This window comes from Ruegeria sp. D3, from assembly GCF_056534465.1.
In genome coordinates this window covers 171,138-226,493 of sequence record NZ_JBQFPK010000002.1, presented here as the reverse complement: position 1 = coordinate 226,493, position 55,356 = coordinate 171,138, and the positions used below count along the sequence as shown (strand labels likewise).

General features: G+C 56.2%; 61 protein-coding genes and 1 tRNA gene (2 of these 62 running past the window's edge). 31 read left to right on the top strand and 31 right to left on the bottom strand.

The window, feature by feature from the left end; translation table 11 throughout:
* Together gor and rpiA are read right to left on the bottom strand one after the other, a co-directional pair.
* Positions 1-917, bottom strand: the 5' portion of a protein-coding gene (gor, locus tag ACR0DX_RS03540) for a glutathione-disulfide reductase (RefSeq protein ID WP_170352775.1). Its footprint begins 442 nt before the window's first position; 917 of the gene's 1,359 nt are visible here — the first part of the coding sequence; its start codon is at positions 915-917; its stop codon lies beyond the left edge, outside the window.
* A 101-nt stretch (positions 918-1,018) separates the two neighbouring features.
* Entirely contained in the window at positions 1,019-1,804 is a 786-nt protein-coding gene (gene rpiA, locus ACR0DX_RS03535; protein ID WP_170352774.1) for a ribose-5-phosphate isomerase RpiA, read from the bottom strand.
* Between the two features lie 166 nt (positions 1,805-1,970).
* On the opposite strand from rpiA, the gene ACR0DX_RS03530 reads away from it, so the two are divergent.
* Genes ACR0DX_RS03530 through ACR0DX_RS03520 form a run of 3 tightly spaced genes read left to right on the top strand, consistent with a single transcriptional unit; the run spans position 1,971 to position 5,007 of the window.
* Positions 1,971-2,672 carry a glutathione S-transferase family protein gene (locus ACR0DX_RS03530; protein WP_170352773.1) on the top strand — a complete coding sequence of 234 codons (702 nt, stop codon included), beginning with the start codon at positions 1,971-1,973 and terminating at the stop codon, positions 2,670-2,672.
* Between the two features lies 1 nt (position 2,673).
* Entirely contained in the window at positions 2,674-4,047 is a 1,374-nt protein-coding gene (locus ACR0DX_RS03525) for an L-serine ammonia-lyase (RefSeq protein ID WP_170352772.1), read from the top strand.
* 45 nt (positions 4,048-4,092) lie between these two features.
* Complete coding sequence (locus ACR0DX_RS03520; protein WP_480845178.1) at positions 4,093-5,007, top strand: DMT family transporter; 915 nt, start codon at positions 4,093-4,095, stop codon at positions 5,005-5,007.
* On the opposite strand, the gene ACR0DX_RS03515 is transcribed toward ACR0DX_RS03520, so the two are convergent.
* Positions 4,952-5,659, bottom strand: coding sequence for a thiamine diphosphokinase (locus tag ACR0DX_RS03515; RefSeq protein ID WP_170352770.1), 708 nt, complete (start codon positions 5,657-5,659; stop codon positions 4,952-4,954). The two genes, ACR0DX_RS03520 and ACR0DX_RS03515, sit on opposite strands and share 56 nt — an antisense overlap.
* Positions 5,660-5,782: 123 nt before the next feature.
* On the opposite strand from ACR0DX_RS03515, the gene ACR0DX_RS03510 reads away from it, so the two are divergent.
* Both ACR0DX_RS03510 and ACR0DX_RS03505 read left to right on the top strand, forming a co-directional pair.
* Positions 5,783-7,480 carry a hypothetical protein gene (locus ACR0DX_RS03510; RefSeq protein WP_170352769.1) on the top strand — a complete coding sequence of 566 codons (1,698 nt, stop codon included), beginning with the start codon at positions 5,783-5,785 and terminating at the stop codon, positions 7,478-7,480.
* Between the two features lie 185 nt (positions 7,481-7,665).
* Positions 7,666-8,229 carry a GNAT family N-acetyltransferase gene (locus tag ACR0DX_RS03505; RefSeq protein WP_170527366.1) on the top strand — a complete coding sequence of 188 codons (564 nt, stop codon included), beginning with the start codon at positions 7,666-7,668 and terminating at the stop codon, positions 8,227-8,229.
* A gap of 7 nt (positions 8,230-8,236) precedes the next feature.
* On the opposite strand, the gene ACR0DX_RS03500 is transcribed toward ACR0DX_RS03505, so the two are convergent.
* The 5 genes from ACR0DX_RS03500 to nthA all read right to left on the bottom strand — a co-directional run bounded on the left by ACR0DX_RS03500 (position 8,237) and on the right by nthA (position 11,611).
* Positions 8,237-8,479 (bottom strand): DUF2842 domain-containing protein, encoded by a 243-nt coding sequence (locus ACR0DX_RS03500; protein WP_170352767.1) that lies wholly within the window; start codon positions 8,477-8,479, stop codon positions 8,237-8,239.
* Positions 8,479-9,774: an adenylosuccinate synthase gene (locus ACR0DX_RS03495; RefSeq protein WP_170724198.1), complete on the bottom strand. Its 1,296-nt coding sequence runs from the start codon at positions 9,772-9,774 to the stop codon at positions 8,479-8,481. Before ACR0DX_RS03495 ends, ACR0DX_RS03500 begins: the two co-directional genes overlap by 1 nt.
* Positions 9,775-9,987: 213 nt before the next feature.
* Positions 9,988-10,326 (bottom strand): nitrile hydratase accessory protein, encoded by a 339-nt coding sequence (locus tag ACR0DX_RS03490; RefSeq protein WP_170352765.1) that lies wholly within the window; start codon positions 10,324-10,326, stop codon positions 9,988-9,990.
* Positions 10,323-11,000, bottom strand: coding sequence for a nitrile hydratase subunit beta (gene nthB, locus ACR0DX_RS03485; protein ID WP_170352764.1), 678 nt, complete (start codon positions 10,998-11,000; stop codon positions 10,323-10,325). The genes ACR0DX_RS03490 and nthB overlap by 4 nt, the downstream gene beginning before the upstream one ends.
* Positions 10,997-11,611, bottom strand: coding sequence for a nitrile hydratase subunit alpha (nthA, locus tag ACR0DX_RS03480; RefSeq protein ID WP_170352763.1), 615 nt, complete (start codon positions 11,609-11,611; stop codon positions 10,997-10,999). The genes nthB and nthA overlap by 4 nt, the downstream gene beginning before the upstream one ends.
* Positions 11,612-11,761: 150 nt before the next feature.
* Here nthA and secG point away from each other — a divergent pair, with 150 nt between their 5' ends.
* The 10 genes from secG (at position 11,762) to ACR0DX_RS03430 (ending at position 19,994) form a co-directional block, all read left to right on the top strand.
* Positions 11,762-12,127: a preprotein translocase subunit SecG gene (gene secG / locus ACR0DX_RS03475; protein WP_170353144.1), complete on the top strand. Its 366-nt coding sequence runs from the start codon at positions 11,762-11,764 to the stop codon at positions 12,125-12,127.
* 161 nt (positions 12,128-12,288) lie between these two features.
* Positions 12,289-13,932 (top strand): CTP synthase, encoded by a 1,644-nt coding sequence (locus tag ACR0DX_RS03470; protein ID WP_170352762.1) that lies wholly within the window; start codon positions 12,289-12,291, stop codon positions 13,930-13,932.
* A 94-nt stretch (positions 13,933-14,026) separates the two neighbouring features.
* Complete coding sequence (locus ACR0DX_RS03465) at positions 14,027-14,803, top strand: isocitrate lyase/PEP mutase family protein (RefSeq protein WP_170352761.1); 777 nt, start codon at positions 14,027-14,029, stop codon at positions 14,801-14,803.
* A gap of 123 nt (positions 14,804-14,926) precedes the next feature.
* Positions 14,927-15,376, top strand: coding sequence for a tellurite resistance TerB family protein (locus ACR0DX_RS03460; protein ID WP_170352760.1), 450 nt, complete (start codon positions 14,927-14,929; stop codon positions 15,374-15,376).
* A 20-nt stretch (positions 15,377-15,396) separates the two neighbouring features.
* Positions 15,397-15,834 (top strand): tellurite resistance TerB family protein, encoded by a 438-nt coding sequence (locus ACR0DX_RS03455; protein WP_170352759.1) that lies wholly within the window; start codon positions 15,397-15,399, stop codon positions 15,832-15,834.
* Complete coding sequence (locus ACR0DX_RS03450; RefSeq protein ID WP_480845172.1) at positions 15,831-16,583, top strand: phosphate/phosphite/phosphonate ABC transporter substrate-binding protein; 753 nt, start codon at positions 15,831-15,833, stop codon at positions 16,581-16,583. Before ACR0DX_RS03455 ends, ACR0DX_RS03450 begins: the two co-directional genes overlap by 4 nt.
* 125 nt (positions 16,584-16,708) lie before the next feature.
* Positions 16,709-17,485 carry an ABC transporter ATP-binding protein gene (locus ACR0DX_RS03445; protein WP_170352758.1) on the top strand — a complete coding sequence of 259 codons (777 nt, stop codon included), beginning with the start codon at positions 16,709-16,711 and terminating at the stop codon, positions 17,483-17,485.
* Between the two features lie 32 nt (positions 17,486-17,517).
* Positions 17,518-18,231, top strand: coding sequence for a transporter substrate-binding domain-containing protein (locus ACR0DX_RS03440; protein ID WP_170352757.1), 714 nt, complete (start codon positions 17,518-17,520; stop codon positions 18,229-18,231).
* Positions 18,232-18,303: 72 nt separating this feature from the next.
* Positions 18,304-19,191: an ABC transporter permease subunit gene (locus ACR0DX_RS03435; protein ID WP_170353142.1), complete on the top strand. Its 888-nt coding sequence runs from the start codon at positions 18,304-18,306 to the stop codon at positions 19,189-19,191.
* Positions 19,188-19,994, top strand: coding sequence for an ABC transporter permease subunit (locus ACR0DX_RS03430; RefSeq protein ID WP_170352756.1), 807 nt, complete (start codon positions 19,188-19,190; stop codon positions 19,992-19,994). Before ACR0DX_RS03435 ends, ACR0DX_RS03430 begins: the two co-directional genes overlap by 4 nt.
* Before the next feature lie 364 nt (positions 19,995-20,358).
* Here ACR0DX_RS03430 and ACR0DX_RS03425 read toward each other — a convergent pair whose 3' ends face one another.
* On the bottom strand, positions 20,359-21,951 hold the full coding sequence (locus tag ACR0DX_RS03425) for a hypothetical protein (protein WP_480845169.1): 1,593 nt from the start codon (positions 21,949-21,951) through the stop codon (positions 20,359-20,361).
* Positions 21,938-22,870 (bottom strand): HTH domain-containing protein, encoded by a 933-nt coding sequence (locus ACR0DX_RS03420; RefSeq protein ID WP_480845167.1) that lies wholly within the window; start codon positions 22,868-22,870, stop codon positions 21,938-21,940. The genes ACR0DX_RS03425 and ACR0DX_RS03420 overlap by 14 nt, the downstream gene beginning before the upstream one ends.
* A gap of 27 nt (positions 22,871-22,897) precedes the next feature.
* On the opposite strand from ACR0DX_RS03420, the gene ACR0DX_RS03415 reads away from it, so the two are divergent.
* Positions 22,898-23,626: a class I SAM-dependent methyltransferase gene (locus tag ACR0DX_RS03415; protein WP_480845165.1), complete on the top strand. Its 729-nt coding sequence runs from the start codon at positions 22,898-22,900 to the stop codon at positions 23,624-23,626.
* A 13-nt stretch (positions 23,627-23,639) separates the two neighbouring features.
* Here ACR0DX_RS03415 and ACR0DX_RS03410 read toward each other — a convergent pair whose 3' ends face one another.
* The 3 genes from ACR0DX_RS03410 to ACR0DX_RS03400 all read right to left on the bottom strand — a co-directional run bounded on the left by ACR0DX_RS03410 (position 23,640) and on the right by ACR0DX_RS03400 (position 25,718).
* Entirely contained in the window at positions 23,640-24,779 is a 1,140-nt protein-coding gene (locus ACR0DX_RS03410; protein ID WP_480845163.1) for a hypothetical protein, read from the bottom strand.
* A gap of 332 nt (positions 24,780-25,111) precedes the next feature.
* A tRNA-His gene (locus ACR0DX_RS03405) sits at positions 25,112-25,188 on the bottom strand.
* Between the two features lie 47 nt (positions 25,189-25,235).
* Positions 25,236-25,718, bottom strand: coding sequence for a GNAT family N-acetyltransferase (locus tag ACR0DX_RS03400; protein WP_170352755.1), 483 nt, complete (start codon positions 25,716-25,718; stop codon positions 25,236-25,238).
* Positions 25,719-25,795: 77 nt separating this feature from the next.
* Here ACR0DX_RS03400 and ACR0DX_RS03395 point away from each other — a divergent pair, with 77 nt between their 5' ends.
* Complete coding sequence (locus ACR0DX_RS03395) at positions 25,796-25,984, top strand: DUF6324 family protein (protein WP_170352754.1); 189 nt, start codon at positions 25,796-25,798, stop codon at positions 25,982-25,984.
* A 4-nt stretch (positions 25,985-25,988) separates the two neighbouring features.
* Here the strand turns inward: ACR0DX_RS03395 and ACR0DX_RS03390 are convergent, their stop codons facing one another.
* Positions 25,989-26,420, bottom strand: coding sequence for an MmcB family DNA repair protein (locus ACR0DX_RS03390; RefSeq protein WP_170352753.1), 432 nt, complete (start codon positions 26,418-26,420; stop codon positions 25,989-25,991).
* A 114-nt stretch (positions 26,421-26,534) separates the two neighbouring features.
* Between ACR0DX_RS03390 and ACR0DX_RS03385 the strand changes: the two genes are divergently transcribed.
* Together ACR0DX_RS03385 and ACR0DX_RS03380 are read left to right on the top strand one after the other, a co-directional pair.
* Entirely contained in the window at positions 26,535-26,855 is a 321-nt protein-coding gene (locus ACR0DX_RS03385; RefSeq protein ID WP_170352752.1) for a metalloregulator ArsR/SmtB family transcription factor, read from the top strand.
* Positions 26,852-27,277, top strand: coding sequence for an SRPBCC family protein (locus ACR0DX_RS03380; RefSeq protein ID WP_170352751.1), 426 nt, complete (start codon positions 26,852-26,854; stop codon positions 27,275-27,277). The genes ACR0DX_RS03385 and ACR0DX_RS03380 overlap by 4 nt, the downstream gene beginning before the upstream one ends.
* A 214-nt stretch (positions 27,278-27,491) precedes the next feature.
* On the opposite strand, the gene ACR0DX_RS03375 is transcribed toward ACR0DX_RS03380, so the two are convergent.
* From ACR0DX_RS03375 to ACR0DX_RS03355, 5 genes are all read right to left on the bottom strand, one after another.
* A complete protein-coding gene (locus ACR0DX_RS03375; protein WP_170352750.1) occupies positions 27,492-27,797 on the bottom strand; it encodes a hypothetical protein in 306 nt (101 codons plus the stop codon).
* A gap of 56 nt (positions 27,798-27,853) precedes the next feature.
* Positions 27,854-28,336: a transcription antitermination factor NusB gene (gene nusB / locus ACR0DX_RS03370; RefSeq protein WP_170352749.1), complete on the bottom strand. Its 483-nt coding sequence runs from the start codon at positions 28,334-28,336 to the stop codon at positions 27,854-27,856.
* On the bottom strand, positions 28,333-28,884 hold the full coding sequence (locus ACR0DX_RS03365) for a 6,7-dimethyl-8-ribityllumazine synthase (protein ID WP_170352748.1): 552 nt from the start codon (positions 28,882-28,884) through the stop codon (positions 28,333-28,335). The genes nusB and ACR0DX_RS03365 overlap by 4 nt, the downstream gene beginning before the upstream one ends.
* A 2-nt stretch (positions 28,885-28,886) precedes the next feature.
* Positions 28,887-30,008: a 3,4-dihydroxy-2-butanone-4-phosphate synthase gene (gene ribB / locus ACR0DX_RS03360; protein WP_170352747.1), complete on the bottom strand. Its 1,122-nt coding sequence runs from the start codon at positions 30,006-30,008 to the stop codon at positions 28,887-28,889.
* A gap of 103 nt (positions 30,009-30,111) precedes the next feature.
* Positions 30,112-30,699 (bottom strand): riboflavin synthase, encoded by a 588-nt coding sequence (locus tag ACR0DX_RS03355; RefSeq protein ID WP_170352746.1) that lies wholly within the window; start codon positions 30,697-30,699, stop codon positions 30,112-30,114.
* 140 nt (positions 30,700-30,839) lie between these two features.
* Here ACR0DX_RS03355 and ACR0DX_RS03350 point away from each other — a divergent pair, with 140 nt between their 5' ends.
* Genes ACR0DX_RS03350 through ACR0DX_RS03340 form a run of 3 tightly spaced genes read left to right on the top strand, consistent with a single transcriptional unit; the run spans position 30,840 to position 35,346 of the window.
* Positions 30,840-32,186 carry a capsule biosynthesis protein gene (locus ACR0DX_RS03350; protein ID WP_170352745.1) on the top strand — a complete coding sequence of 449 codons (1,347 nt, stop codon included), beginning with the start codon at positions 30,840-30,842 and terminating at the stop codon, positions 32,184-32,186.
* A 32-nt stretch (positions 32,187-32,218) separates the two neighbouring features.
* Complete coding sequence (locus ACR0DX_RS03345; RefSeq protein WP_170352744.1) at positions 32,219-33,349, top strand: polysaccharide biosynthesis/export family protein; 1,131 nt, start codon at positions 32,219-32,221, stop codon at positions 33,347-33,349.
* A complete protein-coding gene (locus ACR0DX_RS03340) occupies positions 33,349-35,346 on the top strand; it encodes a capsular polysaccharide biosynthesis protein (RefSeq protein ID WP_170353141.1) in 1,998 nt (665 codons plus the stop codon). Before ACR0DX_RS03345 ends, ACR0DX_RS03340 begins: the two co-directional genes overlap by 1 nt.
* On the opposite strand, the gene ribD is transcribed toward ACR0DX_RS03340, so the two are convergent.
* The 6 genes from ribD to ACR0DX_RS03310 all read right to left on the bottom strand — a co-directional run bounded on the left by ribD (position 35,343) and on the right by ACR0DX_RS03310 (position 38,926).
* On the bottom strand, positions 35,343-36,443 hold the full coding sequence (gene ribD / locus ACR0DX_RS03335; protein WP_480845157.1) for a bifunctional diaminohydroxyphosphoribosylaminopyrimidine deaminase/5-amino-6-(5-phosphoribosylamino)uracil reductase RibD: 1,101 nt from the start codon (positions 36,441-36,443) through the stop codon (positions 35,343-35,345). The two genes, ACR0DX_RS03340 and ribD, sit on opposite strands and share 4 nt — an antisense overlap.
* The gene (nrdR, locus tag ACR0DX_RS03330) at positions 36,440-36,910 is read right to left on the bottom strand and encodes a transcriptional regulator NrdR (RefSeq protein WP_170352743.1); all 471 of its coding nucleotides are present in this window, start codon (positions 36,908-36,910) and stop codon (positions 36,440-36,442) included. The genes ribD and nrdR overlap by 4 nt, the downstream gene beginning before the upstream one ends.
* A 121-nt stretch (positions 36,911-37,031) precedes the next feature.
* Complete coding sequence (locus ACR0DX_RS03325) at positions 37,032-37,445, bottom strand: secondary thiamine-phosphate synthase enzyme YjbQ (RefSeq protein ID WP_170352742.1); 414 nt, start codon at positions 37,443-37,445, stop codon at positions 37,032-37,034.
* Between the two features lie 17 nt (positions 37,446-37,462).
* Entirely contained in the window at positions 37,463-37,867 is a 405-nt protein-coding gene (locus ACR0DX_RS03320) for a hypothetical protein (RefSeq protein WP_170352741.1), read from the bottom strand.
* A gap of 78 nt (positions 37,868-37,945) precedes the next feature.
* The gene (locus tag ACR0DX_RS03315; RefSeq protein ID WP_170352740.1) at positions 37,946-38,488 is read right to left on the bottom strand and encodes a DUF4166 domain-containing protein; all 543 of its coding nucleotides are present in this window, start codon (positions 38,486-38,488) and stop codon (positions 37,946-37,948) included.
* Positions 38,489-38,926, bottom strand: a complete 438-nt coding sequence (locus ACR0DX_RS03310; RefSeq protein ID WP_170352739.1) for a DCC1-like thiol-disulfide oxidoreductase family protein — start codon at positions 38,924-38,926, stop codon at positions 38,489-38,491.
* Positions 38,927-39,229: 303 nt separating this feature from the next.
* Here ACR0DX_RS03310 and ACR0DX_RS03305 point away from each other — a divergent pair, with 303 nt between their 5' ends.
* Positions 39,230-40,249, top strand: coding sequence for an AraC family transcriptional regulator (locus ACR0DX_RS03305; protein ID WP_480845154.1), 1,020 nt, complete (start codon positions 39,230-39,232; stop codon positions 40,247-40,249).
* Positions 40,250-40,425: 176 nt separating this feature from the next.
* Here the strand turns inward: ACR0DX_RS03305 and rpoD are convergent, their stop codons facing one another.
* The 4 genes from rpoD to ACR0DX_RS03285 form a co-directional block, all read right to left on the bottom strand.
* Positions 40,426-42,417: an RNA polymerase sigma factor RpoD gene (gene rpoD, locus ACR0DX_RS03300; protein ID WP_170352737.1), complete on the bottom strand. Its 1,992-nt coding sequence runs from the start codon at positions 42,415-42,417 to the stop codon at positions 40,426-40,428.
* 114 nt (positions 42,418-42,531) lie between these two features.
* Entirely contained in the window at positions 42,532-44,478 is a 1,947-nt protein-coding gene (gene dnaG / locus ACR0DX_RS03295) for a DNA primase (protein ID WP_480845151.1), read from the bottom strand.
* 81 nt (positions 44,479-44,559) lie between these two features.
* A complete protein-coding gene (locus ACR0DX_RS03290) occupies positions 44,560-44,856 on the bottom strand; it encodes a hypothetical protein (protein WP_170352735.1) in 297 nt (98 codons plus the stop codon).
* Between the two features lie 126 nt (positions 44,857-44,982).
* Positions 44,983-46,413: a Glu/Leu/Phe/Val family dehydrogenase gene (locus ACR0DX_RS03285; protein ID WP_170352734.1), complete on the bottom strand. Its 1,431-nt coding sequence runs from the start codon at positions 46,411-46,413 to the stop codon at positions 44,983-44,985.
* 302 nt (positions 46,414-46,715) lie between these two features.
* On the opposite strand from ACR0DX_RS03285, the gene ACR0DX_RS03280 reads away from it, so the two are divergent.
* From ACR0DX_RS03280 to ACR0DX_RS03270, 3 genes are read left to right on the top strand one after another with little or no spacing between them, the layout of a single operon-like run.
* The gene (locus ACR0DX_RS03280; RefSeq protein ID WP_170352733.1) at positions 46,716-48,410 is read left to right on the top strand and encodes a pilus assembly protein TadG-related protein; all 1,695 of its coding nucleotides are present in this window, start codon (positions 46,716-46,718) and stop codon (positions 48,408-48,410) included.
* Entirely contained in the window at positions 48,407-48,940 is a 534-nt protein-coding gene (locus tag ACR0DX_RS03275) for a TadE/TadG family type IV pilus assembly protein (protein ID WP_170352732.1), read from the top strand. The genes ACR0DX_RS03280 and ACR0DX_RS03275 overlap by 4 nt, the downstream gene beginning before the upstream one ends.
* 4 nt (positions 48,941-48,944) lie before the next feature.
* Complete coding sequence (locus tag ACR0DX_RS03270; protein WP_170352731.1) at positions 48,945-49,544, top strand: TadE/TadG family type IV pilus assembly protein; 600 nt, start codon at positions 48,945-48,947, stop codon at positions 49,542-49,544.
* Here the strand turns inward: ACR0DX_RS03270 and ACR0DX_RS03265 are convergent.
* Positions 49,492-49,992, bottom strand: a complete 501-nt coding sequence (locus tag ACR0DX_RS03265) for a hypothetical protein (RefSeq protein WP_170352730.1) — start codon at positions 49,990-49,992, stop codon at positions 49,492-49,494. The genes ACR0DX_RS03270 and ACR0DX_RS03265 overlap by 53 nt on opposite strands.
* A 158-nt stretch (positions 49,993-50,150) precedes the next feature.
* Here ACR0DX_RS03265 and ACR0DX_RS03260 point away from each other — a divergent pair, with 158 nt between their 5' ends.
* The gene (locus tag ACR0DX_RS03260) at positions 50,151-51,062 is read left to right on the top strand and encodes a pirin family protein (protein ID WP_170352729.1); all 912 of its coding nucleotides are present in this window, start codon (positions 50,151-50,153) and stop codon (positions 51,060-51,062) included.
* Here ACR0DX_RS03260 and ACR0DX_RS03255 read toward each other — a convergent pair whose 3' ends face one another.
* Complete coding sequence (locus tag ACR0DX_RS03255) at positions 51,063-51,650, bottom strand: TetR/AcrR family transcriptional regulator (RefSeq protein WP_170352728.1); 588 nt, start codon at positions 51,648-51,650, stop codon at positions 51,063-51,065. It abuts the gene before it with no gap.
* Positions 51,651-51,695: 45 nt separating this feature from the next.
* Here ACR0DX_RS03255 and ACR0DX_RS03250 point away from each other — a divergent pair, with 45 nt between their 5' ends.
* The 4 genes from ACR0DX_RS03250 to recJ all read left to right on the top strand — a co-directional run.
* Complete coding sequence (locus tag ACR0DX_RS03250) at positions 51,696-51,998, top strand: hypothetical protein (RefSeq protein ID WP_480845147.1); 303 nt, start codon at positions 51,696-51,698, stop codon at positions 51,996-51,998.
* Between the two features lie 124 nt (positions 51,999-52,122).
* A complete protein-coding gene (locus tag ACR0DX_RS03245) occupies positions 52,123-53,409 on the top strand; it encodes a homoserine dehydrogenase (RefSeq protein WP_480845145.1) in 1,287 nt (428 codons plus the stop codon).
* A gap of 69 nt (positions 53,410-53,478) precedes the next feature.
* Positions 53,479-54,459: a class II fructose-bisphosphatase gene (gene glpX / locus ACR0DX_RS03240; RefSeq protein ID WP_170352726.1), complete on the top strand. Its 981-nt coding sequence runs from the start codon at positions 53,479-53,481 to the stop codon at positions 54,457-54,459.
* Between the two features lie 93 nt (positions 54,460-54,552).
* On the top strand, positions 54,553-55,356 hold the 5' portion of the coding sequence (gene recJ / locus ACR0DX_RS03235; protein WP_170352725.1) for a single-stranded-DNA-specific exonuclease RecJ. It continues 939 nt past the right edge of the window; 804 of the gene's 1,743 nt are visible here — the first part of the coding sequence; its start codon is at positions 54,553-54,555; the stop codon falls past the right edge of the window.

Below are 55,356 nucleotides of genomic sequence, written 5' to 3'. Positions count from 1 at the left end.
TCAGTCACATCACCGATGGCATAAATCGAAGGCACGCCGGTCTGGCTGTATTCATCAACGATGATCTCACCTTTACGGCCACGCTCAACACCTACGGCCTCAAGCCCCAGGTTATCTGCATTGGGCGCACGACCGGTGGCGTACATGACCACGTCGAACTGATCCTCGGTGCCGTCGGTGGCCTTGACGCGGATCTTGTCGCCCTCTTTCGTCATCTCAAGCACATTGGTGCCCAGACGCACGTCGATGCCGTTCTGGCGCATCTCTTCACAGATCAGACCGCGCGCCTCTTCGTCAAAGCCGCGCAGAATCTGCGCGCCGCGATAGAACTGAGTCGTTTTCACGCCCAACCCGTTCATGATCCCGGCAAATTCGCTGGCGATATAACCGCCGCCAACGATCAGAATGCTTTCGGGCAGTTTCGGCAGGTGGAAAATCTCGTTCGAGGTGATCGCCAACTCTGACCCGGGGAAGTCCGGCACAACCGGGCGACCGCCGGTGGCGATCAGGATGTGCTTGGCGGTCTTGCGGGTACCGTCGGCCAGTTCGACCGTATGCGCATCAACGATATGTGCGCGCTGGTCAAAGCTTTCGACGCCGTTGTTTTTCAGGATATTACGGTAGATACCTTCCAGCCGGTCCAGTTCCGTCACCAGCTTGCCGTGGAACGTATCCCAGTCAAACCCGCCGGGCTGTATATCCCAACCATAGGCTTGCGCGTCACCGACCATGCCCGAAAACTCGCTGGCGAAGACCATCAGCTTTTTGGGCACACAGCCCCGAATGACACAGGTGCCGCCATAGCGATCTTCTTCGGCCAAGGCCACTTTGGCCCCGTTTTCGCCCGCCGCCACACGCGCTGCGCGGACCCCGCCCGAGCCGCCTCCGATGACGAAAAGATCATAGTCAAAGCTCATCCTGAGTTCCTTTTTGTCAGGCCAAAATTCGTTGAGTATCTGGGGTCGAATACCGCACTGCCAACCCTTGGTCGCCCAAAAAATCCGTCATCGGGCCAAGTTTAGTCCGCTATATCCAGAAATAGGTTCTCGCTGTTGTCTGGCGAATGCTCGGTCTCGACCGTTCCTTCATTGATATCCCGGATTTCTACTCGGCCATTTCCATGCCCGACTACAACCTTGTCGCAGATATCAATAAACAACCCGTTCTCGACGACGCCCGGCACCTGGTTCAGAACCAACGCCAACTGTCGGGCGTTTCCGATACGTTGCAGGTGCAGATCAAGGATATGGTTGCCTTCATCTGTAACAAACGGAGCTTCACCATTGAGACGCAGGGTCGTCGAGGTTCCAAGGACGTCCATCGTGTCCAAAACCTCCTCCACCAAAGTTCGGGTCGTTTGCCAGCCGAAGGGGATAACTTCCAAGGGCAAAGGAAAAGCGCCCAGCGTTTCGACTTGTTTGCCCGCATCCGCGATAACCACCATCTGATCGCTGGCGGTCGCCACGATCTTTTCCTGCAAATGCGCGCCACCGCCGCCTTTTATGAGATTGAGTTCCCGATCAAACTCATCGGCACCGTCGATCGTCATATCCAGCCATCCGGCCTGATCCAGCGAGACAACCTCGATCCCGACCTCGCGCGCCAGTTGGGCTGTCCGGGTCGAAGTTGGAACGCCTTTGATCTTCAACCCCTCTTTTTGCACCCTGTCGCCCAACCGGCGGACCATCCATTCAGCTGTCGACCCGGTGCCCAACCCAACCCGCATGCCGTCCTGAACCATGTCGGCTGCACGGCGCGCGGCGACGTATTTTGCCGTGTCGATGGGTGACATCCCTACGGTCATTGCAGCATCCCCCTGTTTTGCTGCCGAAACTTATACGGAAGGACTGCACCAACTGCGAGACCGAATCCGCCAATTCCTCGGCGAACCAATGCCAAACTACGCGTTTCCTATGGGAAACGTCGCAATCGAGACTTTCGGGAATTGGTGTACGGTATAGATAGGTTTCATGGACACGCGATATCGCCTTCACTACGCCCCTGACAACGCCTCGCTGGTGATCCGGCTGGTGCTGGAGGAGATGCGCCTGCCCTACGATACCGTATTGGTTGACCGCGCCCGAAATCAGCAAGCCAGCAGCGCATATCTTGCGCTTAATCCCAACGGGTTGATCCCTGTTCTTGAAACGCCCCAAGGGCCGGTTTTTGAAACCGCCGCCATTCTGCTTTGGTTAACTGACACACACAAACAGATGGCTCCCGCCGCCGACAATCCGGGCCGCGCCGCGTTTCTGAAATGGCTATTCTTCGCTTCGAACACCTTGCATGCCGACATGCGGATTCTGTTCTACGCGGACAAGTACATTGATGCAGTTCAGGCCGAAACACTGCGCGAAGGCATCCGCCCACGCCTGCGCCATCACCTGAAACTGCTTGAATCCGTGGCCGCAGGCGCGCCCGAGTGGTTTCGGGCAGACGAACCATCTGCTTTGACCTATTACATTGCGTGTATGATGAGATGGATGGCGCTGTATCCTACGGGTTCGGATCACAGTTGGTACCAAATGGCAGATACACCGCACCTGCAGCACATTCTGATGAATTTGGAAACCCGTACTGCAACGCGCGCCGCAATCGCGGCCGAGGGGTTGGGGGTCACACCCTTTACCTCACCCACATACGCTAACCCTCCGGAAGGCTCTGCTATCTGATATGTTCCTGTCAGTCTTCGATATGTTCAAAGTGGGCATCGGCCCGTCTTCATCGCACACAATGGGGCCGATGGTCGCCGCTGCGCGGTTTCTAGACCAGATGCGGGCGTCGCCCTTCGAATTTACAGGGCTGCGTGGGTCTTTGCATGGTTCGTTGGCGTTCACCGGCGTAGGGCACGCAACTGACCGGGCAACCATTCTGGGCCTCGCTGGATTTGTACCCGATACCTACGACCACGCCATGGCCGAGGCCGCGCTGGCCGAGATCCATGAGACGCACAGCGTTTCTCCCGAGGGGCTGCCCACGCTTGAGTTCAATCCCAAGACTGACTTGGTCTTTGACTATGAACATCACCTTTCGGGCCATGCAAACGGCATGATCCTTATGGCCACAGATGCACAAGGCGACGTCATCCTGCGCCAGGTCTTCTACTCGATCGGTGGCGGCTTTGTTCTGACCGAAGAAGAACTGGCCGAGGGCAAAGCGACAGACGAAGGTGCTCCTGTGCCCTTCCCGTTCAAGTCGGCGGTCGAGATGCTGGACATGGCCAAGACCAGCGGCAAGAGCATCGCCGAAATGAAGCGCGCCAACGAAATCTCGCGCGGCTGTGCAGACAGTTTTGCCAAAGGCACTGCGCGGCTGTGGCAAGTGATGAATGACTGCATCGAGCGCGGCCTGACCACCGACGGCATTCTGCCCGGCGGTCTTCATGTGCGTCGCCGGGCCAAGGGTATCCACGATGCGCTGCAGGCCGAACGCGGCATGAACCTGAACGCGCCTCATACAATCAACGATTGGATGAGCGTTTACGCCATGGCAGTGAATGAGGAAAACGCCGCCGGAGGTCAGGTGGTCACCGCCCCAACCAACGGCGCTGCCGGTGTTCTACCTGCCGTATTGCGGTATTACCTGGACCACGTGCCGGGCGCCTCGGAAAGCCGCATCGAAGACTTTCTTCTGACTGCCGCGGCCATCGGAGGGCTGGTTAAGTTCAACGCTTCGATTTCTGGGGCTGAAGCCGGATGCCAGGCCGAGGTGGGCAGTGCGTCTGCCATGGCCGCTGCAGGGTTGTGCGCGGTTATGGGCGGAACGCCCGAACAGGTAGAAAACGCCGCCGAGATCGCACTGGAGCACCATTTGGGCATGACCTGTGACCCGGTTGCAGGATTGGTGCAGGTGCCGTGCATCGAACGCAACGGGCTTGGGGCGATCAAGGCCGTCTCGGCAGCGTCACTGGCGCTGCGCGGGGATGGTCATCACTTTGTGCCCTTGGATGCGGTGATCGAGACCATGCGCCAAACCGGCCATGACATGCACGAGAAATACAAAGAGACCTCGTTGGGCGGTCTTGCTGTGAACGTACCGAACTGCTGACACTTCGGCTTTCATCGGCCGTTTAAACGGCTTAGCGTAATCGATATGACAGTCGATCGCCCCGTTCTTGGCATCATGCTGATGCTTGGCTTTTGCATCCTCGCCCCCGCAGGCGACGCGATGGCCAAACTGCTGGGCGAGACAACACCGGTCGCGATGCTGGTCTTCGTCCGGTTTGCCGTTCAGGCGTTGGCGCTGGCACCTCTGGTTGCGTTGACTGGACGTGCTTGGAAGATGCAAGGCCGCGCGCTGCGGCTGACGGTTGTGCGGACAATTCTGCACATCATCGGCATCAGCGCGATGTTTACGTCTCTGCAATACCTGCCTTTGGCGGACGCGGTCGCCATTGTCTTTGTTATGCCTTTCATCATGCTTTTGCTGGGTAAATACGTGCTGGGAGAGGAAGTGGGCCTGCGCCGCCTGATCGCGTGTATCGTAGGGTTCATTGGTACTTTGCTTGTCATCCAGCCAAGCTTTGCGCAAGTCGGCGATGCGGCTTTGCTACCGCTTGTGGTTGCTGTTGTTTTCGCCTTGTTCATGCTGGTCACCCGGCAAATCGCCAAACAGACCGATCCGATTTCCCTGCAAGCGGTGTCGGGCGCACTGGCCTCAGTGATGATGTTACCGTTTCTTCTGATCGGAACCGCCGCGGGTGCATGGGAACTGTCTTTGATCGCACCGACCGGCAACACGTATGTGTTGCTTTGGGCCATTGGACTGCTGGGTACGGTGGCACATCTGTTCATGACGTGGTCGCTGCGCTATGCGCCCTCGGCCACACTTGCCCCAATGCAATATCTTGAGATACCGGTGGCCACCCTGTTCGGCTGGTTTATCTTCCGTGACCTGCCCAACGGCATCGCCGCCGTTGGCATCTCCATAACGATCGCTTCGGGGCTTTACGTCATTCTAAGAGAGCGGGCCAGCGCCCGGTCTGCCCCGACAGAAACGCCTGCATGACCTGATCCAAAGCGTCGCGCGGCAGCATCACAAGCATACCCGGCCCGTCCATCTGCAACTCCACATCAGACACCGCACGATTGGACGTCCCAATCTGCCCATTCGGAGCAAACTGCAAACCGTCTACGGGCCATTCCAACCCCTGACTCCGCCCCGTTACATGCCGAAATGGAAACAATGAAACCACATCGCCCGATCCTAAATTGAGCGAGATCTGAGGCGGCGCATGAAATACGACTTCATGCGATCCAATCAAGATACAAGGCCGATCTTGCCTAACAGACAGAGTGTTAAGCACCGCTAGCTGATGATCCAGTCGCCCTCCCAGAAAGCCGACGCCCAGCGCCAATGGCGTATCTATGCTGCGCAGGGCCTTATCGAAATCCGTGCTATCCTGTTCACAAATTCGAAACAGTCGATCTGGTGGAATCTGAGCCTCTGCAACGGCCTCAAGCGAATCAAAATCCCCAACTACGGCATCGGGAACCAGTCCAAATCGCATCAAATGATTTGCCCCACCATCAGCAGCGACGACGCATTTGGCGCGAATCAGCGTCTGATTCAGATCCTCCGGCCCGATTTGTCCACCGCCGACCAACAAAACTGGCTCGTTTGTACGCACAATCGGTATATTTTTTCCTAGATTGATCATTTTTCCCGGATTTGGACACATTGAGACCACAAAATGATAGGTTCATGGGCATAGTTCTGGGTCAACAGCTATACCTTCTGACGGGTGGGTTGGCTCTCGTAGTTTGTAAAGGACGTGCGTCTGATGGTACAGAATAACAAGGTATTGACCGTTTCCTACGGCACCTTCTCATGCACATTGGAAGGCTTCGACGACTCTTTCGAGACGATGAAGGCGATTGCAGAGTACTTCCGCGATCTGGCTGCGGAAGATCGCTATTTCGGATCGGAGCCCCCTCAGCCGGATGCGGAAATGCTGGCGCGTATTGCGCAGCGTGATGCCGCGCGGCGGATCGAAGCCAGCCATGACGATCACGGGCTTGTATTACGCTCGACAGATCAGCCCGCGCCCGCACCCATCGCTTCTGCCCCGCTCCCAACGCCCACGGCACGGGCGCAAGAACCAACTGTGCCCGAAACTGACCCGTCATCAAATGCAGAGCCACTCGCAGCAGACAGTATTGCCGCCAAGCTTCAGCGCATTCGGGCCGTGGTTTCTCATACCGACGAAAACACAGTCATCTACGCCGAGGACGAAGAAACGTCGCTGATGAATGCCGATGCCGGCCCCAGCGACGCTGTCGCGGCCGCGTTTGCGGCTGGAACCCTAAGCTCTTCGGATTTCGAAGAAGAGGCTCAAGGCACCCCGACTCTTGAGACTGAAGCTCCTGATTTTCAAGGTGCCGATTTCGAGGAAGCCCTGGAGGAACCCAAACAGGAAGACCCCACCGCTTTCCAACAAGAACCGGCCTTCGGAGACCATGCGGAACCAGACCAGAAACCTGCGATGGATGAACCCGCGAGGGTGAACGAACCGCCCGTAGCGCAGGAACCGCTGGAGGCACAAGAAGAGACCGAACTAGCCGCCGGATTCGAACAAACTGATCTTCAGGACGAACCGTCCTCTCAAGACAATGCGCCTGAGGAAGACGAAGAAATCGTGAACATCCTCAGCGATTACGCCATGGATGACGAGGCCGCGACCGAGGATGAGGATGAAGACGAAGAGGTACTTCCCGAAGGTTTCCTGACGGCAAACGACGAAGAAGACCTGCTGAGCGAAATTTCGAACGTTGAAGAGTTCCTGGCACGGCGCGCTGCAGACTCTGGCGCGGACGTATCCGGCATGGACCAGGACGTGTCGCGGTTGATGGACAAAGCCGACGTCCAAATGGACGACCCCGCAGCCAGCGACCAGCGCGAGACCTATTCGCATTTGCGCGCTGCCGTCGCGGCGACTGAAGCCGAACGCAGTGGCAAGGCTCCTGAAAGGACTCTGGCGGACGCCGATGAGGACGAGTACCGGGATATGACCTCGTCCATCAGCCCCCGCCGCCCTGAGGTTGAGGTAACAAGCACACGTCCGCAGCCCGAGGCACTGGCCCCACTGAAACTGGTCGCTGAACAGCGCGTTGATACACAAGCATCATCTGACGACCCTGTAACCCCACGCCGCGTCCGAGCGCAGGAACAAGACAACGCGACCGAAGAAGGCGGATTTGCTCTTTATGCTCAGGAACAGGGTGCCCAATCCCTGCCGGACCTTCTAGAGGCCGCAGCGTCCTACTTGTCCTTTGTCGAAGGTCAGGAACAATTCTCGCGTCCGCAGCTTATGAACAAAATCCGCTCATTGAAGCAGGATGAGTTCAATCGAGAAGAGAGCCTACGCTCGTTTGGGCAGCTTTTGCGCGACGGCAAAATCGAAAAAGCCGGGGGCGGTCGGTTCGCGGCCTCTACTCAGATCGGGTTCCGACCCGATGATGACGAGCGCGCTGCGGGCTGACGGCCAGTAAACACGAAGATGAAAGAGGTCCGAGTTTTCTCGGGCCTCTTTTTTATGCCTTTTCCAATCCTCGGCGGATTAATGCGGGAATGACGAAACGTCAGCTATGCTGCAGTGCAGAAAAATGATAGTATCGAAACTGTAGAAACTAGTCCTATAGACACTGTTCAAGCAGAGGCTAAGCCATGTATGAACTACCAATTCGACGACTAAGAATTTACGATACGCCGAAAGTTACAAGCCATTTCAACAGCCTGGACACCGATGCACTCGCATCGCGATTTGGTGCTCCGGTTAGCCGCACCTTCCTGGACGCTTACCTAAGCCGGATCTTTGATGACGGTGCTTTGGTGTACGGTGCGTTTCCCGACTCCTGTTTGCGCGGCGTTGGGGAATTGCGAACAGTACCAAACCGCCAAAATCAGGTGGCTGAGCTAGCCTTTACCGTAGAAACCGCCTGGCAGGACCGAGGCATCGGCGACGCGCTTTTATCCCGGATCATTGCCGCCGCCCGAAATCGCGGGTTTCGCGAAGTTCACATGATGTGTTTGGCGACCAACCAAAGAATGCGCCGCTTGGCGTCTAAACACAAAGCCGATCTGAAACTGGTCACGGGTCAGGTCGAGGCGACCCTGACCCCCCCATGGCCCACGCCTTTCAGCCTGGTCGAAGAAATCTCGGGCGAATACCATGCACTCGCTCGGGCCATCCTGACCTGGCCCAGAATTGAGGTCAGGGGCGGCCGTTAGAACCGCCCTATTCAGACGGATTATCCGGATCCTCTTTTCCGACGCCCTTAAATACGAATTTGAATGGCAACGCCCAAAGAATACCGAGCACCACGTAGATCAGGAATTCCAGCCAAATCGGTGGGCGGTCCAACCAGTTGACCACAGTCACAACTGCGACGATGTACAGTGGCAGCCCAACCAGCAAAAGCACCAGCGACCACCGCCGCCGGGCTTTATAGCTAAGGCCGGTTTTCTCGTTATCGCTCATCAGTCGGCAAACGGGTCGGTCACCAGAATGGTGTCATCCCGCTCCGGGCTGGTGGACAAAAGGGCAACCGGGCATTCGATCAGTTCTTCGACCCGACGCACATATTTGATTGCGTTGGCCGGCAGGTCGGCCCAGCTGCGCGCGCCTTCGGTGGATTCGCTCCAACCCGGCATTTCTTCGTAAATCGGTGTGCAGCGTGCCTGCTGATCCGCGGCGGTGGGTAGATAGTCCAGACGTTCGCCATCCAGATCGTAGCCGACGCAGATTTTCAGCGTCTCGAACCCGTCCAGAACATCCAGCTTGGTCAGCGAGATGCCGTTCACACCGCTGGTCGCGCAGGTCTGGCGGACCAGACAGGCGTCAAACCAGCCGCACCGGCGCTTACGTCCGGTGGTGGTGCCGAACTCATGTCCACGCTCACCCAGACGCCGCCCATCTGCGTCGTCCAACTCGGTCGGGAACGGACCCTCGCCCACGCGGGTTGTATAGGCCTTCACGATGCCCAGAACAAAGTCGATCGAACCCGGGCCGATACCAACACCCGTGGCGGCCTGCCCTGCAATCACGTTGGAAGAGGTCACAAACGGATAGGTGCCAAAGTCGATATCCAGCAGGGCTCCCTGCGCACCTTCGAACAGAATGCGCTTACCGGCTTTGCGCTTTTCATTCAGCACTTTCCAGACCGGAGCCGCAAAGGGCAGGATTTCCGCCGCGATCTCTTTCAACTGCGCAATCAGCGCGTCACGGTCCACAGGTTCGATACCCAGTCCTTTGCGCAACGGATCATGATGCTGTAGCGCACGATCTACTCGGGCCTCCAGCGTCGCCTCATCGGCCAGATCAGCAACACGGACAGAGCGGCGACCCACTTTGTCTTCATAAGCTGGGCCGATACCACGGCCGGTGGTGCCGATCTTGGTACCTTTGCTGGCGGCTTCTTCGCGCGCCCGGTCCAGCTCGCCATGAATCGGCAGGATCAGCGGAGTATTTTCGGCAATCATCAGAGTGTCGGGCGAAATCTCGACACCTTGCGCGCGAATGGTGCCAATTTCCTTGAGCAGATGCCACGGGTCCAGCACCACGCCATTACCGATCACGCTCAGCTTGCCGCCCCGCACAACGCCCGATGGTAGTGCGTGCAGCTTATAGACTTCGCCTTCGATGACCAGGGTATGCCCGGCATTGTGCCCGCCCTGAAAACGCGCGATCACGTCTGCCCGCTCGCTTAGCCAGTCGACGATCTTGCCTTTTCCTTCGTCACCCCACTGGGCGCCGACAACAACCACATTGGCCATACCCGGTCCTTTTGCGCTGAATTATCAAACCTCGCTCGTATAGCGAGGAGAACGCGGCAGGGAAACCGATAATTCGCCGCAGTTTTGAACCGCGCTGCGCGCGCTGCCTCCGGCGGAGGTATTTTTAGCCAGATGAAGAGCGGATCCCCTGCTTCATCTGGCCCCAAATACCTCGGGGGAGTCGCCCGGAACGGGCGGCGTGGGCAGAGCCCCCTACCCGCTTTGCCGTAAATGCACAGGTTGCCCGTGCGGCGTTGTCAGATACGCCTCTTCCCACGCTGACTGCAGGTTCGATATCTCATCAGATGCAGCCGCACCCTGTTCGTCAAGCAAGTTCTCAAGCGTCTCCAGCCACGCGTTGAAATAGTCATCGCCCCCGTCAAGCTGTCGGTCAAGACCGTGTTGTCTGAGGGTGCGTGAGAACATACTCGCCCAATCGGGCCAGTCGAATCGCCCGGCCTCGTTCAGGGCTACGGTCACGGCAAAAACCTGTGCGTGCCAAGGGTCAGAGAAGACAGGCTCAGGGGCGCTGAGGTTTGGGCAATTGGTCATGCCGGCTCCAGATAGCTTTGCCACAGGTCCAGTACGACCTCATCCCTTGGGTTATCCGGGTCCGCCCACAATTCTGACGCCGAGAAAACCACCGCATAGAGAGGTTCCGGCGCTTCGCCCAAACCATGCGCGCTGGAATCCGGCAGAACATGGGTGCCATGCAGACGCAGAATGCGCCCTGTTGCGCCAGAGGCGTAAATCGGCAGGCGCGTGTGCCCGCCATCGACCTTGCGATTGGCCGCAGGATGGGCCGTGCGCACCTGTTGCCCGATCTCGAACGCGACCGGCACGTCCGACGGGCGATCTGCCGGACCGCCCTTGGCAAGCGCGGTAGCCACCGCCTCAGCCTTCAGCATCCGTGCGGCCAGGGGGTGCGGATCGTCTGAGCCCGCCTCTGAGAAATCCTCGCGAGTCAGAACGCCCTTTTCCACCAGCAAATCGGTAAGGCCGGAGATCCACTTTTCATAGTAGGAGAACCGAGCATAATCCTTGGGCGACAATCTCTCTCGGGCGTGCCGCGATGTATCGATGTTCCACTGCCCCAGAAACCCGGCGGCCAGCGTCACCGCCAGCGCGCGGCCGTGCCAATTCTCGGCAAAGACCGGGGCGTCGTTAGGCTCGGGGTTGATCGGACCATCTCCAAAGCGGCCCCCCATGTCATGTACGCGGGTCATGCTAGTACCCTGGGCAAGCCTGTCCCGATCATACTGTCGCGAGTCACAAGCGCGGTTAGGGCATCTTCGTCCAGCCCCTCGGTGCCGCTGGGGCGCATGGGTAAGACCAAATAGCGAATCTCGGCCGTCGAATCCCAGACCCGCACGGCTGTCTCAACCGACAGGGTAACGCCAAACTCGGCCAACACCTTACGCGGTTCGCGCACAGCGCGGGCACGGTAAGCGTCAGACTTGTACCAGCCCGGAGGGATTCCCAGCAGCGGCCAAGGGTAGCAACTGCAAAGCGTGCAAACGACCATATTGTGCTGTTCGGGCGTGTTTTCGACCACCACGATATGCTCGCCCTGACGGCCATAGAACCCAAGATCGGCGACAACGGGCGTGGCGTCTTCAATCAAAGCACGTTTGAAATCCGGGTCCAGCCAAGCCTTTGCAACAACCCGTGCCCCGTTCTGAGGGCCAATCTTATTCTGGTAGGTATCAATGATCTCATCCAGCGCCGCCGGATCGATCAACCCTTTGCGGGTCAGAATCGTCTCCAGCGCCTTGACGCGCAGAGCGGGTTCGGGTGGCAAAAGGGCGTGCGGGTGGTCGTGATCGTCATGAGGCATGGCGGCAGGGTGCGCCAGCTTTCGCCGATCTGTCCAGTCCCTTTGCTGTGATAGGACACATCATGGGGTGTGATGCAAAGTCCTGACTTGCCCCCGGAACCAAACTTGCATAAGTACCACGCGATACACGCCACGCTGTACAGGACCACCATGGAAAACGTCGTTCTCATCATCCATCTTCTTCTGGCTCTGGGCCTGATCGCCGTTGTTCTGATGCAGCGGTCCGAAGGCGGTGGCCTGGGTATGGGTGGCGGCGGTGGCGGCGCCATGACCGGCCGCGCAGCAGCGACTGCGTTGGGCAAGGTCACATGGATTCTGGCAGCGTGTTTTATCGTCACCTCGATCACGCTGACCATTCTCGCCGCGCAAAAATCCTCGGGCAGCTCGGTCATCGACCGTCTGGGCGTTCCGGCACCTGCCCCGGTCGAGGAAAGCACACCGGCGGTTCCGTCGGCGGATGATCTGTTGCCTCCAGCGCAGGGCGACAACGCGCCGCTGATCCCGCAAGCGAACTGATCCACAAAACCTAGAAATCTGAAAGAGAACTGCAACAGCATCTTGCGGTTCTCTTGCGCTTTGGGCGCGAATCCTTTATGTGTGAAGTCCCGTGATGCAGCGGTTTTTCGTAAACCGTCGGGCAGCTGATTTTGACGTCTCACGGGAGCTAGCCGAACAACATGGCGCGTTTTATTTTCATCACTGGTGGTGTGGTTTCGTCCTTGGGCAAGGGGCTGGCTTCGGCGGCTTTGGGCGCTTTGTTGCAGGCGCGGGGCTACTCGGTTCGCCTGCGTAAGCTGGACCCTTATCTGAACGTCGATCCCGGCACGATGTCGCCGTTTGAACATGGCGAAGTGTTCGTCACCGATGACGGGGCCGAGACCGATCTGGACCTTGGCCACTATGAACGCTTCACAGGTGTTGCTGCTCGCAAGACCGACTCGGTCAGCTCGGGTCGGATTTATTCGAATGTGCTCGAGAAAGAACGCCGCGGAGACTACCTAGGCAAGACCATTCAGGTGATCCCGCATGTCACCAATGAGATCAAGGATTTCATTGCCATTGGCGAGGATGAGGTCGATTTCATGCTGTGCGAAATCGGCGGCACCGTGGGCGATATCGAGGGCCTGCCCTTCTTTGAGGCCATCCGTCAGTTCAGTCAGGACAAGCCGCGCGGTCAGTGCATGTTCATGCACCTGACGCTGCTGCCCTACATCAAGGCCTCGGGCGAGTTGAAAACCAAACCGACCCAGCACTCGGTGAAGGAACTGCGGTCCATCGGTCTGGCACCGGATATTCTGGTCTGCCGCTCGGAAGGCCCGATTCCGAAGAAAGAACGTGAAAAGCTGGCGCTGTTCTGTAACGTCCGCCCGGACAGCGTGATCGCGGCGCAGGATCTGTCGACCATTTATGACGCGCCGCTGGCCTATCACCGCGAAGGTCTGGATCAGGCGGTTCTTGATGCGTTCCAGATCAGCCCTGCCCCCAAGCCCGATCTGGCGAAGTGGGAAGATGTCAGCGACCGCATCCACAACGCCGAGGGCGAGGTCAAAGTCGCCATCGTCGGCAAATACACCCAGTTGGAAGACGCCTATAAGTCGATCGCCGAGGCGCTAACCCACGGCGGCATGGCCAACCGCGTCAAGGTCAAGGTCGAATGGGTCGATGCCGAGGTCTTCGATACTGAAGACGCCGCCCCGCATCTTGAGGGCTTCCACGCGATCCTTGTGCCCGGTGGTTTCGGCGAGCGTGGAACCGAGGGCAAGATCAAGGCGGCGCAATATGCCCGCGAGCATAAAGTCCCCTATCTGGGTATCTGTCTGGGAATGCAGATGGCCGTAATCGAAGCCGCCCGCAACGCTGCGGGCATCACCGAGGCCGGGTCCGAGGAATTCGACCATGAGGCCGGGAAAAAGCGTTTTGAGCCAGTTGTCTATCACCTGAAAGAATGGGTGCAGGGCAACCACAAGGTCGAACGCAAAGTGGGTGACGACAAGGGCGGCACCATGCGTCTGGGCGCTTATGATGCGGTGCTGGCCGAGGGGTCGAAGGTAGCAGAAGTCTACGGCGGCACAAATATCGAGGAGCGCCACCGTCACCGCTATGAGGTCGACATCAAATATCGCGAACAACTTGAAAAAGCGGGCTTGAACTTCTCGGGCATGTCGCCCGATGGTCGTCTGCCAGAGATTGTCGAATGGTCCGATCACCCATGGTTCATCGGCGTTCAGTACCACCCCGAGCTCAAGTCAAAACCGTTTGATCCGCACCCTTTGTTTCGCGATTTTGTCCGCGCCGCCAAGGACACTTCGCGCTTGGTCTAAGTCACCTTAACGTGACGGGTGTTTCGGATTTTTCTGTTCGAAACACCTGTTTACAGGGTTAACTGTCCGTGGAACACGAGACAGGAGACCGGCCATGACCGATCAGATCAAACAAGCGGAACGTTTCGCTGCCCTGCACCAAAAAGGCACACCGGTGATCCTTTACAATATCTGGGACGCGGGTAGCGCCGGTGCCGTGCGCGATGCCGGTGCCAAGGCAATTGCGACAGGCAGCGCACCGGTCGCAATGGCTCAAGGGTTCGGCGATGGTCAGAATATTCCGATGGACTTTGCGCTGGACAATGTTAGTCGCATCGTCTCAGCTGTCGATTTGCCTGTGACCTTGGACTTCGAAGGTGCCTACGCCGAAAGCCCTGTAGCAATTGCGGCCAACGTCCAACGTGCATTGGAGACAGGGGTCGTCGGCTTTAACTTCGAAGATCAAATTGTTGGAACCAATGACCTCTATGACATAGAAACCCAGGCCGCGAGGATGGCTGCGATGCGTGAAGGAAGCGACGTGGCGGGCGTTCCGGCTTTTATCAACGCCCGAACAGATTTGTTTTTGAAGGCCAAGCCAGAAGAGCATGACAATGCGATGTTGGATGAAGCCATTGCAAGGGCCAGTGCCTTTGCAGATGCAGGGGCAAGCGGGTTCTTCGCGCCGGGTCTTAAGGACGAAGGATTGATCGCCCGACTTTGCGAATCGACCGAACTGCCGGTGAACATTATCGCATTGCCCGGAACGCCTGATACGGCGACTCTGGCCTCGCTTGGTGTGGCACGTATCAGCTATGGCCCCGTGCCCTATCGCCAAATGCTGCGCTGGTTGCAGGAACAAGCAAGCGCGGCATTACAGCAAGGCGGCTGAAAACCGAGTTTTGTTGGCGCTTTTTCGCGTATTGTGATCGTCAATGGTGGTTTGATGATCACGGATGGCTATGACAGGTAGTCCGTGCTTGGCGGGCTACCAAATATGGAATAACCTCGCGATATGTTGAAAAAGTTTTTTCAGGCGTTCCGACCGCCACAACACGACAATTTGCCTGACCCTGATGCAGAGCTTGCGCTAGGGGCGCTGATGGTGCGCGTGGCGCAGGCGGATAGGGACTATAAGCTGGAAGAAATCAGCCTGATCGACCGCATTCTGGCGCGGCTGTATCAGCACAACGCGATCGAGGCCGCCAAAGTTCGCGCAACCTGCGAGAAACTGCACGCCGCCGCCCCTGAGACGGACACATTCGGCAAGCTGATCCGTGAGACCACCGATCTGCATGAACGTCTCGCCGCCTTGGACGCACTATGGGAAGTCGTTTTGGCGGATGGCAGTTCGGACGAAGGCGAAATGAAAATCGTTGAAGAGGCCCGGATTGCGATGGGTCTAAGCTATAATGACAGCCAAGCCGCCCGTGGCCGCGTGCAAAGACGCTTGGAAGAGACCTGACGGCGCTTTATATCTGGCGCATGTTTAGTGATTTTCTGTCCCGCCTGACAAACCCGCAGCCCGATCCGCTGCCCGATCATGATGCGCGCCTGGCGCTTACGGCCCTTTTGGTGCGGATCGCACGTTCTGACAATGACTATGCCGATAGCGAGATGTCCCGCATCGACCGGATATCCATGGAACGCTATGGCCTGTCCCCTTTCGAGGCCGCCGGTTTGCGCGCCCGCGCTGAAGATCTTGAAGCCGAGGCACCGGACACTGTGCGTTTTACACGTGCCATTAAAGAAGCCGTTGCCTATGATGACCGGCTCGCGGTCGTTCAGGCCCTGTGGTCGGTTGCTTTGGCAGATGGACACCGGACAGGTGAAGAAGATTCGCTCTTACGGCTCGTGGTAAGTCTTTTGGGCGTCAGTGACGTAGACTCAGCACTGGCCCGACAGAAGGCCGCCAAGTCGTGATCGCTGCGCTGGGCATGTACGACTTGCCCAGCCTGCGGCCGGCAAACGACCGCTACTGGTCGTTGATTCGCTCAGCTTTGGGTTACGGCCCGGTTGAACTTACACGCGATGCGGAACCCTGGGATATCTGGCTAAACCCTGACTTGTTGTTCGCGCAGGCCTGCGGTATGCCTTTTCGCACGCGGCTATATGGTCACGTTCAGTTGGTTGGTACGCCCGATTATGGTCTGTCTGGCTGTCCACCGGGTCATTATCGATCGGTATTTGTGGCACGCGCACGGGATTCACGCGGGCTTGCTGACCTTTCCCGAGGTACCTTTGCCTATAACGAGACGACGTCTCAGTCCGGTTGGGCAGGCCCCTTGGTTCATCTTGAAAAAATGGGATTGTGTCCTCTATCCGGTCTGGAAACCGGATCTCACGCCATGTCGGCCCGCGCTGTGGCCGAAGGCGAAGCCGATTTTGCGGCACTGGATGCGCTCACGTGGTTGATGCTGAAAGAACATACAAAACTGGGAACGGAACTGCGCGATGTCGACGCGACAGAACCTACCCCTGCCTTGCCCTATGTCACCTCGGGCACACAGGACGCGACCGCTGTCGCCAAAGCTGTCCGACACGCAATCAACGCTCTGCCGCCCCGCGACCGCAATGCTCTGCATCTGCTGGACCTGATCACCATACCTGCGCAAGACTATCTTGCTATTCCAAACCCCTCTCCGAACATGGTCAAGCAGCTTATTCCCTGACCGATTTGACCAGAACGTCTGGTCAATTTGACGGTTTCGCCCCCCAATCGTGTCATTTGCGCATTGCATTGAGCTGAAATTTAAGCCCTAGTACCGCACCAACACCAACAACACTCAGGTCGCCCGTGACAGATTCCACTCCGGTCATCGAGATCAAAAACCTACACAAGAGTTTCGGCAATCTTGAGGTGCTGAAAGGGGTGGATATTACGGCAAGACGGGGCGACGTCGTATCGCTGATCGGCTCGTCTGGGTCCGGGAAGTCAACCTTGCTGCGCTGCTGCAACCTGTTGGAAGACAGTCAGCAGGGCGAGATTTTGTTCAAGGGCGAACCCGTGCGCTGGACAGGTAGCGGCCATCACCGCCGACCCGCAGACCCTAAGCAGGTTCTGCGTATCCGCACGAACCTGTCGATGGTTTTCCAGCAGTTCAACCTGTGGTCTCACATGACCATTCTGCAAAACGTGATGGAAGCCCCTGTTACCGTTTTGGGGCGTGACAAGGCCGAGGTTGAGGACAGCGCCCGCAAGTATCTGGAAAAAGTGGGCATTGGCGACAAGTGCGATGTCTACCCGGCCCAGCTTTCTGGCGGCCAACAACAGCGCGCTGCTATCGCACGCGGACTATGCATGGAGCCTGAAGCCCTGTTGTTTGACGAACCGACATCGGCGCTGGATCCCGAGTTGGAGCAAGAAGTAATTAAGGTGATCAAGGATCTGGCCGCCGAAGGGCGTACTATGATCATTGTGACCCACGACATGAAGATGGCGGCTGATATCTCAAGCCATGTCGTCTTTCTGCATCAGGGCCTCATCGAAGAAGAAGGTCTGCCGGAGGACATCTTCACCACCCCTGAATCCAAGAGGCTTCAGGGCTTTCTATCCGCCACACAGGCGGCCTAATAAACGGACAGGACCAAACTGGGGAGTAACCAATGAAAAAACTGATTCTGACCACAGCAGCCCTGGCGCTCGGCGCTGGTATGGCAATGGCGGACACCGTCCGTCTTGGCACGGAAGGCGCCTATGCTCCGTGGAACTTCGTCAACGATGCTGGCGAAATCGACGGGTTTGAGCGTGAGCTGGGCGACGAGCTGTGCAAACGCGCTAACCTGGAATGTGAATGGGTCAAGAACGATTGGGATTCGATCATCCCGAACCTGGTGTCGGGCAACTACGATGCCATCATCGCCGGTATGTCGATCACCGACGAACGTGACGAAGTCATCGACTTCACCCAAAACTACACGCCGCCGGATCCGTCTGCTTATGTTGCGATGTCCGATGGCGTTGATCTTGCCGGTGGTGTGATCGCTGCGCAGACCGGCACCATTCAGGCGGGCTATGTCGCCGATTCCGGCGCGACTCTGGTCGAATTCGCCAGCCCCGAAGAAACAATCGCAGCCGTTCAGAACGGTGAGGCGGATGCAGTCCTGGCGGATAAATCCTTCCTGGCGCCCTTCACCGAAGACGGCTCGGGCATGGTATTCGTTGGTGACGAAGTGCCGCTGGGTGGCGGTGTCGGTATGGGCATCCGCGAATCCGACGGTGAGCTGAAAGAAAAGTTCAACACGGCGATCCAATCCATGAAGGATGACGGCAGCTTGAACGCGCTTATCACCAAATGGGAAGTGTCTTCGACCTTCTAATCCAAACCTCAGCGGAGCGCCCGATCACAGGGCGCGCCGCATCTGAGCCCTTGCAAGTCAAAGAGGCCCGCCATTTTCTCGTTCTGCACTGATCCCGAAACGCTCGGCACGGTCCGTTGGTTCTCCTGTTACTTGACCAACGGTGTCCATTGGCTGTTCTACCTGTCCTTCTTCAAGGTTCTGCTGCTGCTGGCAATCACCGCGCCTGTGGCATTGGGGTTTGGCTTTCTTGGGGCGATGGCGGCCCGATCTCATTTTTTGCCGCTGGCATGGCTTGGCAAAGGCTACATCGCCGTCGTGCGCGGTGTCCCTGACATAGCCTTTTTCATGTTCTTCGTAATCGCTTTGGATCAGGCGTTCGAATGGACGCGACACAAAGTTCTGTGCCCCGAATGGACGGACCCGGTTAGGCAAGGCAATGATTTTATCGTCTGTCAGGCTGCGAAATTGCCGCTGGGCACATCCCCTGAATGGGTCCACGAAACCTATGGGTTCTTTCTGGCCGTTATTACCTTTTCGATCGTTTTTGGTGCCTTTGCAGCAAACGTCTTGTATGGCGGTATGCGCGCGGTTCCCCATGCACAACTAGAGACGGCCGCTGCTTATGGCATGACAAATCGCCAGACCTTTTGGCGCGTTCTGGTTCCTCAGATGTGGGTCTATGCCCTGCCCGGCTTATCCAACCTTTGGATGGTGTTGATAAAGGCCACGCCGCTTCTGTTCCTGCTGGGCATCGAAGATATCGTGTACTGGGCACGTGAGCTGGGCGCGATCAAGAACCCGAAATTCACCCAATACCCCCATGGTGACTGGCGTATGTGGTACTTCCTTGCTCTGCTGGTGTTTTACCTTGGAATGACCCGTGTGTCCGAGATTGGCCTGGAACGCCTGATGCGCCGACTGTCGCACGGTCAGGCCACCTCAGGCGGAGAGTTGCTGCGTAAGGAGACGACGGCATGAGTTGTCTTCAGACTATTCAGGATTACGGCCTGCGTTCGATCGGGATTGGTGAGCGGTTGCTGCCACGCGATGGTTTCACGCTATGCGAACATTTCACCCTGATCGGCTCGGGCATGATCTGGAATATCTATTTCGGCATCATGGCGCTGATCACCGGGTTCTTTCTGGCCACTGCACTGGCCATGGGAAAAGCGTCGACAAAGAAATGGCTGCGCAAACCTTCGGAATGGTTCATCTTCCTGTTCCGAGGCTCGCCACTGTTTATCCAGTTTTTCTTTGCCTATTTCTTCTTCCTCTCGCTCAAACAGAGTTTTCCCTTCCTTGATGCCCTGACATCCGCTTGGTTGGGCGCGCTGATCGTGCTGTTCTTCAACACGGCAGCCTATTCGGGCGAGATCTTCTATGGCGCGCTGCGTTCGATCCCCAAGGGCGATATCGAAGCCGCAGACGCCTATGGCATGACCGGCTGGCCACGGTTCCGCCGCATCATCTGGCCCACCATGCTGCGGCTGGCCTGGCCTGCCTACACCAACGAGGCGATTTTTCTGTTCCACGCAACCACGCTGGTCTTCTTCTCGGCCTTCCCGGTCTGGCAGCAGCGCGGGGACGCTCTGTATTACGCGGGATATTTCGCGGACAAGACTTTCAATCCGTTTGTTCCCTACCCGATTCTGGCCTTTTATTTCATCTTGCTGACTCTGGCCGTGATCTGGGGATTTGGAATGGTCAACAAGCGTCTGAACCGGCATCTGCCGGTTGCCAAACGCAGTAAAATGAAACTGAGGCTGAATCTGGTGCGCTGATCCCGGCGCACCTTTTCGCAACACAACACGCGCACAGCTCTGGCCTGTGCGTTTCTTTTTTCGCGTTTTTCGAGGAAATGGTACCGCCTCCCTGGCTTGAACAGGGGACCTCTGGATCCACAATCGCCGACCCCCGAGCATTTTATCATTATGTTTCAGCTACTTAAAACCACTTCATCAGCACTCTAAAAGACTTATCATATCTTTCCATGCATTGGCCCATTGTACTCGCCACGAACATATTCCTTAACTTTCAGATACCAGTGTTCAGATGGCCGAGCCCAGCTAGACAACAGAATCCGTGCCCAACAAATTCCGACAGTGAGCCGAGCGAGATGGTTGTGCCAAAGACAGAGCTTAAGTGCTATTTTTCACTTTCTCTTGCCGCGTTTCGTCTTGAGAAAGCATCTACGACTATACACAAGCCAGAATACGCTAATCCCCCTACCATCATTGCCGTGGATGGTAGGTTTCCAATTTCAAGGTCACCATCGGCAAACGGCACAGAACCTTCGAACCTGAAGTTATAGGTCCAACCGCCAATAGCCGAGACACTAAGACCCAGCAAAGCATGGCGGCGGTAAAAATTATCTGGATGGAACCAGTAAGCAACGCCACCTCCAACTAAAGCTGAAACTAACGAAATAAGAAGCGAGTTTTTCGTAGTCAGACCCAAGTATTGTGTGGAACCAAAATAAGCGACAAAGCCAACCAACGCTGCGCTTAAGACTACCAACACCACAAAACTGCTTAATGCTTGAGCAAAAAAGGACTTTTGTTTTTTTTCCAAAATACCGGTTTGTGTTTTTGTCACTATTTCCGAGCTAGAATTCGTGTTTTCGTTGCCAGAATTTTTCGCTTTGCCCAACTTGTAGGAACCTACCTCAATCGGCACAGCTATTTCACGCGCGGCTTTATTTAAGACTTCACCCCCTCGCTGGAGGTTATCAAGGTAAGAATAAGAAGAACGATCTGGTCGCAAGATGCCGGTGGATAGCAAGCGCTGAGTGACAGCCGTTAATTTTGCGTTGCAATGCCGCCAAGAGTAAGGGTCCTCTATATGGCTATCAATAGCCGAGGCTAGTTCAGCATACCCCTGACGAAAGTAAGCTGAAGCAGGGCTTTTGTCAGAAGTGACCCTTTTCATTCTTCCAAAGTTTCTCGATTTTCTTAGGTCCTCGGTAATCCCAACTTGATCGAGTACGATGGAAGCAAAGGGAAAATTGTAACCGGCCAATAGCTTTGTTCTTTCAAAGTGATTTTTGCCTCTAAAACCCCAAAGGCAGCGAGCGTCATATGACCCCTCATAACTATCAATGTAGATTTCAGTCAGTGCGCGGCGTACAGCTCCTTCGGACATTTTGGATACTGGGCCACGAGAAGCCTGATCAAACACATCGAATGTGAGCGCCTTTTGACTACGAGTATTTAAGGTTCTATCGATCCAAGCCTCATTTTCTCGCAAAACTCGGGAGTCGTTTTGTGAAAGGCTCTTTGAAAGCGAGCTATTTTTCTCTCCCTCTAGCCACGCTCGAAGGCTTTCTTCGATGTGGCTGGTAGTGGATACATCTTCACCCATGGAGCCGTGTTGAAGCTTCTTTAGTTCCGGAATAGGCCTCAGAAAAAAACCGGGATGAAGAAGTGCGGAATGAGCAAACTTCTCAGCCCGACTTTCTCTAAACTCATCAAATGAACCGTAGTCGGAGTGAGCTACAAAACGCCCTATCGCCGACAGTTCAGTTATCTCAGACAGAGCTGCTGGTTGATCGTACAGAACTTCGTGAATCTGAGAGACGTTGCAAAAAATCGTTTGCGACGAAACCACGGAGAACATTCTGATAGCAGTCACGATTTCCTCTACATCCACAGTTTTTCCTATGGCGTCGTGAAGCTCTCTATTGAGGATATGGAGAAAAATCGGATGTTCGAAGTATTCGCTATTTTCAGGGGTTATCAATTCTTAGCTCGCCTGAATAAATTGCTGACAAAATTGTTTGTGACCACGGCTCGAACGACTCCATGTCATTTTCCGGTTCGGAAAGGTCGGTCCAACGCAAATCATTTATTGAAAGTTCGTTCTTAGTGGGAACGAAGAGCTCAGAACAAAAATAAACTATCACGACAGCGATGTGCTTCTTTGCCTCGACAGTCTCATATGTGTTTATTCCACACAGCAACTGGAAGCTGCTAGGCCGATCAAGATGTTCCTGTTCGGTGCTGTCGAACACTAGTTCTTCACAGAGTTCACGCTTTGCATTTTCGAATATTCCGTGTCCAGGAACATCAAACAATGTCGAGTCATCAAAAGAAATATGACCACCAAAACCGATACTTCTCTTACCCTGTAGTTCGTCAGCGGCGTTGTTGAATGTCCCCCGCCTATACGTCAGAACTCGCCCGCCTCGGAATACGATCGCATAAGAGATTAGCTGCTTGATGTCGTAGCGGCGCTCAGCTTCCTTTCTAACTACATGCTTAAATGCATCTTCTCGGTTGGCAGAGGAAATCAGGTCATCGATTCCTTCGAACAGACCGTTCACATTGGAGGCTTCAAGAAACCTATCGGGCACCGTTAGAACGTGCTCATGGTGCAGCGACTTTACTCTCGGTCGCGCGTTGTAAACGGTATGTTCGTTCGTTCTCAACTCGCGTAAGAAGAATTGGTTTGCACCAGTTCTAAAAAAAGGCGATTTAGCAGAACGTTCTCTTATTTCTGTGCTAAGCCGAGCCGCAAGTGTCTTGTATTGAGTTTTTCCGTGCAAATGATCTGGAACTAAGCCCTGCTCCGCAGCAATTTCCAACATTTCCTTTGGATGAAGCGGTCGGCCTGAGTGCCGGATGGTCTTTTCGGCGATTGCTAAGTAGGAGTCAGCCATGAATGTATTGCGAGGCATGTGTAGTAAATGACAAAAGAGGATCCCTTCTGCAACAAGGGTTTCGTGAAACGCTTTGTCCGAAGACGTTGCGAAGAGGATAGCGTGAACAACTGCATAGATGAACCCGCAATTGTCGAGAGGGTTCGAAGAAAAGCTCCTCAGTATCTTGTCGAATTGGGTTGCGGCACTGGAGCTCTAACAGCTTCCATACTTGAGCATTGCGGAGAGATTGTCGCTATCGATCAATCACCCATAATGATTGAAATGGCTGTCGCCGAAGTCGCAGCAGAAAACGTCAATTTTGTACGTTCATCTTTCGAGGCCTACGTACCAGAGAAAAAACCGGCTATGGTGGTATCAGGCATGGCTATGCACTTAGTGTCGGACATCGAAGCCGTTGTCCGCAGAGTGTTCGAGTGGCTTGAGCCCGGTGGTACCTTCGTTTTTTCCCAAAGGCACCCAATTCGCACAGCCAACCCAATTGGAGATCAGGCAGCCGAAATCGAGCCTTCTTGGACAGTGTCAGGCTACTACGACGTCGGACTCAGGAGCTACACTTGGCTGGGGCACGAAGTACAATACTATCATCGCACTGTATCAGACATTGTTTCAGCCGTAGTTTCAGCCGGCTTTAAGATTGTCGAAGTTGACGAACCGGTTCCCCAGAACGAATCTTTCACTGAAAGATCTGCAGAAAACAGAAGTTCACCAGCCGTGCTCTTGGTTCATTGTATGAAACCACTGACTTGCGATTGACACTACTAGCCTGTCAAGGAAGCTTGAAAACTTCGCTCAATTGGTTGACCGGATTGCTTTCTTCTATTTTTTCTTCAGCCCACAATAACCACTTTTCAAATGTTTCTCCTTCTACTTCGGGAGCTTTTGATTGCCGCGCCTCCTCTCTAAGCGCTGCCAAGAAAGAACTTAACTTATTGCTTTGCACCCACTGATCGGCAAGCGTTTCGAACTTAGTCCATCGCGCGAGGTCTTTAGACTTTTGCAGCTCTAATTCTTGAAGCTCTTTCTTGGAACGCGCTTCCACACTCTCGCGTTCAAGGCGGCGTCGCTGAATCCGCGCCATTGATTTCTCTGTCGCCAATACGCATGCAACAAAACGTTTTAATCCGCCAGATTGCACTTCTTTGCGGTTGAAGGAGAATTCTAAGTTTCTAACGCAACTTCCTTTGAGAGAAAACTTAAGGTTGTTCGTCGGATAAAGCCAGTATCCGTGGTGTTCAGGCCAAGCTGTCCACTCCTCACGGTCGATCCTTTTGTTTGGAGCCTCCGACATTTTCTGTCGAATGCCTACAATTACATTCGCCTCGCCAACCTTGAGATGCAACCTCCCATCCGGGCTTGCCTTGGTGACCATTGCGCCAACGGCCTCGACGGAATGTATGAAAGCACTGGTTACAATGAGCCTAAATCGATCATATTCGCTCAAGACATCTTCTTGTTCCCGTATCAAGCTTGACCTAGTTGTTTCGGTCAGGCCTTGCACCCATCGCATTACAACCGGGTGCAGCTTCTTCAAGTCGCTTTCAAATTTTGGCGAAGCAATCAGCCGAGCCGTCTCATAACGCTCCCGTTTAGTGCAGAGCGCGTCTTCTTCCATCATTGATGGATCAGGCAGCGACACTAACTGCAATTGCTGCTCGGAACTCAAGTTCAAAGGAGGCACGCTATATGGCTTCCCAAGCTCCACCTTGGTCCAATGCCCCGGAGGTGGTGTAGGAATATTGTGCCGCCTACAACAGTTAGACAGCGCGGTATTAGATACTCCAATCTCACGTGCTATGTGAATGATTGGACGTCGCCAAACTTGTTCATAAAGTTCGATTACCGTAAGGCGTTTTTGCTGCCCCCGATTAGAACTTTCACTCCACTTCTTCGGATCATCGATAGTCAACAACTTGTTTAATCCAGAACGCCCTAAAATTTGCTGCGAGAGCTCTCTCCGATTCCCTAATTTCTTTCGCGTTACGTTGAGCCGGAACAACCGCGCAATTAATTCTTACTAAAAATCAAAAAGATGCATGTTAACAAGGAAAGAGTTACTTACATTTCGCCGCGACGAAACCCCAATCGGATGTATTTTCCCTCAGTTTTCCCTCAGTTCTGTAAGCGTTCCTGTCCCGTTCATGCTATTTTCCCTCACCATTTTTCCGATGTGAGGGAAAATGACAATTTTCAAACCCTTGTTTTTATTGGGTTTTTTCTGCCGATTTTATGCTTGAAGCTTGGTACCGCCTTCTGGGTTCGAACCAGAGACCTCTGGATCCACAATCCAGCGCTCTAACCAACTGAGCTAAGGCGGCACTCGTGAGGGGCGATTTACCGAACGCGCCGGGGGAATGCAAGAGGATTAAAGCCGAATTTTCCAGCTTTGTTCGACAAGATCGACCCCAAAGGAATGCACCGGTTTGCTGTCCGTCAAATGCCACCCTTCAGCTTTGTAAAGCGCGCAAGCCGCCCTATGGCTTTCATGGGTCCATAGTGACATCTTCGTGAAACCAACAGCACGCGCGTGGTTCATACAGGTGCGCAACAAGCGTTTGCCAAGCCCCTTCCCCCTCGCCTCTGGCACCAGGAAAAAAAGCCGCAGTTTCGCTGTGTCCTCATCTAGCCGGACACAAAAAATACTCCCAAGGCGATCACCTGCCTGCTCGGCCACCCAACCGCGTTCGCATTTGGGATCATGACTGGCCACGAACTCGTCAAGTATCTTGTGCACCAACCGGGCAAAGCTTTTATCGAACCCTTCATCGCGCTCGTATAGGATTGCGTGCTGCTCTACCAACCAAGGCACATCTGACGCGCGAAAGAGTCTGATTTCTACATCGTTCATACTGTATCTGAGCGCATCTCTGTCTTGATTCTCAAGTCTTTGCGCGCTAGCACAGACCCTCATCCCCGGAGGCGCAAATGAGCATCAACACCGAACGTGACATTCAGGCAAATCTGCAAATCGGCCCAACCGATCGAGGTATGGTACGCCTGTTCATTGAGGCGGATGGCGTCGAGATTCCGATGGATTTTGAACCGGACGAAGCCGAAGAGATTGCGGAAGAAATCCGTGCTGCTGCTCAGGCTGCTCTGGCTGTTAAAGGCTGAAGTATCATAGCCTTGGATCGCGCAACGCGTGTAGTCTCCGGGCCGCATCTGTGGCGAATTTCTGGATCATCTTTTTGCGACGTGCTGGTGCCAGTTTAACCTCGGGTGCCATTCGAATTATTTCAGCATCGTAGGCATCGGCGATAATTAGCCCCGTCTCGGGCGGCAACAGATCGGTCGGAAAATCTGTATCCACGGCCCAGAAAAACCGATCACACCACTCCAAATAGCCCTGCCACTTGGAATCCGATTGGTAATCGGCTCGGCTGGATTTGCATTCCACTACCCACAATTCACCCTTGGGGCCCAACCCCATAACGTCCACACGCAACCCGCGCGCCGGCACGAATTCCTCAACAGAAACAAAACCGTGCGCGCTGAGATGACGCGCCACGCCGCGTGCTAGCTTCTGGCCGGGTTGTAGATCCAATGTCATTGGGAAAATGTGAACAATTCGTGAACAAATTGCAAGGGTGAGATTACCGTTGACATGATACCATATGGTATTGAATAAATATGAAACCAAATGGTATCGAATATGAGGAAACGGATGCCTGACCAAATCCAAAACGCGTTTCGCGCGCTTGCGGACCCCACGCGCCGGGACATCGTTCAGATGCTTGCATCGCAGGATATGACAATCGCGCAACTGACAGATTGCTTCGACATGACCCGAGCGGCCGTCAAGAAACACCTGACCGTGTTGTCGGACGGAGGCCTCATCCAGGTCGAAGCTCGGGGGAGAGAACGCATCAACCGTCTTGAACCCAAGGGAATGGCCCCTGTTCTGGATTGGTTGAGCTTCTTTGATCAGTTCTGGGACGAGCGCCTTAGCACCTTGAAAGAAGCCATTGAGAGGAAAGAGACATGACCAAAGCAGTTTTGCAAAAGACCATCTTCCTGCGCGCCGAACCGGACACCGTCTGGGCCTATCTGACCGAACCGGAACATCTTGCCGAATGGTTTCACAAGCCCGAACGCCCACTGGCAGCAGGACAAAGACTTGAGATGTTCGGGACCACAAGTGGCGATCTATTGATCTGGGGAGAGGTGCGTGAGGCGCGCAAACCGCAGTATCTTGAATATACCTTCACGGTGAAACCGATGGGGGACGCTGTCAGCGTGGTCAAATGGACGTTAGAACCCGTAGACGGCGGCACGCGATTGTCATTGGAGCACGAAGGCCTGCCACAAGGCGCAGAGGCTTTCGGCCTAATCCTGGCCCTGGACAACGGTTGGGACGAACATTTCGGCAAGATGCGCAAAGCTCTGCACGAAACTGTTGACGCTTAACCCCTTGTGCCAGTCCGTCAGACGCCCTAACTAAGCGCTTGGCGGGTTCTGCCCTTCTTGTGACTGGTAGCATTCTGGTGGCCTTAAGCAATTCCGAGGGGGCTGGCTCTGTTCAGGTCCTGGCCTGATTACCTGGCGCCCACCTGTACATACAGGTCCTCGGGAATCACACCGCACGGTTGACTGGTGGTCCCGCCACATTTTTCTAAAATTATCAGCGCTCTGCGCGTGAGCCTTGCTTGGCCAGCACAGGTTTGAACACATTAACGACGGGTGATCCACGGCGCGGACCACCGGGCCTTTCCGCCATGCTCATGATCTTGTAGGCGAACTGGACACCTGCAAAAACGATGCCGTTCATGAACCAGATCATGACGAGTGCCACCAGCCCAACGTCCGAACCCCAGATCAGCCCGCGCAGATTGGCCACGTTCACCGCCAACAGCACGCCGACAAACACGGCTGAGATTACGAAGCCCCAGATAACCTGAGTGATATAAAGACGAATGAGCTTGGGCATAGCGGCACTCCTTGTTCTGCAAGAAGCTTAGTCTGCCAGAGCACCTAGTAAAGGCGTCAGAACGCCTCGGGCTGGGCTTCGCGCGCCATATGGTCCAGTACAGCGTTCACGAATTTCGGCTCTTTTCCTTCTGGGAAGAAGGCGCGGGCCACGTCGACGAATTCGGTGATGACCACCTTGGGCGGCGTGTCGCTTTGGGTCAGTTCGGCGCCTGCGGCGCGGAACGCAGCGCGCAGGGTCGGGTCGATGCGCCCGATGGGCCATTTGGCCACCAAAGCGCGGTCTGTCATCTGGTCGATCGGGGCCTGATAGTTTACGGCGTCCTCGACCAGTTTGCGGAACAGGCGGATATCGCCGTCCAGCATCTCTTCCCCCTCATAAACGGCACCAAACCGGTGATCCAGAAACTCGGTCACGACTGCTTCGGTCGTCTGGCCTGACTGCTCCATCTGGAACAGCGCCTGCACGGCGTAAAGCCGGGCGGCGGATTTCATCAGGCGTTTCTGGTTGGCCGGTTTCGGCGCGTCTGTCTGGGTCATGCTGTCGTGGATCCGTTGCTGTCGCCCGCCACAAGGATGGACTCGGACGGCGGCTTGAAGCCCACGCCCTTTTTGGAAGAGCCCCACTTACGGCTGAGCGCGATCAGATGCAAGGCCGCAGCGGCTGCCCCGCCCCCTTTATTCATCTTTTCTGGATTGGCGCGAACCTCGGCCTGTTCGTCGTTCTCGACGGTCAGGATGCCGTTACCAATCAGCAGGCCCTGTAGGCCCATCAACTGAATGGCGCGACTGGAATCGTTGCACACCGTTTCATAATGCGTGGTCTCGCCGCGAATAACGCAGCCCAGCGCGACATAGCCATCATAGTTGCACTGCCGGTCAGCCATGGCGATGGCGGTCGGAATCTCCAACGCGCCGGGAACCTCGACCACGTCACAAGTGCCGCCCGCCGCCTCGATCTCGGCCTTGGCGCCAGCGACCATGTTGTCGGCAATGGCACGATAGAACGGGGCCACCACCAGCAGCAGTTTCACCGGGTTGTCGAATGTCGGGGTCGGCAGGACGCCGTGTTTGTCTTGTTCAGCCACGATCAGTCTTCCTTGAGGATGGAACGGGTGCCGACGATGGACAGGCCAAACGCGTCGAGCCCCAGATATACGGTTTCGGGCGAGTCGGTCAGCAGCACCAGCTCGTGAATGCCCAATTTGGACAGGATCTGAGACCCCAGTCCTGTTTGTTTGATGGTCCGAGGGCCTTCATCCTCGACCGCATAAAGCGAGTTGCGCGGTTGGCGGAACAGACAGACGACGCCGCGCCCCTCTTCGGCGATCTTCTCCATCGCACGCGGCAGTTCGCGCGAAGATTTAGGCCCGAGGCCCAAGATATCCGGCGCTTCGTGCAAAGCATGGGTGCGGGTCAGAACGGGTTCGGGCGTGGTGATGTCGCCTTTGATCATGACCACATGTTCGATGCCATGAAGCTGGTCAGTGAACAGCCGCATCTCCCATTCGCCACCATATTCCGAATTGACGGTTTCACGAGAAGTCTCGACCACCAGATTGTCATTGCGGGATCGATAGGTGATCAGGTCGCTGATCGTACCGATTTTCATGTCATGGGTTTGTGCGAATTCCACCAGATCGGGCAGACGCGCCATTGTGCCGTCGGGCTTCATGATCTCGCAGATCACGCCCGAAGGGTTCAGCCCGGCCAAGCGCGAGATATCAACCGCAGCTTCGGTATGGCCCGCGCGCACCAGCACCCCGCCCCGCTTAGCGCGTAAGGGGAAGACATGGCCCGGGGTGGCAATGGCCGCCATCGTGTTTTGTTCATTGATGGCCGTCGCAACAGTCAGGGCCCGGTCAGCGGCGGAAATCCCGGTCGACACACCTTCGCGTGCCTCGATCGACACGGTGAACGCGGTTTCATGACGCGAGGAATTGTTCACCGCCATCATCGGCAGGCCCAGCGCATCCACCCTTTCCGCGGTCATCGGCAGGCAGATCAGGCCGCGCCCATGGGTGGCCATGAAGTTGATCGCCTCGGCATCCGCAAACTCGGCGGCGATGACCAGATCGCCTTCATTCTCGCGGTCTTCGTGGTCGACCAGAATATACATCCGGCCTTTGCGCGCCTCTTCGATGATCTCTTCAATCGGGCTGATCGCGTCGCGCAGTTGCGCTTCGACGGGTCCGGGGGTTTCAAAGCTCATTGGGCAGCCTTTCGCAGAGCATGTTTGCACGGGTGGATAGACCACCCCGCGCGCAAAGGCCAGTCTGCAAACGTCCCGAACCGGTCAGAACGCGGCGTTTAACTCAGGACATTTCGGCCAGGCGGGCAACGTAGCGGGCCAGGGTGTCGATCTCGAGGTTGACTTTGTCTCCAATCGCAACATCGCCCCATGTCGTCACCTCTTTGGTATGAGGAATGAAGTTGATACCAAAGTCACTGCCGTCCACATCGTTGACGGTCAGAGACGTCCCGTTCAGCGCAACCGAACCCTTGGGTGCGATAAAGCGCGCAAGGTCCTTGGGCGCGCGCAAGGTCACACGGGTACTGTCGCCTTCATCCTCGATAGCAACGACCTCGGCGACTCCGTCCACGTGCCCAGACACGATATGACCGCCCAACTCATCCCCGACTTTAAGGGCGCGTTCCAGATTGACATGTTTACCGACCGACCAGTTGGACAGGTTCGTCTTGGATACCGTCTCGGCACTGATCTGAACATCATACCAGTCGTCCCCCAAGGCGATGACGGTCAGGCACACCCCATCGCTTGCGATTGAGGCACCTATATCGATGCCGGATGTCTTATAGGCAGTCTTGATCCGCGCCCGCAGGTCGCCCTGTTGGTCAAGTTCGGCAATGGTGCCAACATCGGTGACGATACCTGTGAACATTTCCTTTACCCTTCGGTTCCTAATATTCCACCCAGTCTACTTGTCGAGGTAAGCGCATCGGCGGTTCCGGGCAAGGCCCGCCTTGCCGGACGCAGCACAAAAAGGCATAAATTTCTCACCAACGAGCAAGAGCAGCACCAATGCCACCACTCACAAAAGGCTCTGAGCGCCGTGTTTTCCTGTTTCTACAGGGACCGCACGGACCGTTTTTCAATGCACTCGCACGCGTGCTGCGCAAAACAGGTGCCGAGGTTCGGCGTGTGGGCTTCAATGCCGGTGACCGCGCGTTCTGGTTCGACCGTGCAAGCTATATTCCCTTTACCGACCGTCCTGAGCAATGGCCTGAAAGTTTCCGCGGGCTGACTGAGACGCTTGGTGTGACCGACCTCGTCTTATACGGCGACGCACGCCCAATACATGCCCAAGCAATCAAGATTGCCAGCGAACGAAACATAACCGTGCATGTGTTCGAAGAAGGTTATCTGCGTCCGTGGTGGGTCACTTATGAACGCATGGGATCGAACGGGAACTCTCGCCTGATGTCGCTTACGATCCCGCAGATGGAACAAGCCCTCGAACGCTCGGACACTCAGGATCCCCCGCCGCCTTCGCATTGGGGCGACATGCGGCAGCACATCTTTTATGGTGCGCTATATCATTGGTTTTTGTTGTTCCTCAATCAGAGGTATCGCAACTTCCAGCGGCACAGAGAGCTGCCAGTTTCCAAGGAATTTAAGCTATATTTCAAACGGCTTATGCTGATGCCCTTTCACCGCTTGCAACGACGCTGGGCGACGTTTCGCGCTCGCAGCAGCGGTATGCCATATCATCTTGTGCTGCTGCAATTGGGGCATGACAGCTCGGTTCAATCGCATTCCGACTATTCCAACATGTCAGAATTTCTGGAACAGGCCATCAAGGGCTTTGCTGATGGGGCACCGCGTCACCACCAGCTTGTCATCAAAGAACATCCGCTTGAAAACCACCGAGAACCCCTGAACCGCAGAACCCGTCAAATCGCCAACACCCATTGTGTCGGCGACCGTGTCCACTATGTGCCGGGTGGAAAGCTTGCGCGGCTGTTGAACGAGGCGAATTCCGCTGTCACCATCAACTCGACCGCCGGACAGCAAGTTTTGTGGCGCGGAATTCCGCTGCGCAGTTTCGGGCGGTCCGTCTACAACAAGCCCGAGTTCATCTCGGGACAGACATTTGCCCAGTTTTTTGGCAACCCCAACCCTCCTGACACGGCCGCGTATCAGGCTTATCGCCAGTTCCTGCTTAAAACCTGTCAGGTGCCCGGAGGGTTTTACTCCAGACGCGGTCGGCGGCAGTTGCTGCGGCGTGTAACGGATATGTTGCTTGCCCAATGCGACCCCTATGAGACACTGCTGTCGGGTAACGCGGCGCAGACGCCACAGTTGAAGATCGTTGAAGGAAACAAACGGCTTGATGCTGGAAGTCAACGCAATGACAAGCTAACTTAAGACAAACAAAAGAAGACTGAGGATATTCGGCAGTGCAGTGCTTTCCGCTCCAATGGGCACGGGGATTTTTCCTTGTTGCCGTTTTTGGCTTTTTGGCCGGGTGTCAGCTTCCCAAATCTGGCCCAAGCAAGAATGAAATTTTGGCTGGCTCAGTTCAGAATGGTGGCAATGCGTTCATAGTCGAAGTGGATGATCGTATCACCGAGGTCACGTCCGCTGTTCCCCAATTCGGGTTTTCGCAGTCTTTCCTCAGCGCGCCAAACCTGGCCGCCGATACAGTGCGCCCCGGTGACTCTCTGAGCCTGTCGGTCTGGGAGAACGTCGATGACGGGCTGCTTTCTTCAGATATCGGCGGCGCGACGACGCTGGATCAAATTCAAGTGGACAGTGAAGGGTTTATCTTTGTTCCTTATGCCGGTCGTGTCAGGGCTTCTGGGAATACCCCCGAACAGCTGCGCCAACTGATCACAAGCAAACTGCAAGACCAAACACCAGATCCACAGGTCGAGGTCCGGCGGACAGCCGGAAACGGTTCAACCGTTACGCTGAACGGCGAGATTGGCTCGCCAGGTATATATCCTATCGAAAGTCCGACCCGCACTCTGGCTGGCATGCTGTCCCAAGCCGGAGGCGTTTCAGTCGGGTCTGACATCGCGCTTGTTACCGTTATTCGGGGCAATCAACGGGGAACGGTCTGGTACAATGACCTGTTCACCAATCCTAAGCTGGATATCGCACTGCGCGCCGGTGACCGCATATTGGTCGAGGCCGACAGTCGGTCTTACGTCGCCCTAGGGGCTACCGGACAGTCACGTGTTGCGTTCGACAGTCAAGATTTGACTGCACTCGAAGCTTTGGCCCAAGTCGGAGGGCTACAGTCCCTGTCCTCGGACCCTACCGGTATCTTCGTGCTGCGGAACGAACGACAGGACATTGCCCGTTCGGTCATGGGACGCTCGGACTTACAGGGCGAACAGCGGGTGATTTACCTGCTTAACCTTACTGCACCAAACGGCCTGTTCGTAGCTCGTGATTTCGTCATCCGCGACGACGACACGATCTACGTCACCGAAGCGCCCTATGCGCAGTGGAGCAAGTCGATATCGCTGATCGCGGGCGGGCTTACACCGCTGGCCAACGTCACGACCCTGACAGGCGGGTGATGTCGGCTGCGGCGATGGCCGAGGAACAGCGTACCCGCCTGCGTGTCTACAATGGCGGTTTCCTGACCAATCGCCGTATTCGTCGCATTCTCAAGCTTGCGGGCTACGACATTCGGCTGGGTCTACCCAAAGACGGAGACACCGTTGCCATATGGGGCAACAGTCCAACCGCCCACCGCGGCTTGAATATCGCAGAAAAACACAAATCCCCTGTCTTGCGTGTCGAAGATGCTTTTCTGCGATCTTTGCACCCTGGTCGGGATGGCGAACCGCCGCTAGGCCTATTGCTGGACCGGTCCGGTCTACACTTCGATCCTACGCGCCCATCCGATCTTGAGACTTTGCTGGCGACGCACCCTTTGGATGATACGGCCCTGCTGAACCGGGCGCGCGGTGCGATTGCGCGGATGAAGGAACTGCATCTCAGCAAGTATTCGGGGTTTGAAGTCACTAAGTCTCTGCCGGCGCCGGGGTATGTGTTGGTTGTCGATCAGGCCCAAGACGATGCATCGGTTACTGCCAGCAAAGGCGACGCGGCCCGGTTCCGCGAAATGTTGGTCATGGCGCAAGAAGAGCACCCAGGCGCGCGCGTGTTGATCAAAACCCACCCCGAATCCATTAGTGGCCATCGCAGTGGGTATTTCTCTGATCTGGACCAATCAGGTCGTGTCGCCTTGTTTGAAGACTCGATCAGCCCGTGGGACTTGCTTGAAGGTGCAGTGGGCGTCTACACCCTGTCTTCGCAATTTGGGTTCGAGGCCATTTTGGCAGGCCACAAGCCCCGCGTCTTTGGTCAACCCTTCTATGCGGGCTGGGGCCTAACGCAGGACGAAGAATACCTGCCCCGCCGTCAGCGCAGCCTGACGCCAGCCCAGCTTTTTGCGGCCGCCATGATCCTTTATCCTACTTGGTATGACCCCTATCGGGATCAACTTTGCGAATTGGAAATGGTTCTGGATACGTTAGAGGCGCAGACACGCGCATGGCGTCAGGATCACGCAGGCTGGACCGCCTCGGGGATGCGTTTGTGGAAACGTGGTCATCTTCAAAGGATGTTCGGGCGCGAGACCAAAATTCGCTTTACCAAAAGCCCTCCTCCGTCTTCCGAAAAACCACATATGGTTTGGGCCAGCCGAGCCGAAGGGCAAGAGAGTGTTGTTAGGATCGAGGATGGTTTCCTGCGGTCCCGTGGTTTGGGCGCTGCCTTGGTTCCACCCGTTTCGCTGGTCACCGATGATCTGGGTATATATTACGACCCGACGCGATCTAGTCGGCTTGAACAGCTTATCGCCCAACGGGAAATTCTGCGCCCGGATCAGGAACTGCGCGCAGACAGGCTGGTTGAGAAAATCACCTCGGGGCAGATCAGCAAATACAATATCGGCGGCCAAGTACCGGACTTGCCCAAGGGGCATCGCATTCTTGTACCCGGACAAGTAGAGGACGACGCCTCGATCCTGTTAGGGACCGGAACGATCCGTACCAACCTTGAACTGTTACAGATGGTACGGGACAAGAACCCGGACGCTGTTTTGATCTATAAGCCCCACCCAGATGTCGAGGCCAGTCTACGAGACGGTGCGATAGATGCCGACGGCCTCGCTGATGTCACCATACGCGATACGGATCCGGCCCAGCTATTGCCGCAGGTCAATGAAGTCTGGACAATGACGTCTTTACTGGGGTTCGAGGCGCTGATCCGCAACCTGCCTGTGACCACTGTCGGTGCCCCCTTCTATGCGGGTTGGGGGTTGACGCAGGACCTCGGCACCGTCCCGGCTCGGCGTGGCGCACATCCCACGGTGTTGGGTTTGGTCCATGCCGCGTTGATCGACTACCCGCGGTATCTGGACCCGATCACAGGCAACCCCTGCCCAGTCGAGGTCGCGCTGCAGCGCCTGACCGACCGTGAAGGAATCAAAGGTCCGCCGATGTTACGATTGCTATCTAAGCTGCAGGGCGCCTTTGCGACACATGCTCATCTATGGCGACGCTAGCGCAGTGACCGCCGCCAGCGATGCATGACGTCGGGGCCAACAGCGCGCGTTTCCATCAATTCAAACCGGGGGGCTGCTTCCAGCGTCTCCAGTCCCAATGCTCCGATCCCTGGCAAACCTTCTGCACCGATGGTCAGACCCGCGCTAAATCCGACCAGTTCGTCAACCAGATCCTGCGCCAACAAAGACGCCGCCAACGCCGAGCCGCCTTCGCAGAAAACACGTGTCAGCCCCGCCTGCCCCAGTTGTTGCAACATATCCGCAGCATCAATCTGGTGATCTTGCAATGCGCAAGGGATCAATGTGGCCCCTAGCCCCTCCCATGCCCGAGCCCGCTCGGCATCGGGGGCATGGCCGTGGCACAGCCAAACCGGGATTTGCTTAGCGGATCGGGCGAGTTGGCTCATCAATGGGATATCAAGATGGCGCGAGACAACGATACGGACAGGTTGCTGCGCCACACCAAGATCACGGACGGTCAGTGAAGGGTCATCGGCCCGCGCAGTACCTGCGCCGACCATAACCGCGTCGTGACGCGCGCGCATCGCATGGACTTCTCGCCGCGCCTGCGGACCGGTGATCCACTGGCTATGACCACTGGCCGTCGCGATCCGGCCATCGAAACTGTTCGCCAACTTAAGGGTTATGAATGGTCGCCCCTGCTCCATCCGCAAGAAAAACCCTGCGTGGTCACGTTCGGCGTGCGCGGCCAAAACACCTGTCGTGACTTCGATTCCGGCTTCGCGCAATTTGGCGAAGCCCTGCCCTGCAACACGCGGATCACTGTCCTCGACCGGTGAAACCACGCGCGCAACCCCCGTTGCGATCAGCGCATCCGTGCAAGGAGGGGTTTTCCCATGATGTGCGCAAGGCTCCAGCGAGACATAGGCCGTCGCGCCTTTGGCCGTTTTACCAGCCTGTGCCAACGCAACGGTTTCCGCATGCGGTCGTCCGCCGGGTTGGGTCCAACCTCGCCCAATAATCCGACCATCGCGCACTATAACACATCCCACCGAGGGGTTTGGCCAACACGTGCCTTGACCGCGTTGCCCCAAAGACAGGGCCAACGCCATGTATCGTTTATCTGTGTCGTTCACTCGTCAGACGAAGGCTGCGGCGGGCGCAGTTCGTGGACAAACTCCTCGAAATCATCGGCCGCCTGGAAATTCTTGTACACGCTTGCAAAGCGCACATAAGCAACCGTGTCAATGCGCGCCAACGCTTCCATGACGATCTCGCCAATTTTGTTCGACGGGATATCGGTCTCACCCATGCTTTCAAGGCGGCGCACAATCCCCGAGATCATCTGATCAATACGTTCGGGGTCGATTGGTCGTTTCTGCATCGAGATACGGATAGACCGTTCCAGTTTGTCGCGGTCAAAATCTTCCCGTTTGCCATTGGTTTTGATCACAACCAGATCACGTAGCTGCACCCGTTCATAGGTCGTGAAACGTCCGCCACACGCAGGACAGAACCGGCGCCTGCGGATCGCGACATGATCCTCTGCGGGGCGTGAATCTTTCACCTGAGTGTCAATATTTCCGCAAAACGGGCAGCGCATCCGCCGTCTCCTCGTCCCTAATTCCGCCTCCAATTGTAAGCGCTGTGGCTTACTTATCCACAACTATAGGGCAGCCGCTAGGATTTGGGTAGTCGGAATTTTTCACCGCAAGATAAAGGGGTCACGCGAAATGCGCAGCGACCTTTCGGTGGTGGGGCGCTGAACGATGTTCAAACAAATAGATCCCTTGCCATGTGCCCAGAGCTGGACGGCCACTTGCCACTGGGATCGTCAATGATACCGGCAGCAAGGCAGCCTTTATGTGTGCTGGCATGTCATCTGGGCCTTCATAAGTGTGCCGTAAATAGGACATCGTTGGATGATCCGAGGGCGGAACCAGCCTCTCAAAGAAAGCACTCAGGTCAGTTTGCACCTCGGGATCTGCGTTCTCTTGTATCACCAGAGAACAGGACGTATGGCGCACAAACAACGTCAGCAGCCCGTCGCGTTCGACCGAGTTTAGCCAGTTACCTACGTCCGGGGTGAATTCATATAACCCCGGTCCGCGTGTCGAAATAATAAACTCGGTCTGCAACAGGTGCTCATTCTCGCTTAGTCGTCAAAGATTTGCCGACGATAGCACAGTGCGTTCGCACTCTGAACCGATCTGCTTTGACCAGCAACAAAGCCGACGTTGATTGACTTGACGTTCAAATCAACACCAGGCGGAGGACTGACGGAAAACTGCACAGCAGTCCGGCGTCCAGTTGCTTCGCTGGGTCCATAACCGCGCACTACATAGATCGGCTGTTTCCAACCTGCGCCCAAAGTCCTGCGGGCATAATCGGCAGCGGCACACCAATACCCATCAACATCGTTGCGCCCACGCGGGATCACTTCGTAGACGTTGGCATTGACCGAGACCGTCTGAAACCCAAATCGCGCAAAGCCAGCGGCAGAAAGCGGTGTAGTCAGAACAACTGCGGCAAGCGCAGCGTAAGTCATAACCTGTTTCATAATCATACTCTTTCCTGTTACGAGGTAAGACTGGAAATAGTATAACCCGCCCAACGGCAAAGCGGGTTCACGATCAATTCAGCCCACGTCCTGTTTTGCGTGATCAGCCGTTAGCCATCCGTGATATCGGATCAGCAACCCCAAAACAGGCATCCGAGCGGACACATCAAACCGAAAGCGCCCTTCGTCATCCCGCCACTCAAACGTATTAGACCTGGGTACTATGAGCTTTGGGCACGGGATTCCCCACAAGCGTAACCGGTGAAGATGAATGGACAACTGCCCATCGAAAAGCACGGGTTTCAGCCACAAGGTCAATGGGCCCATCCGCTCGAGTACGTAGCCTGACCTATAGCCGATCCGCGACCTGGTCGTCTGGCCGTTGAAATTCCTGACCCATATCCATGCCCTGTCCCGTTTTGTTACGGATAAAGAGACTGGAACATTGCGGCCACCAGTGGGGAACCTTCCAAGCCACAAAGCCATACGCACTAACAGGTCGCGGCCACGCTCAACATCGCAGAAACCCGAATAGGTTCCCTGACGGCCGCGCAGGTGCCGCAAGGCGTCGGGCAAAACTGACTGCGCCGGCAACGCCTGCCAAAACGGATCAGGTTGCATCTAGTACCCTTTGGGAAGAAAGCGCGACATTAGATCTTTGTCCGGAACCAAGCAGGTATAAGCCCGACCAAACACGGCATATCTGTTGCGCGCCAAAACGTGATATATCGGGTCTTTAACCCCCCCAGGCAGATATTTGCACAGGGACACGACGGGCCACATCCCTGGCAGAGCCTGCATGGCTGCAGCAAATGCATCCAACCGTTGATAAACTTGACCGTTCAACACGACGAGGTTCGTTTCAAAATCCTGTGTCGGTAATTTAAGATCTGAATAGAGATTTCGCCCCAACTCGGATTGCGCAGTTACAAACTTGAACCTTTGTGCGCTATCCCGTTTCAGCATGAAACGAAAAAAGCCGGTGCACAGCACGCATTCGCCATCAAACACAATAAAATCTTGGCTCTTAACCAATTCGTCCAATGCAATGTCGTGCATCTTAAAATCGCCTTTGCCGTAATTTCCACCAAAGTGACACCGCAAACACGACGCCACAATGCGACACAGGCAACAGCAGGAATGGGCGTGCCGGGGAGCCACAGTATGCCTGCTCGAATTATCGTCTGGGCTCTGGCCCCATCCCCAAAAAGGCGCTGACCCGGCAACGTGACAGAAATACGGGTTTGCCGCCCAAAGCGCTTGTGACTTTTTGCCAACGTTTTACGGATTTATGTCACGGCGGATGCGTCCCACACCTCTCAGCAAGGGTGCAAACAAACAGATATCGCGATAAGATACAGCATGGACGTCGATATCTCACGTATTCAGCTTTTGACGCGCATGCTTGATCACAAGACACAGAATCCTGCTGTCACAGATCGAGTATTGGAAAAATGTAACATACAGCGCGATGACATCACGGTTTCTGCGGGCACTTGTAGCGCCCACGCAGAAGCCCTCTTTGCCAGATATGCCTGCGATATTCTTGAGGACCCGACTTTTGCCGCAGCGGCCGGGTTAGAATACCGATCTTCCTCAAGCCTTACCGCATACATCAGCAAATACTCGCGAGATTTGAAACAAGTTCTAGAAAATACGTCGCGTTTTCACGGGATCATTGACCCGGCTCTGATGTTCAGTTTGCGCGTCGCAGGGAATTTCGCGTCGATCGAGGCTGAATGGAAAGATGCCAGCTTTGCTCGATACCACAGACGCACAGAGTTTTTAGTATTTGCAGGTCTGGCACGAATGCGAAACCTGACTCAGATTGATTTCTTCCCAATGGAAATACGTTTTCAACATGAAACAGGAGGCAATCGGACCGCGTACCAAAAGCTTGCGGGTTTTCCAGTCATCTTTGGGGCGGAACGAATTGAAATCGTGCTGGCACTATCATCGCTTGATCTACCTGTCCCAACTTATGACCCCAAGCTGCGCGCGCATTTGTTGGAATACGGAGATCGAGTCATCGCAGAACACCGACAGCCCAAGCAAAAACTACGTGCTCGGGTTGAAGGCTTGATAACCCGCTCTCTGCCCGGAGCGATCATTCAGGCGGATGACGCTGCCGCCAACCTTGGCCTCAGCGCGCGCACCTTTGCACGTCGTCTTAAAGACGAAGGAACCAGTTATCGCGAGATTGTCGATGACCTTCGTTGTGATCTGGCGCAAACATTTATCACCAACGGCATGCCCTTGTCTGAGATCGCATTTTCACTTGGTTACGCTGATCAACCAGCGTTCTCGACAGCATTCAAACGCTGGACAGGTCAGGCACCCAGCACATTCCGCAGCAGACTGGATTTTACTTCCGGGGCCTGAGACCGGGGGTCATCGGCACCGTCGCCTCTCCCCGGCCCGTCCCATGAGTGGACAAAACGGAAATAGGCGACCAAGCCAGATGACACTTGTGACTTTCTGCCAATTTGAATTTTGGACCCGCCACTTTCACCACCCGCGCAAAAAAAATAAGCGCCTCAGATGAGGCGCCTATTTGTCTATTGATCCAAGAATGACCGCAACTTGCGCGACCGGCTTGGGTGTTTTAGCTTCCTTAGCGCCTTCGCCTCAATCTGGCGAATACGTTCGCGGGTCACGCTGAACTGCTGGCCAACCTCTTCCAGCGTGTGGTCGGTGTTCATGCCGATGCCAAACCGCATCCGCAGAACCCGTTCCTCACGCGGGGTGAGCGAGGCCAGAACCCGTGTGGTCGTTTCCTTGAGGTTTTCCTGAATGGCGCTGTCCAGCGGCAGCACGGCATTCTTGTCCTCGATGAAATCGCCCAGCTGACTGTCTTCCTCGTCGCCAATTGGCGTTTCCAGAGAAATCGGCTCTTTGGCGATTTTCATCACCTTGCGAACCTTCTCCAGCGGCATCTGCAGCTTTTCGGCCAGTTCCTCGGGCGTGGGCTCGCGGCCGATTTCGTGCAGCATCTGGCGGCCGGTCCGCACCAGCTTGTTGATCGTTTCGATCATATGGACCGGAATACGGATCGTGCGCGCCTGATCCGCGATGCTTCGCGTGATCGCCTGACGAATCCACCATGTCGCATAGGTCGAAAATTTGTAGCCGCGGCGGTATTCAAATTTGTCCACCGCTTTCATCAGGCCGATGTTGCCTTCCTGAATAAGATCAAGGAATTGCAGGCCACGGTTCGTGTATTTTTTGGCGATCGAGATCACCAGACGCAGGTTGGCTTCGACCATTTCCTTCTTGGCCTGCCGCGCCTCTTTCTCGCCCTTCTGAACCTGCTGCACGATGCGGCGGAATTCGGGGATGTCCAAGCCGACATACTGACCGACCTGAGCCATATCATTGCGCAGTTCCTCGACCTTTGCGGTCGAGCGTTCGATGAACATCTGCCAGCCCCGGCCCGGCTTTTCCGCCATATCCGACAACCAGTTCGGGTCCAGCTCGCGCCCGCGATAGGCGTCAATGAATTCCCGACGGTTGATGCGTGCCTGATCCGCCAGCTTCACCATTGAGCTGTCCAGAGACATCACGCGGCGGTTGATACCGTAAAGCTGGTCGATCAGCGCTTCGATCCGGTTGTTATGCAGGTGCAGTCCATTCACCAGTTCAACAATCTCGGCGCGCAACTTTTGGTATGTTGCCTCGTCCTGCTCGCTGAAGGTGCCGTCTTCGTTCAGTGTGGCCGAAATCCGGCTGTCCTGCATTTCCGACAGCATCGAGAAGTCGGTCGAGATGCGTTCCAGGGTGGTCAGAACCTGATCCTTCAGCGCGGCTTCCATCGCGGCGAGAGACATATTGGCCTGATCATCGTCGTCATCATCGTCGTCGTTGTTCAACGGGTTGCCGTCAGCATCCAGCTCGGGGCCTTTATCCTCTTTCTCAGGCTTGGCGGTCTGCACGTTGGAGGTATCGACTACCGGTTCCTCGACATCGCCGTCTTCGTCCATCTGGTTGCCAAAGGTGGCCTCCAGATCAATGACGTCGCGCAGCAGAATGTCTTCGGACAGCAATTCGTCATGCCAGATGGTGATCGCCTGGAATGTCAGCGGGCTTTCGCACAGCCCGGCAATCATGGTGTTCCGACCAGCCTCGATCCGCTTGGCGATGGCAATCTCGCCCTCGCGGCTCAGCAGTTCGACGCTGCCCATCTCGCGCAGGTACATGCGCACAGGGTCGTCGGTGCGATCCAGCTTTTCGGTCCCCGCCCCGGCCAGCGCAACCTCGCGGTTGCTTTCTGTCGTGGTCAGTTCGGTCGAGCCTTTGTTCTCTTCTTCTTCGGCTTCTTCATCTTCGATGATGTTGATGCCCATCTCGGACAGCATCGACATCACGTCTTCGATCTGTTCCGAGCTGACCTGATCCGGCGGCAGAACCTGATTAAGCTGGTCGTAGGTGATGTACCCTTTCTCGCGGGCCTCAGCGATCATCTTCTTGACCTGGGCCTGGCTCATGTCCAGCGAGATTTCCTGTTCCTGCTCGTCGGATTTGCGATCTTCGGTCGTGTCTTTGGCGGCCATTCAATGCTCCTGCAGGGATGGGTGATTCGATTGAACCGAATCATTAGCGCGTAGAAGTGATTCGGCTACCCGTTTACCCGTTTTTCTTTTCCAGTGCCTTACGAAAACACCAGTTTACCGGCGTTTCCGCTCAAAATTGATCCCGGACATGATTGCCTCAAACGCGTCTTTCTCGTCACGATTGATTCGCGCGCCATTGTCAGCCACGTCGAAAATCGCCCTGTCTTCATTCTGGCTACGGCTTGTGCGGTTGCGCTCTTCGGCCGCCTGAGCCAGCCGATATGTCAACGCCTCATCTGCCAGATCCGACAGCTCCTCCTCCGCTTCGGCAATCTCTGCGTCCAACCCCCTGAGAGCTTTGATCTTTGCGAGTTCCTCGGCCAGCGTCATTTCGGCCTTTTCGACATCGCCCGGTTTATACACACAAGGGATCACTGCGACATGGCGAAGGGCCAGCAGGTTTTCAAGGGCTTCGGGTCCCAAAGTTTCAGCAATGTGGTCTTTCAGATTCTCGGGGTCATCAATCGCATGGCGCAGGATGGCGTGGCGCAGGGCGGCGTGGTCAGGGTCACGGCACTCCATCTCTTCCAACTGGATTTCGAATTGCACAACCACCTGCGGGTTCAGAGCTGAAATTGCCAGAATGGCCGCCTCACGCAGTTGGATTTCCGCGCCTTCGGACGAGGCCAGGAACGACGCGCGTGCGCCGGGCGTCGCCGTCGGCTGGGGTTGCCACTTGCCGCGCGGTTGCCATTGACGGTTCTGCGGTTGGCGCTGCGGGCGGAATAACTGCCAGCGCAGGTCTTTGATTTCCTGCCTGTAATGCGACCGGATCGAGGGGTCGCGGATCAGCTTGATCTTCTCGCGTAGCGCCTTGTCCAATGCGGCCTTTCGCTCGGGACTGTCGAAAACTTTACCCTCGGTCTCGCGCTGCCACAGCAGTTTGACCATAGGCATCGCGCCTTCCAATACGGCTTGCACGGCCCCCGGCCCCTCGGCGCGCAGCAGATCGTCGGGGTCCTTGCCCTCCGGCATCAGGGCAAACCGCAGGGATTTCCCTGCCTCAAGCAGCGGTAGGGCCAGATCAACCGCGCGCATCGCGGCGCGCAGACCGGCCGTGTCGCCATCCAATGCAATGATCGGCTCATCGGATATGCGCCAGAGCAGTTGCAGCTGATGTTCGGTAATCGCGGTGCCCAGCGGCGCGACAGACGCGCCAAACCCGGCCTCGGCCAGTGCGATCACATCCATATAGCCTTCGGCCACGATCAGAGGTTGCCCCTTCCCCGCCGCTTGCCGCGCGGGCCCGTGGTTGTAGAGGCTGCGCCCCTTATCGAACAATTCGGTCTCGGGCGAGTTCAGGTATTTCGCATTATCATTAGGGTCCATCGCCCGCCCTCCGAAGGCAATACACCGCCCACGCGGGTCACGGATCGGGTACATGATCCGGTTTCGGAAGGTATCATAAGGCTTTTTGCCTTTGTTCGACGGTTTCGCCAGACCCGCCCCCAGGATCAGATCCTCGGCCACATTCTTGCCGGTCAGATGATCCCACAGCGCCTGCCAGCCATCGGGGGCAAAGCCGATCTCCCACCGGTCCAGCGCCTGCGCGTCCAACCCCCGGCGGGTCAGGTAATCGCGCGCAGCACTCCCTGCCCCGGTCTTGAGCTGCAGGCGGAAGAACTGCACCGCCTGCTCCATCACCTCGGCCAGTTGCGCGCGGCGGTCCTGCTTTTCCTGCGCCTTGGGATCGCGCTGCGGCATCGGCATCCCGGCCTCACGCGCCAGAATCTCGACCGCTTCGATGAACGAGACATTCTCGGTCTCTTTCACGAAACTGATTGCATCCCCTTTGGCATGGCAGCCAAAGCAGTAATAGAACCCCTTTTGATCATCCACATGGAACGAGGCAGTCTTTTCATGATGAAACGGGCATGGTGCCCACATATCTCCCTTGCCCTGATTGGACTTGCGCTGGTCCCACATGACCTTTCGCCCCACGACCTGAGACAGGCTGAGGCGCGTACGCAATTCGTCAAGAAATCCGGGGGGCAAAGACATGGGGACAAACCTGCCAGAAATGAAAACGCAGGCCAAGGGGATGGCCTGCGCTTATCCACAGCGAAATGCAATGGATGTGGATTACTGCTGCAGGCACAACTCCAGCCAGGCAGCGCCGAGGTCTTTTTTCCTCACATCGCGCATCTTTTGCTCATAGACCCACGGAGTGATCAGGGGAATCGCCGCGTTGTAGTTCTCGGGCCATGTCGGCCCTGACTCTGCCACTGCCTGTGCCACGTCCCGTTCCTTTACCCGGTCCAGCCTTGCCTGCTGGACGGCAGCCACGACGTCTGACTGGAATTTGCAGCTCTGTTCCTTGGTTTCTTGAGCGGCCAGAGGAGTAGCCAGAACAATGGCCGCTATGGCGATACGCAACATGAGGGTCTCCGGGATTCGTTTCTGTCGCAGCAGCTTATCCGCCGCAAAGCCAACCGGCCATTGCCGTTTTGAACCTCGCGCCTTCGTGTTGCGCAGGGGCGACCAATTTCCGCCCCTGCATTTTCCTCAAAGTCCTTTGGCCCGATAGCTTTTCGAGACCCGGTCGATCGCCACGATATAAGCGGCTGTGCGCAGGTCTTCGACATCATCGCGGCTATGCCAAACTTCACGCATGGACTGATAGGCAATCCGCATCGTGTCATCGAGGCCCGAGCGCACCAGCTCAAGCTCATCGGCACCTTTCAGGTATTTGGCCTTGAAATCCGGTGACATCGACCACGCATCGCCCAAGTAGCGATCCAGACGCTCCAACTCACTGACGATCAGCTCGTGCCGCGCCTCTTCTTGACGGCGCTGCATCCGGCCAAAGCGGATATGGCTCAGGTTTTTGACCCACTCGAAATACGATACCGTCACACCGCCGGCATTGGCATACATGTCAGGAATGATCACGGTACCCTTTTTGCGCAATATTTCATCCGCACCCGCCGTCACAGGACCGTTCGCAGCTTCGATGATCAGCGGGGCCTTTATGCGTTCGGCATTTGACAGATTGATCACGCCTTCCAGCGCCGCCGGGATGAGGATATCGCAGTCCTCTTCCAACACCACCGCCCCCTCGGCGGAATGGGTCGCGTCCGGGTAATCCTTGACGCCACCATGTTTGACGATCCACTGCCGAACGGACTCAACGTCGATCCCTTCCGGATTATACAGCGCGCCATCCCATTCGATGATGCCGGTGACAATCGCGCCATCCTCTTCGCTGAGGAATTTTGCGGCATGATAGCCCACATTGCCCAAGCCCTGGACGATCACGCGTTTGCCGTCCAACTTTCCAGTAAGCCCAGCTTTCTGAATGTCCTCAGGATGGCGAAAGAATTCTCGCAGCGCGTATTGAACACCACGACCGGTTGCCTCGACCCGCCCGGCGATACCACCCGCGTTCAACGGCTTGCCGGTAACACAGGCCCGCGCATTGATGTCCGTTGTGTTCATCCGGGCATATTGGTCGGCCATCCACGCCATCTCACGCTCGCCGGTCCCCATGTCGGGGGCTGGGACGTTCTGGGACGGGTTGATCAGATCTCGCTTGGCCAGTTCGTAGGCAAACCGGCGCGTGATTTGCTCCAGCTCATGATCTTCATACTGTCGCGGGTCGATACACAGCCCGCCTTTCGAGCCGCCAAAAGGTGTTTCAACCAGCGCACATTTGTAGGTCATCAGCGCTGCCAGCGCCTCAACTTCGTCCTGATTGACGGCCAAAGCGTAGCGGATGCCACCTTTAACGGGCTCCATGTGTTCGGAATGAACAGACCGGTAGCCGGTGAACGTATGAATATCACCGCGCAGGCGAACACCGAACCGCACCGTGTAAGTGGCGTTGCAAACCCTGATCTTCTCTTCCAGCCCCGGAGGCAGATCCATCAGGGACGCCGCCCTGTTGAACATCAGGTCAACACTTTCGCGAAAGCTGGGTTCTTTTGTGGCCGTCATCTATACCTCCGTGCCAACGAACGACTTGCGTTCTGTCGTTTTGTCGCACCCATTGGATAAACGATCAATATTTAAGCAAAAATAAATTTCGAAAAACTGAGTCGCTGAATGCGATCACGCGCGCGTGCATTGTCGACCAGAAGACAACAGAACCTGAGCGCGGATCATATTATTCCCGGTTTGACAAGAAATGGGCCTGATCCAAGGCGGTTTCGCCCAATTCCCGCCACGTTTGAGCGTTAATTTCTCAACGTTAACTTTTCCTTAGCAGTAGTGGATGACTGTTCAGTGAGGACGGCAATATGATTAACCGCGGTTTCAAAAGCGGCATTACTAAACGCTTTAAAAAACTACCAACGCCCGAGGCCTTCCAGCGCGAAGAAGACGGGTCGTTCACCATTTTCGTACTGCTTGGCGTGCTGGTGATTTTTGCGACCACAGGTATTGGGGTCGACGTCATGAATTTTGAACGCGACCGTGCGACGTTGCAGTCGACCTTGGACCGCGCTGTTCTTGCCGCTGCCGACCTTGACCAAACGCTCCCGCCGCGACAGGTGGTCGAGTCATACTTGGACAAAGCCGGCCTCAGTGACAAACTGAAATCGGTCAACGTGCAGGAAGGATTTGGATCCCGGACCGTGTCTGCGACTGCAGAAACGATCGTGAACACCAACTTCATGCGCTTTTCGGGTCACAAGACCTTGACTGCACAAGCGGCAAGTACAGCGGAGGAATCGATTGGATCAGTCGAAATCTCGCTCGTACTCGACATGTCCGGATCGATGAACCGCGCGTCTGCGGAAGCGGGAAGAACGAAAATCGAGGTCTTGCGCTCTGCCGCCAAAGAGTTCGTGACCCTGATGCTGGACAAGCCCGGCGAAAGCCAAATTTCGATGTCCATCATTCCGTACGCAACCCAGGTCAGCGCGGGTGACGACATACTGAAGCACTTCAGCAATGTATCGTCCGAGCATGATTTTTCTCACTGTATTAACTTTACTTCGGCCCAGTTTGGTAGTTCGGCATTGGATCCCACGATTTCCTATGACCGAACCGCTCCGTTCGACCCCTTCCAATACACCAACAACGCAGAGCAATTCCCCCGCTTCCCTGTTTGTCCTATCCGCGCAGGCAGTGACATTACCGCTGTGACCGACGATATCGATGTTCTGCACAACCGCATCGATGCGCTTACGGCCAACGGCAACACTTCGATCGACGTGGGCATGAAATGGGGTGTCGGCATGCTGGATCCCAAATTCCAGAACGTTGTCGGAGAACTGGCCAGAGAGAACATTGTTCCGGATAAGTTTAAAGATCGACCCGAAGCCTATGACTCAGAAGTGCTAAAGGTCGCTATCGTCATGACCGACGGACAGAACACCACTCAATACATGCTAAAAGACCAGTACCGCTCAGGCTTTTCGGACATTTGGTTCAACCCGGAATACGTCCGCGACGATGGGTCCACAGGGGAATATAGCGTTCGGTTCCGGCGAAACCCGGACCGCTACGTGTGGATGCAACAAAGCATCGAAAACGGCGCGCAGTTCGGCGGAGGATTCATTACTGCCGACTATCCTTACGGCAACCCTCCGAACGAGAACTCTTTCAACAATGAGCCGGGAACAGCGACGCGCATGGCTTTCCCTCAGCTGTTCAATCAGGCCTCGTTGTACTGGAACGCGACCAACAACTACTTCTGGCAGAGCAATCACGTGTTCAACTGGTTCCAGAACCCTCGAATAAGTGTCGGACCAACAACCAAGAATTCGCGCACAACCAGCATTTGCGGCGCTGCAAAGAATAATGGTGTGATCATCTATGGAATTGCGTTCGAAGCACCCAATGCGGGCCTAACGACCATCAAGAACTGTGCAAGTTCGGACAGCCACGTCTACGAAGTGGACGAGTTCGATGACCCCGAAGGCATCTCATTGCAAGACGCATTTGCGTCAATCGCATCGTCGATCAAGAAGCTGAGGCTGACCCAATGATCCAAAATCTTCGAACATATCTAGGAAAACTTAAGGCATCTGAGGACGGCAACGTCGTTGTGGAATTTGTCCTCATTTTCCCGGTTTTCATGTTCTTCATCCTCAGCGCAATGGAATACGCGGTGGTTACGGTCCAGCAATCAATGCTGGAACGTGCGGTGGACATAACAGTTCGCGAGATTCGACTGGGAACCGGAACAAACCCGGACCACGATACAATCAAGGACTCGATCTGTGAGAACACGCTGCTAGTCCGTAACTGCTCGCGAAATTTGCGACTGGAAATGATCCAGCAGAGCGCGTTCGCCGGTGTCAATCTGCCCGAAACCGTAGACTGCACCGACAACACTGAAGAAGTACGCCCTGTTCGTACCTTCCAAAACGGTCTGTCGAATGAGCTCATGATTCTGCGCGCGTGCGCCAGGGTTGATCCTCTGTTTCCGACTTCGGCCATGGGGCGGGCGCTGGTAGATGACACCGGACAGATCGCACTAACGGCGACCACAGCCTTCGTTCAGGAGCCTTCGTAAGACTATGACCATTATCCATAGACTCAGAAATCTCTTTCGCTCGGTCAAACGGGATGAAAGCGGTATACTAACTGTCGAAGCAATCCTGATTTTCCCAATGCTGGTTTGGACAATCACGGGCGCCTTTGCCTTCTTCGATGGTTTCCGGCAAAGCGCGGCTAACCTAAAGGCTGCTTACACGGTCGGCGACCTCATCTCGCGTGAAACCGGGACTGTGACCGACACCTACGTCGACTCCATGCATGAGCTTTTGGATCGAATGGTCAACAGCCGAAACGATATTCAACTGCGTATTTCGCTGATTGTCTACGATGCCGAAGATGATCGGCACTACGTGAGATGGTCAGCCATCCGCGGCTATTGTGAGGCCTGGACTAACGACAACATCGGTAACATGCGGGATAACCTGCCCCCGATGCCCGATCAGGACACGCTGATCATTGTCGAGACCTCCAATAGGTATCAGCCTATTTTCGGGTCGAACTGGGTGGTCGGATCGTGGGTTTCCGAAGATCACACTTTCCGCAATTTCGTGTTTACTCGCCCACGATTTACGAATGAGATTGCTCAGAACCTTGGCCCTCAGTCCTGTTCGCAAGCTTAACCGACAGCATTTCCGACATAAACTTGGTCTCAGCGGCGGCTGTCATGCCGCCGATGCCCACCCGATGACCGAGGCGCCACCATAGCCCCGGGGCCCAGGCATTTGCATCCTTGGTCCGCGTGCGGATCAAGAAACCGTTTGACGGTTTGAACGCAAACACTCCGCGATCTACGGCTTCGATATCCTGAACCCGGGCGATCACACGCCCGGCCCCGGTTCGAACCACTGTATCGGTCAATTCGATGCTGTCGCTCGTGGCATACCACATTCGATGCGCCAGCCAGAATGCTGCAGCGCCAACGACCAGCAAAAACACAAGCCACGCAGGCTCGGGCGGCGTTGCCATGGCCACATACAGAACCATCGCTCCTACAACCGTCAACATTCCGACACCCAGCCACCGCCGTGGTGTCGAAGCCTTGACCCGAGCCAGTACTTCTTCCTGCATCTTCTCTCCCCGTTCGATGTGGTCAGGGTTTAGCGCCTTTCCCCGCTGAAAGACAGAGGGGCGCGACCTGCAATTTTTTGCACATAGGCAGTGCCTTTCCGCAAATTGACGCATGTCATCCAACGGCTAAGTATGGCCCAAGCAAGCAGGAGGCCCTCATGTCCCTTAGACCCACTTTGGAAACCCGGAACGCCGTCCCGACAATGGAAGGCGCAGGGGTCAAGCTGCATCGTGCATTCGGATTTCAGGATCCGTCCGAGCTGGACCCGTTCCTGCTGTTTGACGATTTCCGAAACGAACGCCCGCAAGACTATATGGCGGGGTTCCCTTGGCACCCTCATCGAGGCATCGAGACGATAACTTATGTGTTGTCTGGCACGGTCGAACATGCAGATTCGCTAGGCAATACTGGCACGTTGGGTGCTGGAGACGTTCAATGGATGACGGCCGGGTCCGGCATCTTGCATCAAGAGATGCCAAAAGGAAACGCGACCGGTCAAATGCACGGGTTCCAGCTTTGGGGTAACCTGCCGTCCAGTCAAAAGATGACAGCACCGCGTTATCAAGATGTTCAAAGCAGGGACATTCCGGAAATAACCGATGACGACGGCACAACTGTCCGAGTCATCGTCGGCGAGTTCTGGGGCAAGACCGGCCCAGTCGACGGCATCGCTGCAGATCCGCAATATCTGGATATCTCGATCCCGGCCGGCGTAAAAAAGACATTCCGCATTGACACGTATCGCCGTGCCTTTGCCTATGTTTTTCAGGGCCAGGCCGCCTTCGCAGACGCCTCGCAACCGACGGGGGTACTGCTAGAGAAAGAAGTTGCAGGGCGAGAGGTCAACATTCGTGACATGTCGGGGGATCGAACTCTGGTTCGGTTCGGAACGGGCGATGAGGTCACTGTTCAGGCCGGTCCCGGTGGCGTCAGGTTCCTGCTGATCTCGGGCGCGCCGATTGATGAACCCGTCGCGTGGCACGGCCCTATTGTGATGAACACCCGCGCTGAACTGGAACAGGCGTTTCGAGAATTGCGGAACGGCACGTTTATCCGCCCAACGCATTGATCAAGTTGTAACTGATCTATGAACCATGTCCCAGTAGATCTGCTCGACGGCGTCTAGCGACAAACGCCCCCCTGCGCGATACCAAGTCATCACGCCATTCAACATGGCGATAACCGCAAGTGTGGCGATTTTGGTATCGGCAACAGTAAACAGCCCTTGCTGTTGTCCGGCTTTCAAAATGGCCTCCAAAGAGTCTTCATATTTGCGCCGCACCGCTTCAATTTCCGTGAAGTTTTCGGGGCTTAGGTTGCGCAGTTCCATATAGGCGATAAAGACTTCGTCCGGGCGCTCCATGTGAAATCGAATGTGAAAGCCCACGAACTGCCGCAAGGCTTCGACTGGCGAGTCCGCAGGTGTCAATTTGGCGTATGTAGAAAGCAGCTCCTGCATGTGGTCGTTCATCAGGCGATACAGCAAGCTCTGCTTATCCGGCGTGTAGTTGTAAAGCGCTCCAGCCTGCACCCCGACCTCCGCCGCGATCTGGCGCATGGAAACCGCCGCGTAGCCGTGGCGCGCAAACAACGACAGGGCCGCCTTGCGAATACGGGGGCCAGTGATATCGGAATGAGAACCTTGTGTCCGTGCCATATTGCAAATGTATCTGAACGTCCGTTCAGATAGAACCCCGCTTGAATGCGCTATTCAAAAGGTGCATCACAGGCAGAACCGCCATCGAAAGGGTTCGGCATGAAACCCCTGCCATTGCTGATTGTTTTGAGTCTTTGCGCCAGCTGCGTCGACTTTCCTGAACTTGAAGGCAGCGAGCCTGAAAGCCTGAAAACCACACGGTATCCAAAACTGATCCCTCTCCAAGAGAATCTTGGCCCCCCGATCGACCCAGTGAGCGAGGCCGCTGAGGTCGAAGAAGACCTGTCTGCCCGACGAGAAGCGCTGCAGAAAAAGGCGGACAAGCTACAAAGCGAAGAAATTAACTGACCGCCTGCATTTCCCGGTTCAGGCCGGCCTGCAACGCATTGCGCCCATGCGCCGAACCCGGTAAGGCACCCGGGAATGGGCAAGGCCCAAAAGGCGATAAATTCGAGCGAAAGGAACCCACGGGATGACACAGGCGCTGCGGCTTGGAATTGCGGGCTTGGGAACGGTCGGCGTGGGTGTCGTCAAGATCGTCCGGCAACATGCGGATTTGCTGCAAGCGCGCACTGGTCGCCCAATCGAAATCATCGCCGTGTCAGCGCGCGACGCGTCCAAGGATCGCGGCGTGAACCTGTCGGGCTATGCCTGGGAAACCGACCCTGTCGCCTTGGCACAACGGGACGATATCGACGTCTATGTCGAGCTGATGGGCGGTGAAAACGGCCCCGCCAAAGCCTCGGTCGAGGCGGCGCTGGCCAGTGGCAAAGATGTCGTAACCGCAAACAAGGCCCTGCTGGCGATCCACGGGCAAGAGCTGGCTGAAAAGGCCGAGGCCGCAGACCGCGTGATCCGGTTCGAGGCCGCCGTAGCAGGCGGTATCCCGGTGATCAAATCCCTGACCGAAGGTCTTGCCGGCAATGAAATCACCCGCGTTATGGGCGTGATGAACGGCACCTGCAACTATATCCTGACCCGGATGCAATCGCAGGAGCTGGGCTATAACGCCCTATTCGAAGAATGCGCTGAGTTGGGGTATCTCGAAGCCGATCCTAATCTGGATGTCGGCGGCATTGACGCGGCACATAAACTGGCGCTGCTATCGTCAATTGCCTTTGGCACCAAACCCAATTTCGACGGGATCGAGATTGAGGGCATTCAGCAGATCAGCCTCGATGACATCCATCAGGCCGACGACATGGGCTATCGCATCAAACTGCTGGGCGTCGCACAGAAAACCGCGCGTGGGCTGGTGCAGCGGATGCAGCCCTGCCTTGTGCCCAGTGGCTCGGCCTTGGGACAATTGGAAGGCGGGACCAACATGGTGGTGATCGAGGGCGACGCAGTTGATCAAGTCGTTCTGCGCGGCCCCGGCGCGGGCGAAGGCCCCACGGCTAGTGCCGTGATGGGCGATGTCTGCGATCTAGCGCGCGGGTTGCAAATCCCGACCTTTGGCCGGCCCGCGACCTCGTTGCAGGATGCGGCACCGGCGATCACCGGCCTGCCTGCCCCTTATTACCTGCGTCTTGCGCTGTTCGACAAACCCGGCGCGCTGGCGAAAGTGGCTGCCATTCTGGGCGATGCTGGTGTGTCGATCGACCGGATGCGCCAATACGGCCACTCGGACAGCACAGCTCCGGTCCTGATCGTCACGCACAAGACAACACGGGCCACTTTGGACGTGGCATTGGATGGGTTCCGCGACACCGATGTGGTCTCGGGCGAACCGGTCGCGCTGCGCATAGAAGAGGTTTGACCCTTGCGGCCTGCCTAGGCCGCAGGCTATGCCCAAGAAAACGCCTATACTGACCTGAGGATAGTGAAAATGAGTGCTGCCAAGATTGATTTCAACGACCGACTGCTGTCGCTGGGCCTGGCGCGGGTTGCGGAACAGGCTGCTCTGGCCTCTGCCTCGCTGGTGGGACGCGGTGACGAGAAGGCGGCCGATCAGGCGGCGGTCAATGCGATGCGCGAACAGTTGAACCTGTTGGATATCGCAGGCGTCGTGGTCATCGGTGAAGGTGAGCGGGACGAAGCGCCGATGCTTTATATCGGCGAAGAGGTCGGTACAGGTAATGGCCCCGGCGTGGACATTGCGCTGGACCCGCTGGAAGGCACCACCCTGACCGCCAAGGATATGCCCAACGCCCTGACCGTGATTGCGATGGGCCCCCGCGGCTCGATGCTGCATGCGCCCGACGTTTACATGGACAAGCTGGCCGTTGGTCCGGGCTATCCCGAAGGCGTCGTCAATCTGGACATGAGCCCGCGCGAACGGGTCGAGGCTCTGGCCAAAGCCAAGGGCTGCGCGCCTGCCGACATTACAGTTTGCATTCTGGAACGCCCCCGGCACGAGGCGATGATCGCCGAAGTACGCGAGACCGGCGCCTCGATCCGCCTGATTACCGATGGGGATGTGGCCGGTGTGATGCATTGCGCCGAAAGTGAAGAGACCGGCATCGACATGTATATGGGCCAAGGCGGCGCACCCGAAGGTGTGCTGGCGGCGGCCGCGTTGAAATGTATGGGTGGTCAGATCTTTGGCCGCCTGCTGTTCCGCAACGATGACGAACGTGGCCGTGCCGCCAAGGCGGGCATCACCGATCTGGACCGTATCTACGAACGCGATGAGATGGTGACAGCCGACGTGATCTTCGCCGCAACCGGCGTGACCGGCGGGTCGCTGTTGCCGCGCATCAAGCGCGAGCCGGGTTGGCTGGAAACCACCACCCTGCTGATGCGGTCTAAGACCGGATCGGTTCGGCGCATGTCCTACCGCACCCCGCTGTGGTCTCACGACAACTAACGGCTTGCGCCGCTGCCTCCGGCGGTCGTATTTTGAACGAAAAGAAGGGCCGGGTCCGAAGGGAATCCGGCCTTGGCATATCAGGGGCGGGTCATGAGCTTTCTTGGGGTTGAACAGTCTTTGTCCGGGCGGCGGTGGGTCGGCCCCTCGACGGATGTGGAACGCGCAACCGAGATGCTGGTGCAACAGGCTGGGCTGCCGCGTGCTGTTTGCCAAGTGCTGGCGCGCCGTGGCGTTCCCGCGATGGAGGCCCCCGGCTTCCTGGAGCCCAAGCTGAAGGAACTGCTGCCCGATCCGCGAGACATGAAAGATATGGAAACCGCAGCCACCCGGTTTCTGACGGCAGTGCGGGACAAGCAGCGGATTGCTGTTTTTGCGGATTATGATGTGGATGGCGGCAGCTCAGCCGCTTTGTTGCTGGTCTGGCTGCGGCAGATGGGGTTGCAGGCGACGCTGTATGTGCCCGACCGAATTGATGAGGGCTATGGCCCCAATGTACCCGCAATGCAGGAGTTAGCTGCGCAGCACGATCTGGTTATCTGTGTCGATTGCGGCACGCTGAGCCATGAACCGATCGCTGCAGCCAAGGATGCGGATGTTATCGTTTTGGATCACCATTTGGGGGGTGAGACCTTGCCCGAATGCGTGGCCGTGGTGAACCCGAACCGGCAGGATGAAAGCGGCGATCTGGGCTATCTGTGTGCGGCTGGCGTGGTGTTCTTGATGCTGGTCGAGGCCGGGCGGCAACTGCGTGAGGCCGGGGTTAAGGGACCGGACTTGATCTCGCTGCTGGATTTGGTGGCGCTGGCGACCGTGGCAGATGTCGCTCCTCTGATCGGGGCGAACCGTGCGCTGGTGCGTCAGGGGTTGAAGGTGATGGCCCAGCGGCAGCGGCCC

Coding starts and splice junctions, on each gene's coding strand:
- rpiA (WP_170352774.1), bottom strand. CDS start 1,804: ATGACCGTAGGGATGTCACCCATCGACACGGCAAAATACGTCGCCGCG.
- ACR0DX_RS03530 (WP_170352773.1), top strand. CDS start 1,971: ATGGACACGCGATATCGCCTTCACTACGCCCCTGACAACGCCTCGCTG.
- ACR0DX_RS03525 (WP_170352772.1), top strand. CDS start 2,674: ATGTTCCTGTCAGTCTTCGATATGTTCAAAGTGGGCATCGGCCCGTCT.
- ACR0DX_RS03520 (WP_480845178.1), top strand. CDS start 4,093: ATGACAGTCGATCGCCCCGTTCTTGGCATCATGCTGATGCTTGGCTTT.
- ACR0DX_RS03515 (WP_170352770.1), bottom strand. CDS start 5,659: ATGATCAATCTAGGAAAAAATATACCGATTGTGCGTACAAACGAGCCA.
- ACR0DX_RS03510 (WP_170352769.1), top strand. CDS start 5,783: ATGGTACAGAATAACAAGGTATTGACCGTTTCCTACGGCACCTTCTCA.
- ACR0DX_RS03505 (WP_170527366.1), top strand. CDS start 7,666: ATGTATGAACTACCAATTCGACGACTAAGAATTTACGATACGCCGAAA.
- ACR0DX_RS03500 (WP_170352767.1), bottom strand. CDS start 8,479: ATGAGCGATAACGAGAAAACCGGCCTTAGCTATAAAGCCCGGCGGCGG.
- ACR0DX_RS03495 (WP_170724198.1), bottom strand. CDS start 9,774: ATGGCCAATGTGGTTGTTGTCGGCGCCCAGTGGGGTGACGAAGGAAAA.
- ACR0DX_RS03490 (WP_170352765.1), bottom strand. CDS start 10,326: ATGACCAATTGCCCAAACCTCAGCGCCCCTGAGCCTGTCTTCTCTGAC.
- nthB (WP_170352764.1), bottom strand. CDS start 11,000: ATGACCCGCGTACATGACATGGGGGGCCGCTTTGGAGATGGTCCGATC.
- nthA (WP_170352763.1), bottom strand. CDS start 11,611: ATGCCTCATGACGATCACGACCACCCGCACGCCCTTTTGCCACCCGAA.
- secG (WP_170353144.1), top strand. CDS start 11,762: ATGGAAAACGTCGTTCTCATCATCCATCTTCTTCTGGCTCTGGGCCTG.
- ACR0DX_RS03470 (WP_170352762.1), top strand. CDS start 12,289: ATGGCGCGTTTTATTTTCATCACTGGTGGTGTGGTTTCGTCCTTGGGC.
- ACR0DX_RS03465 (WP_170352761.1), top strand. CDS start 14,027: ATGACCGATCAGATCAAACAAGCGGAACGTTTCGCTGCCCTGCACCAA.
- ACR0DX_RS03460 (WP_170352760.1), top strand. CDS start 14,927: ATGTTGAAAAAGTTTTTTCAGGCGTTCCGACCGCCACAACACGACAAT.
- ACR0DX_RS03455 (WP_170352759.1), top strand. CDS start 15,397: ATGTTTAGTGATTTTCTGTCCCGCCTGACAAACCCGCAGCCCGATCCG.
- ACR0DX_RS03440 (WP_170352757.1), top strand. CDS start 17,518: ATGAAAAAACTGATTCTGACCACAGCAGCCCTGGCGCTCGGCGCTGGT.
- ACR0DX_RS03430 (WP_170352756.1), top strand. CDS start 19,188: ATGAGTTGTCTTCAGACTATTCAGGATTACGGCCTGCGTTCGATCGGG.
- ACR0DX_RS03420 (WP_480845167.1), bottom strand. CDS start 22,870: ATGGCTGACTCCTACTTAGCAATCGCCGAAAAGACCATCCGGCACTCA.
- ACR0DX_RS03415 (WP_480845165.1), top strand. CDS start 22,898: ATGACAAAAGAGGATCCCTTCTGCAACAAGGGTTTCGTGAAACGCTTT.
- ACR0DX_RS03400 (WP_170352755.1), bottom strand. CDS start 25,718: ATGAACGATGTAGAAATCAGACTCTTTCGCGCGTCAGATGTGCCTTGG.
- ACR0DX_RS03395 (WP_170352754.1), top strand. CDS start 25,796: ATGAGCATCAACACCGAACGTGACATTCAGGCAAATCTGCAAATCGGC.
- ACR0DX_RS03390 (WP_170352753.1), bottom strand. CDS start 26,420: ATGACATTGGATCTACAACCCGGCCAGAAGCTAGCACGCGGCGTGGCG.
- ACR0DX_RS03385 (WP_170352752.1), top strand. CDS start 26,535: ATGCCTGACCAAATCCAAAACGCGTTTCGCGCGCTTGCGGACCCCACG.
- ACR0DX_RS03380 (WP_170352751.1), top strand. CDS start 26,852: ATGACCAAAGCAGTTTTGCAAAAGACCATCTTCCTGCGCGCCGAACCG.
- ACR0DX_RS03375 (WP_170352750.1), bottom strand. CDS start 27,797: ATGCCCAAGCTCATTCGTCTTTATATCACTCAGGTTATCTGGGGCTTC.
- nusB (WP_170352749.1), bottom strand. CDS start 28,336: ATGACCCAGACAGACGCGCCGAAACCGGCCAACCAGAAACGCCTGATG.
- ribB (WP_170352747.1), bottom strand. CDS start 30,008: ATGAGCTTTGAAACCCCCGGACCCGTCGAAGCGCAACTGCGCGACGCG.
- ACR0DX_RS03355 (WP_170352746.1), bottom strand. CDS start 30,699: ATGTTCACAGGTATCGTCACCGATGTTGGCACCATTGCCGAACTTGAC.
- ACR0DX_RS03350 (WP_170352745.1), top strand. CDS start 30,840: ATGCCACCACTCACAAAAGGCTCTGAGCGCCGTGTTTTCCTGTTTCTA.
- ACR0DX_RS03340 (WP_170353141.1), top strand. CDS start 33,349: ATGTCGGCTGCGGCGATGGCCGAGGAACAGCGTACCCGCCTGCGTGTC.
- nrdR (WP_170352743.1), bottom strand. CDS start 36,910: ATGCGCTGCCCGTTTTGCGGAAATATTGACACTCAGGTGAAAGATTCA.
- ACR0DX_RS03320 (WP_170352741.1), bottom strand. CDS start 37,867: ATGAAACAGGTTATGACTTACGCTGCGCTTGCCGCAGTTGTTCTGACT.
- ACR0DX_RS03315 (WP_170352740.1), bottom strand. CDS start 38,488: ATGCAACCTGATCCGTTTTGGCAGGCGTTGCCGGCGCAGTCAGTTTTG.
- ACR0DX_RS03310 (WP_170352739.1), bottom strand. CDS start 38,926: ATGCACGACATTGCATTGGACGAATTGGTTAAGAGCCAAGATTTTATT.
- ACR0DX_RS03305 (WP_480845154.1), top strand. CDS start 39,230: ATGGACGTCGATATCTCACGTATTCAGCTTTTGACGCGCATGCTTGAT.
- rpoD (WP_170352737.1), bottom strand. CDS start 42,417: ATGGCCGCCAAAGACACGACCGAAGATCGCAAATCCGACGAGCAGGAA.
- dnaG (WP_480845151.1), bottom strand. CDS start 44,478: ATGTCTTTGCCCCCCGGATTTCTTGACGAATTGCGTACGCGCCTCAGC.
- ACR0DX_RS03290 (WP_170352735.1), bottom strand. CDS start 44,856: ATGTTGCGTATCGCCATAGCGGCCATTGTTCTGGCTACTCCTCTGGCC.
- ACR0DX_RS03285 (WP_170352734.1), bottom strand. CDS start 46,413: ATGACGGCCACAAAAGAACCCAGCTTTCGCGAAAGTGTTGACCTGATG.
- ACR0DX_RS03280 (WP_170352733.1), top strand. CDS start 46,716: ATGATTAACCGCGGTTTCAAAAGCGGCATTACTAAACGCTTTAAAAAA.
- ACR0DX_RS03275 (WP_170352732.1), top strand. CDS start 48,407: ATGATCCAAAATCTTCGAACATATCTAGGAAAACTTAAGGCATCTGAG.
- ACR0DX_RS03270 (WP_170352731.1), top strand. CDS start 48,945: ATGACCATTATCCATAGACTCAGAAATCTCTTTCGCTCGGTCAAACGG.
- ACR0DX_RS03265 (WP_170352730.1), bottom strand. CDS start 49,992: ATGCAGGAAGAAGTACTGGCTCGGGTCAAGGCTTCGACACCACGGCGG.
- ACR0DX_RS03260 (WP_170352729.1), top strand. CDS start 50,151: ATGTCCCTTAGACCCACTTTGGAAACCCGGAACGCCGTCCCGACAATG.
- ACR0DX_RS03255 (WP_170352728.1), bottom strand. CDS start 51,650: ATGGCACGGACACAAGGTTCTCATTCCGATATCACTGGCCCCCGTATT.
- ACR0DX_RS03250 (WP_480845147.1), top strand. CDS start 51,696: ATGCGCTATTCAAAAGGTGCATCACAGGCAGAACCGCCATCGAAAGGG.
- ACR0DX_RS03245 (WP_480845145.1), top strand. CDS start 52,123: ATGACACAGGCGCTGCGGCTTGGAATTGCGGGCTTGGGAACGGTCGGC.
- glpX (WP_170352726.1), top strand. CDS start 53,479: ATGAGTGCTGCCAAGATTGATTTCAACGACCGACTGCTGTCGCTGGGC.